This window comes from Uliginosibacterium sp. H1 (assembly GCF_036017065.1).
Classification (GTDB): domain Bacteria; phylum Pseudomonadota; class Gammaproteobacteria; order Burkholderiales; family Rhodocyclaceae; genus Uliginosibacterium.
On record NZ_JAYXHR010000001.1, the window covers coordinates 1367888 to 1423968 of the forward strand.

The window sequence follows — 56081 nt, forward strand, 5'->3', positions numbered from 1 at the left end:
ACAAGATCGGCAGCGACACCCGCGGCCTGCCGCACAACGCGCGCGGCGAGGTGGACCTCAAGGCCTGGGACCAGTTGAAGGCCGCGCTGCGCACCGGCGAGGTGGCGGACTTCGAGAAGATCACCCTGGGCGGCACGCGCAAGTTGGTGAACCCGGTCGGCACGCTGTCGCTCAACCTCACGGGTCTGGGCCCGCACCAGATCGCCATTCCGCCCGCGCCGACGCTGGCCAGCCAGGAAAAGGCTGCCGAAGGCGTCGAGATCTACTGGCAGAGCCTGCTGCGCGACATCCCCTTCACCGAGTACCACGACGACACCCGCAACGAACTGCTGCTGGCCGCCGCCGCCGAACTGTCGCGCCTGCCCGGCTACACCGGCCCGCGCAATGCCGACGGAAAGGTCACACCGTCCCTGCTGTTCCGCGGCACCGCGCGTTACGTCGATCCGTCCGACCCGAGCGGCCGCCGTGCGAAGACCATCGCACCGGTGGGCGTGCTGGTCGGCCCGTACATCTCGCAGTTCCTGCTGCGCGACGTGCCCTACGGCCTGCAGAGCATCAGCGGCACGATCCGCGCGCAACTGCCCGACAACGACTTCCTGAACACGCACGAGGAACTGCTCGCCAACCTCAACGGCAAACCACAGACGCGCGGCATCAAGTTCGACCCGAGGTTGCGCTACCTCACGACCGGCCGCGATCTGGCCGAGTATTCGCGCGGCGGCGCGCCCGGCTTCTGGGCGGCCTCACAGATCCTTTCGACACCGCGCAGCAACAACCCGCTGGTGGTCGGTGGCATCGGCGCGCCGCTGACGCCAAGCAACCCTTACCTGAAGTACAAGGTGACCACCGGTGCCAACGCCAGTTTCGGCGCACCCTTCGTGCAGTCTCTGCTGCCGCTGGCCACGACGCGCGAGATCCGCGCCAACTACTGGCAGAAATGGTTCGTGCATCGCACGCCGCGCCCTGAGGCCATCTCCAACCTCGCCTACCAGCGCTTGGTCGGGGGCATCAACGACATTCCGCTGCATGACGATTTCCTGAAGTCCGAGGCGCTGAGCCGCAGCCATCGCAAGTACGGCGTTCACCTGCTGTCGCATGCCTACCCGGACGGCGCGCCATACCACTCCTCCTACCCCGGCGGCGCCTCCTCGGCCGCAGCCATCCACGCCACGCTGCTGAAGGCCTTCTTCGACGAGAACTTCGTGATCCCGAACCCCGTTCAGCCGGACCCGAACGACCCGACCAAGCTGGTGCCCTACACCGGCCCGGCGCTGACTGTCGGTGGCGAGTTGAACAAGCTGGCCGCCAACCTTGGCTGGGGCCGCAACTGGGGCGGCATCCACTGGCGTTCCGACGCCGGCTCATCGCTGCCGCAGGCGGAGGAACTCGCGATCAGCATCCTGCGCGACGAACGCGACACCTATCGCGAACTGTTCGACGGCTTCAGCTTCACCCGCTTCGACGGGACGAAGGTGACGGTCTGAGCGTGGCTTGAAACTGCGGCCGGTGCCCGTCCATCGGAACCGGCCGTACGCGGCGCAGGTCGGGCTGAGCAACGCGAAGCCCAACAGCGCCTTGATCACAAGGATGACGGTGGCAGATCTGTCGGGCTTCGCTGCGCTCAACCCGACCTACCCCTCGATGAACGGGAGCTCCCACCTGCTGGGGGCCGGATACGGTGCTGCGCACCTCGCAGCACATCCCGTGCAGCGCTGTCGCGTTCAACGCAGCCACCCGCCATCGGACTCCCACGAAACCCCGTCACGCCGGACATCACGCGCGCTGGCACGCCGGTTGCAATGAACTGCGCTGCACATCGATCACCGCATCGAAAGGACAAAGACATGGGCAGCATCGACTCCAACTTCGCCAGCGTCGCCGACCACCTGGGCACGCGTGAGCACGTCGCCGACGTGCTCGTCATCGGCGGCGGTCCCGCCGGCACCTGGGCCGCGGTACGCGCCGCCAGCCTGGGCGCGCGCGTGGTGCTGGCCGACAAGGGCTTCTGCGGCACCTCGGGTGCGGCGGCGCCGTCCGGCAACGGCGTGTGGTACATCCCGCCCGACCCGAAGCTGCGTGAAGAAGCGATGGCCGGCCGCGAGCAGCTCGGCGGCTGGCTGGCGGACCGCGACTGGATGGCGCGCGTGCTCGACCAGACTTGGGACAACATCCACCAGCTCGACGACTGGGGCTACCCCTTCCCGAAGGATGACGACGGCACGCCACGGCGTGGCTCGCTGCAGGGGCCGGAGTACATGCGCCTGATGCGCAGCCGGGTGAAGCGCGCAGGCGTGCGCATCCTGGACCACAGTCCGGCGCTGGAACTGCTGGTGGATGACAGCGGTGCAGTGGCCGGTGCCACCGGCATCAGTCGCCAGGCAGGGGAACGCTGGCTGGTGCGCGCGGGTGCGGTGGTGATCGCCACCGGTGGCTGCGCCTTCCTGTCACGCGCGCTGGGCTGCAACGTGCTGACCGGCGACGGCCTGCTGATGGGCGCCGAGGTCGGTGCGGAACTCAGCAGCATGGAGTTCTCCAATGCCTACGGCATCGCGCCCGCGTTTTCGTCGGTGACCAAGACCGCCTTCTACCGCTACGCGCGCTTCCTGCGCGAGGACGGCAGCGTCATCGAAGGCGCCAGCGGCCACAGTCGCTCGAAGATCGCCAAGGCGCTGCTGCAGGGCCCGGTGTATGCCGTGCTGGACCAGGCCGCGCCGGACCTGCACGACGCGTTGCGCCTGGCCCAACCCAACTTCTTCCTGCCCTTCGACCGCGCAGGCATCGACCCCTTCACCCAACGCTTCGCCGTCACGCTGCGCCTGGAAGGCACGGTGCGCGGCACCGGTGGATTGCGCATCACCGACAAGACCTGCGCCACCAGCGTGCCGGGTTTGTACGCGGCGGGCGATGCTGCCACGCGCGAACTCATCTGCGGTGGCTTCACCGGCGGCGGCAGCCACAACGCGGCGTGGGCGATGTCGTCCGGCGCGTGGGCCGGTGCCGGCGCGGCGGACTACGCGCGCCAGCTCGGCAGCAACCACGTCGCCCGCCATGTGCATCGCGCCGGCAGCACCGCGGTGCGCGACAACGGTGGCCAGCAACTGGACCCGTCGGAAGTCGCCAGCGCCGTGCAGGCCGAAGTCTTCCCCTACGAGCGCAACTACTTCCGCCATGCCGAGCGCCTGCAGGATTCGCTGGGCCGGCTGGACGCACTGTGGCAGGCGCAACGCCACAGCCGCGGCGCCGACAACACGCGGGTGATCCGCGCCCGCGAAGCCGCCGCGATGACCGCCACCGCGCGCTGGATGTACCGCAGCGCCCTGGCCCGCACCGAGACGCGCGGCATGCACAAGCGCGAAGAGCACCCCGGCCTGGACGCGAAGCAGCATCACCTCATCACCGTCGGCGGCCTGGATGAAATCTGGACGAGCACCCGCCCCGCCACCACGCCACAACCCGACGTACTGACGAAGGAGGCCGCATGATCGAACTGGTCAGCGAATCGCGTTGCATCGCCTGCAACCTCTGCGTCAGCGCCTGTCCGGTCAACGTCTTTGACGCCGTGCCCGACAGCCCGCCGGTGATCGCGCGGCAGGACGACTGCCAGACCTGTTTCATGTGCGAGTTGTACTGCCCGGTGGACGCGCTGTACGTGTCACCGGAAGCGGACCGCATCGGCACCGCCGACGAAAGCCTGCTCGCCAATGCCGGCACCTTGGGCGGCTACCGCCGCGCGGTGGGCTGGACCAAGGGCAGCGAGCGGCAGCGCAGTACGGACCAGAGCTTCCGCGTGTTGAACAAGTACTGAGCGGTGCGGCTGCACATAACGGGGGATCGGATACGTGCACGGCACGCGAACGACACTGGATTCCCGCTTTCGCGGGAATGACGGTGCAACGGTTGCAAGTGGATCCGGCGCATCACTCCAGGCGCCGGATGCCCTTGCTGGTCCAGCCCGACAACGAGCACAGCCCCCACTCCCCTCTGCAGCCGCCGAGCAGCACAGCCGTGACGAGGGATCGCGCAACGCGCGACGGCGAGCATGTGTGAGCACCGAAGGCCGAGCGAAGCGACAGACTGAGGGCGACTCAATTTTCAAAAGCGGGAGCCGCTAGTCATGGCGAGCAGCGCACTTGTGCTGAGCTTGTCGAAGTAGGGAATCGTGCGAAGCACGGCGGCGGAAGCGGGGCGCGTTCTCTGCATACTCTCTGCCGCGCAGCAGAGAGTATGTCGCCCGCCGGGGCGAACTCCCGGCCAAGCGCAACGCGCAAGCACTACCCTCACGGCGGGAGCCGGCAGAACACGCAATGCAAGACCACCGAAGCGTGAGCCCGCATCACACTCTCGCACGCGCGGCTCACGCTGCGCACCCACACCTTCATCCCGCAGTTGGTTCCACACCACACCAGGTTATCCACATTTTCTGTGGATGACTCCGGGGACAAGCATGGGGATGAATCGATAAGTCACTGAGCCGCAGGTGGTTTCGGGCTTCGATCAATTCGTGGGCAGCCCATGTTCCACGCAGAGCACGACATTGTTCAGGCTTGACGGAGACGCCAACGGAAAGTACGCGGCGCGCTTCAGACGCGCGCGTCACTCATCGCATCCTGAGCATCGACAGGCGCCGACGACAGGAAGCGCGCCACAGCATCACCGCGCTCGATGGCCAGCAGAAAATCCTCCGCCTCGCGTGGCGTGCGCAAGCGGATGAAACGGATGTGGGCGTACTGCGGGTCGCGCATCTGCGCCTCGCACTTCCTGCGGTTCGGGCCGTGATGCTGGATGGCCCACAGCACGATGGACTTGCGGGAGACCATGCGGCCGAGGCTCTCGCAGTTGCCGGTGCCCGCCCACAGTTCCGTACCGCGCCAGGCGCGTTGCAAGGCGCGCCGGAAGACACGCCACACGGTCAGCGCGAAGCCCATGTCCAGCCACACCACGGTGCGCACCTGCGGCCACTTGATGGGGATGGTGCGCGTGTAGCTGCCGTCCAGCACCCAGCGGCCGTCGCCTTCGCTCAGCGTATGGCGCAGGCGGGCGAAGAAGCGCTCGTCGGTGGGTTCGGTCCATGCCGGCTCCCAGAACACCGCGTCCATCTCGATGTAGCGCACGCCGAGTGCTGCGGCCAGACGCCGCGCGAAGGTGCTCTTGCCGCTGCCGCTACAGCCCAGCACGTTGACGTTGAGCAGCGCGTCCTGCAATGCCGGCGCCGGCATCAATGCGCGGACGACTTCGAGAACAGGTTGAGCACCAGCACGCCAGCAACGATCAGCCCGATGCCGATCAGCGCAGGCGTGTCCAGCCTCTGGCCGAAGACCAGCCAGGCGATGAGCGACACCAGCACGATGCCGACGCCGGACCACACCGCATAGGCGATGCCGACCGGGATGGCCTTCAGCGTCAGCGAAAGGAAGTAGAAGGCCACGCCGTAGCCCGCCACGACGATGACGGAGGGCAGCAGGCGCGAGAAACCATCACTCGCCTTCAGCGCCGAGGTGGCGATCACTTCGGCCAGGATCGCGGTGCCAAGGAACAGCCAGTTCTTCATGCTTCCACCTCGTCAGTCGATGCGCCGGAAAAACGCGGGGGCAATGATGCTACGCGAATAGCTCCCGCGCCGATACCCGCTCAGCGCACTGTCGAAGCATCCTGCCCGAAGAGCACCTTGCGCGACTCCTCGTCCACCGACGGTTTGTCGCCGGGGTTCACTTCCTGCACGCGGGCATATGCGCGCTGCGTGGCAGGCCGCGCGGCAATCGCGTCGAACCAGCGCGTCAGATGCGGGAAGTCCTCCAGCTTCTGCTGCTGGCGTTCGTGCGGCACGATCCAGGGGTAGCTGGCGATGTCGGCGATGGAATATTCGCCGGCGACGAACTCACGGTCGGCCAGGCGCTTGTTGAGCACCGCGTAGAGCCGCGCGGTTTCCTTCACGTAGCGCTCGATGGCGTAGGGCAGCTTTTCCGGCGCGTACTGCGTGAAGTGATGGTTCTGCCCGGCCATCGGGCCCAGTCCGCCCATCTGCCAGAACAGCCACTGCACCGCCTCGGTACGGCCACGCAGGTCCTGCGGGATCAGCGTGCCGAGCTTATCGGCGAGGTACAGCAGGATGGCGCCGGACTCGAAGATGGAAATCGGCGCACCGCCGCCCGCGGGATCGTGATCGACGATGGCCGGGATGCGGTTGTTCGGCGCGATGGCGAGGAACTCCGGCTTGAACTGCTCGCCCTTGCCGATGGCGACCGGCAGGATGCGGTAAGGCACACCGGCCTCCTCCAGGAACATGGTGATCTTGTGGCCGTTCGGCGTGGTCCAGTAGTACAGGTCGATCATGGCGGGTCCTTCTCGTGATGCGCCGCGGTGGCGCGGTGAAACATGAATATGATGTCCGGCGCCTCAGGCCCCGGCGTTGTGACGCATGCGCGCCAGCAGGGTGCCGAGCGAGGCACGCTCCCCTTCGTCAAAATCCGCCAGCATGCGTTCCAGCAACTGGCGACGCTTCTGGCGCTGGCGGCGTTGCAGCGCCTGGCCGGCCGGCGTCAGTTGCAGGAGCTGGCAGCGGCGGTCGTTCTCGTCCGCCCGTCGCTCGACCAGGCCGCGCTCGTCCAGCTGGCTGACGAGGCGTGCGATCTGCGCCTTGTCGCGCCCGCTGTGCTCCACCAGGTCCTGCTGCGTACTGCCGGGATGGCGGGCGATGTAACCGAGTGCGCGCGCCTCCATCGGCCCCAGCCCGCTGCCGTCCGCCGCCAGCGCATCGCGCGCCTGCGCCTTGAACAGGTGCATCAGCGCATGCAGGTGCTCCAGCATTTCCTCGTCCTGATCGACGGCGGCGGCCTCTGCGCGCGCTTCCGGTCCGGCTCCCCTTGGCATGTCCCTTCTCTCCACATGGTTGACGACATCAACCATTAAGTCATAGGATAGGTTGATTGTATCAACCATTTCTCCGGGAGAACCGATCCGTGAGCAACGATGACACCAACCGCACCCCCCCACGCCGCACCGAGCGCGTACGCCACACCATCAAGGCACGCAAGCTGACGGTGCAGTCGGTCACCCGCGTCGGCAGCACGATCATCCGCGTGCGCTTCACCGGGGATTCGCTGCATGACTTCGTCAGCGCCTCCTTCGACGACCACCTCAAGCTGATGCTGCCCGCGCCGGGGCAGGCGCTCGTCCTGCCGGTGGCGGGGCCGGAGCGGCTGGAGTTTCCCGAGGGCGCGGCGCGGCCACAGATGCGCGACTACACGCCGCGCAGCTTCGACACGGCGCGCGGCGAGCTGGACATCGAATTCGCCCTGCATGGCGACGGCCCCGCCGCGAGCTGGGCCGCACAGGCGGCGCCCGGCCAGGTGGTCGGCATCGGTGGCCCGCGCGGCTCGATGGTGATCCCGATGGACTACGCCTGGCATCTGCTGGTGGGCGACGACACGGCGCTGCCGGCCATCTCGCGCCGCATCGAGGAGCTGCCGGCCGGCAGCAAGGTACTGGCGGTGATCGAGATTGCCGAGGCTGGCGACCAGCGCGCGTTCTCCGGACCCGCCGCGGCCGACGCGGACGTGCACTGGGTGCTGCGCGACGGGCAGGCCGGTGCGGATGCACTGGCCGGCATCGTCGCAACGCTGTCGCTGCCACCGGGTGAGGGATTCGCATGGGCCGCGGGGGAAGCGCAGGCCATCACCGCGGTGCGCCGCGTGCTGATCGAACAGCACGGCCTGCACAAGAACCAGATCAAGGCCGCGGCCTACTGGAAGCACGGCAGCGTGGCGCATCACGCGAACCTGGAAGACTAGGCCGGTATCGAATGCGTCAGGCCGGCACGGCGGCCTGGCTCGGCAAGCCGACGTGCAGCGGACGGATGAAACGCTGCTGGCTCGTCGCCGCGTAGCCGAGGTGCTGGTAGAAGGCATGCGCCTGCGGCCGGTGATTGCCGCTGATGACTTCCATGCGCGTCGCGCCGTGCAGTCGCGCATGCTCTTCCAGCGCACGCATCAGGGCGCGCCCGATGCCCTGCCCTCGCGCCTGCGCCGACACGACCAGCGCGGTGACCTTGCCCAGGCCCTCGCTGGCATGAAACATCGGCACCAGATGCAGGCTGCCCGCACCGAGCAGGCAGCCATCCGACTCCGCGATCCACACGCTGTCCTGCGGCGCACGCAGTGCGGCGATGCGTCGGCGCAGCGCCTCCACCTGCTGCGGATAGCCCAGCTCCGCCAGCAAGGGGGCAAGTTGCGTAGCGTCGTCCGGCCGCGCCTCGCGCAGGGCGATGAGATGCAGGTTGCGGTTCATGCAGGCGCCACGCCGTGGCGCGCGAACCACGCCTGCAAGCGTTGCCAGCCGTCCGCCGCAGCGTCCGGCCGGTAGCTGGGCCGGTAGTCGGCGTAGAAGGCGTGCGGCGCCTCGGGGTAGAGATGGATCTCCGACGGAATGTGCGCCTCCTTCAGCGACTCGCGGAAGTGCGCCACCGCCTCCAGCGGAATGCCGGTGTCCTGCCCGCCATACAGGCCCAGCACCGGCGCCTTGAGTTGCCCCACCACATCGATGGGATGCAGCGGCGTCAGCCCGGAGGCCACACCGTTCAGCCGGCCGTACCAGGCGACGCCCGCCTTGATGCGCGGCTGGCGCGCGGCGTACAGCCAGGTGATGCGCCCGCCCCAGCAGAAGCCGGTGATGCCGATGCGCTGTGCATCGCCACCGTTGGCGTCCGCCCAGGCCAGCGTGGCGTCCAGGTCGTCCAGCACCTGACGGTCCGGCACCTTGCTGACGATGGTCTCGCGCAGGGTGTCGATGTCCGGCGCTTTCGCCGGATCGCCCTGGCGGAAATACAGCTCGGGCGCGATGGCGAGATAACCCAGCTTCGCCAGCCGCCGCGTCACGTCGCGGATGTGCTCGTGCACGCCGAAGATCTCCTGGATGACCAGGATCACCGGATGCGGCCCCGCTCCCGTCGGCGCGGACCGATAGGCCGGCAGGCTGCCGTCGGCCACTGGAATGCTGATCTCACCGGCCACCAGGCCTTCGCTGCCGGTGTGGATGACCGCAGCCGGATCGGCTGGTTGGGCCGCGGCGGCGAAGCCGGGGCTGGTTTGCTTGATGTCGCTCATTGCTGTTCCTGGGTGGAATGGTCTCAAGATCGAGTTCTTCCGGAGCCAGTCAGCAGAAGCTGTGCCAACTCGCCCTCAGGTAGTCAGCATAGGTTGCAGGATCGGCGGCAGCAGGAGCACGAGAGAATGCACCGGGGTACGTGCAGGGATCGTGCAGATGCGGATCTGACGAAGAACCAGCACCAGGTGGTCCCGCCTGCTCCGAATGCAGCAGCTTCACTGGACACCGCGTGGGTTTCAGCATCGCCCACCGATCAAACAATCCGCCCAGAGTCCGCTCAGAAATCCCGGTCGAGGATGCGCCTGGTCAGCGCCTGCGCCGCCGCGGCGTTCATCTTCGGACACTCCACCTTGCAGTTCAGCCGCGCCAGGCGCACGGCCATTTCCGGGTCGCCGAACAGCTTGCGCAGCACGGACAGCACGTAAGGCCCGGCGGCGGCATCGTCGTCGATGACCAGGAAGATGTCCTTGGCGCGCTTCTTGTGCCTGTCCGTAAAGTTGGAGAGTCCGATACGGAAGGCGGCGCAGTCCTCTTCGAAAGCCTTTGATTCGGCCATCTCCTTGCTGCGGGCGATGACGACGCCGAGGGCGTAGTCCTTGAATAACAGGAAGCCGGAGGGGCGGGAGAAGACGTGCAGGTTGATCATCGAGTTGCTCGATACGGACTGAAGACGAAGAAAAATACCATCCCGCCCCTGCGCGGGAGGCCGCGTGGCGTCAAAGCCGGAACGCACAAAGCAAAAGGCCCGATCTTTCGATCGGGCCTTTTGCTGAAGGATTTGGTTGCGGGGACAGGATTTGAACCTGTGACCTTCGGGTTATGAGCCCGACGAGCTGCCAGACTGCTCCACCCCGCGTCAGAGAGGGCGAATTATGGACAACCCTGGTGCGCGTGTCAAGAAAATTCGTCCGGCCGCACTAAAAAAGTGCGCATCAGAACGACTCCTCCGGCAATTGCAAGCTGCTGGCGGCACCGCTGGTGGCCGCGTGGCCCAAAGCTGGTGCCTGGCTCAGCAGCTGGTCGGCATAGGCGCGTGCGGTCACCAGCTTGGCGTTCAGGAAGCCGGCATCGCCCTCGCCCGCCTTCAGCAGACGCTGTGCGGCCAAGGCGGCGCGCGCCATCTGCCAGCCGCCGCAGACGATGCCGAACAGGCGCAGCAGCGGGAAGGCGGCGGCGTGTGCGACGCGGATGTCCTGCGCCCACTGCGCACAGATGAAGGCGGTACCGCGCTCCATGGCGTCGGCACCGCTGGCCAGCAGCGGTGCGATGGCGCGGCAATGGGCGTCGTCGCTGGCCAGCAGTTCGGCCACCACGTTGCCGATGTCGGCAATCACCGCACGCGCGGCAGCCCCGCCGTCGCGGGCGATCTTGCGGCCGATGAGGTCGTTGGCCTGGATCGCCGTCGTGCCTTCGTAGATGGTCGTGATGCGTGCGTCGCGCAGGTACTGCGCGGCGCCGGTCTCTTCGATGTACCCCATGCCGCCATGCACCTGCACGCCCAGCGATGCGACGTCGATGCCGGTCTCGGTGCACCAGCCCTTCACCACCGGGATCATCAGGTCGACGAAGGCCTGGGAGCGCTCGCGCTCCGCGGCGTCGGCATGGTGGTGGGCGCGGTCGTGCGCGGCGGCCACCACGCAGGCCAGTGCGCGCATGGCCTCGGTCTGGCAGCGCATCAGCATCAACATGCGGCGCACGTCGGGGTGGCGGATGATCGGCACGCGCGCGCCGTTCTTCTCGGCAACGTCGAAGCCCTGCACGCGATCGCGCGCGTAGGCGACGGCATGCTGCGTGGCGCGCTCGGCCAGCGCGAGGCCTTCGAGACCGACCGCGAAGCGGGCCTCGTTCATCATGATGAACATGATCTCCAGGCCACGATTGGCTTCGCCGATGAGGTAGCCGGTGGCGCCACCGTTGTCGCCATAGGCCATCACGCAGGTAGGGCTGGCGTGGATGCCGAGCTTGTGTTCCAGGCTGACGCAGCGCAGGTCGTTGCGCGCACCGGGCGTGCCATCGTCATTGACGAGGAACTTGGGCACGGCGAACAGCGAGATGCCCTTCACGCCCTCCGGTGCGTTCGGCAGACGCGCCAGTACCAGGTGGATGATGTTGTCGGTGAGGTCGTGCTCGCCGTAGGTGATGAAGATCTTCTGCCCGGTGATGCGGTAGCTGCCATCCGCCTGCGGCTCGGCGCGGGTGCGCACGGCGGCGAGGTCGGAGCCGGCCTGGGGCTCCGTGAGGTTCATGGTGCCGGTCCACTCGCCGGACACCATCTTCGGCAGGTAGCGATCCTTCAGCGCGTCGCTGCCGCGCGCCATCAGCGCGTTGATGGCGCCGTTGGTGAGCATCGGGCACAGCGCGAAAGCCATGTTGGCCGACTTCCAGATTTCGCTGACCACGGTGTAGAGCAACATCGGCAGTCCCTGGCCGCCGTAGTCGGGGGAACACGCCAGCCCGGTCCACCCGGCTTCGCGGAACTGCGTGTAGGCGGCGCGCCAGCCGGGCGCGGTGGTCACGGCGTCGCCGGCGAACTTTGCGCCTTCACGGTCCCCCACCGCGTTCAGCGGGGCCAGCACCTCGCCAGCGAACTTGCCCGCCTCGTCGAGGATCGCGTCGACCAGGTCGGCCGACACGTCCTCGCAGCCGGGCCATTGCGCGTAATCGTCCAGTCCCGCCAGTTCGCGCAGCACGAACTGCATGTCGGCCAGCGGCGCCTTGTAGTCACTCATGTCTCCACCCCTTTGTGTTGACGTAGGTCTGCACCGCGTCGAGGGTGTCGAGCGGTGGCGTGCCCTGCACGGCCGTTACCAGGTGCAGCACCTGGTCGAGTCGCGCAGACGAGCAGGATGCCCAGGGCCTGAGGAAATAACGGCCATCGGCTTCGAGAAACTGAGGGCGCAGCGGCTCGCCGTCGTCGGCGAAGAACAACCACTGCTGGGCGCGCACCTCGGCCGCGGCGCACTGCGCGGGGGCCGAAGCGGCATCGGGAAGGACATGCAGGGCGCCGTCATCCACCCGGAAGGCGAAGACGGCGCTCATGCGCAGTTCCGCTCAGAGGGAAGCGGTGAGTTGCGGCACCAGTTCGAACAGGTCGCCGACCAGGCCGTAGTTCGCCACCTGGAAGATCGGCGCATCCGGGTCCTTGTTGATGGCGACGATGACCTTGGATTCGGTCATGCCGGCCAGATGCTGGATCGCGCCGGAGATGCCGATGGCGATGTACAGCTCGGGCGCCACCACCTTGCCGGTCTGGCCGACCTGGGCATCATTGGGCACGTAGCCGGCATCCACTGCGGCACGCGAGGCGCCGAGCGCGGCACCCAGCTTGTCGGCCAGCGGTTCGACCAGGGTCTTGAAGGCGTCGGCGCTGCCCAGCGCACGGCCGCCGGAGACGACCACGCGCGCGTTGCCCAGCTCGGGGCGGGCGGATACGGCCAGTTCGCGATTGAGCAGCTTCGACACGCCGAGGTCCGGACCCTGCGGTGCGTTCTCCACCGCGGCGCTGCCGCCACCGGTGGGCGCCGCATCGAATGCGGAGCTGCGAATAGTGACGACCTTCACCGGGTCACTGCTCTGCACGGTGGCGAGGGCATTGCCGGCGTAGATGGGGCGGACGAAGGTGTCCGGCGACTTCACCGCGACGATGTCCGACACCTGGGCCACGTCCAGCAGCGCCGCAACGCGCGGGCCGAGGTTCTTGCCGAAGGCGGAAGCGGCCACCAGCACGTGGGTGTAGGTGCCCGCCATCTGCGCCAGGATGATGGCGGCATTCTCGACGAGCTGGTCCTTGTAGTGGGCGGCGTCGATGACGCGCACGCGGGCGATGCCGTCGATCTTCGCGGCATCCGCCGCCGCAGCGGCGCAACCGCTGCCCAGCACGACGATGTCGATGGAGGTTTGCGTCGCGGCACCGATCTGCTGCGCAGCCGTCACCGCATGCAGGGTGGCGGACTTGATGTGTTGGTTGTCGTGTTCGGCAATGACCAGAATGCTCATGTCCTGTCCCCTCAGATGACCTTGGCTTCGTCGCGCAGGCGCGACACCAGTTCGGCGACATTCGCCAGGATGACGCCGCCTGCGCGCCTGGGCGGCTCGGCAACGTCGAGGGTCTTCAGGCGCGGCGCGATGTCCACGCCAAGCTCTTCGGCCTTGAGGGTTTCCAGCGGCTTCTTCTTGGCCTTCATGATATTCGGCAGCGAGGCGAAGCGCGGCTCGTTCAGGCGCAGGTCAACCGTGACCACAGCCGGCAGGCTGAGCTCGACCGTTTCCAGGCCGCCGTCGATCTCGCGCGTCACCGTCACCTTGTTATCGCCGACGACGACCTTCGAGGCGAAGGTGGCCTGCGGCCAGCCCAGCAGCGCCGCCAGCATCTGGCCGGTCTGGTTGGCATCGTCGTCGATGGCCTGCTTGCCCAGCACCACCAGTTGCACGCCTTCGCGCTCGGCCACCGTGCGCAGCAGCTTGGCCACGGCCAGCGGTTGCAGCTCGGCCTCGGTCTCCACCAGCACGGCGCGGTCGGCGCCGACGGCCATGGCGGTACGCAGGGTGTCCTGCGCAGCCGTCACGCCGCAACTGACGGCGATGACTTCGCTGGCGACGCCGCCTTCGCGCAGGCGCACGGCTTCCTCGACGGCAATTTCGTCGAAGGGGTTCATGGCCATCTTGACGTTGGCGAGATCGACGCCGGAGCCGTCAGCCTTGACGCGCACCTTGACGTTGAAATCGACCACCCGCTTCACGGGGACGAGGATCTTCACGCTGTGTTTCTCCAGGGAAAGGCGGACCGGCAGGAAGCCGCCGCGAGACCTGCTCCGTACGCTAGCGTACGGTCAGAAATGCTTCAAGCCGGGATAGCCCGGCTTGAGGGATGGGGTGACGCCAAGGATACCGCCGCAAACACTTGAACAACCTGCGCTGCGCAGAAATCGTCGCGAGCGGCCCGAGGTCGAAACCGATTCTGGAAACTGAGGCGGAGTCGTACTGAAGTACGGCGAGCATCGGAGTTTCGGGATCGGGCTGCGCAGTAGATTTATTCGTCAGCGTTCGACGAAGGCGCGTTCGAGGACGTAATCGCCGGGTTCGCCCACGCTCGGGGAAATCTTGAATCCGCGCGAATCCAGCAGCTTGGAGATGTCCATGTTCAGGCTGTGGCTGCCGCAGATCATGATGCGGTCGGTTTCCGGGTTCAGCGACGGCAGGCCGAGGTCGTCGGTCAGCTTGTTGGAGACGATCAGGTCGGTGATGCGGCCCTGGTTGCGGAAGGGCTCGCGCGTGACGCTGGGGTAGTACAGCAGCTTGTCACGCACCATCTCGCCGAGGAACTCGTCGTTGGGCAGGTCTTCCTCGAAGAACTGCTGGTAAGCCAGTTCGTTCACGTAGCGCACGCCGTGGAACAGGATGACCTTCTCGAAGCGCTCGTAGGCTTCCGGGTCGCGCGCCAGGCTCAGGAACGGCGCCAGCCCGGTGCCGGTGCCCACCAGGTAGAGGTTCTTGCCGGGACGCAGGTCGTCCAGCAGCAGCGTGCCGGTGGGCTTGTGGCCGATGAGGATCTCGTCGCCGACCTGCAGGTGCTGCAGGCGGGAGGTCAGCGGGCCGTTGGGCACCTTGATGCTGAAGAACTCCAGGTGCTCTTCGTAGTTGGCGCTGGCGATGCTGTAGGCACGCAGCAGCGGCTTGTTCTCGGTCGCCAGCCCGATCATCACGAAATGACCGTTGCGGAAACGGAAGCCAGGGTTGCGCGTCGTCTTGAAACTGAACAGGGTATCGTTCCAGTGATGTACGCTCAGCACGCGTTCGGGGGCCACACTCGCCATGATTCGGGGGGTCTCGCAGTAGATTGATTACACAATGCATTTATATGTCGGCACGGCCTCCGCCACAACGCACTTGCTTTTACTTGAATATAACCATCGGTTATCAACAACCGGAATAACGGCATTTCAAGAATGGAAAATGCAATGCCTTCGCGCAGCCTGGACCGCGATGCCTGGGTGCGTCTTGCTGTGGACATCCTTGCCGAGGAGGGCCTCGCGGGCCTGCGCGTGGAGGCCCTGGCCAAGCGCCTGGGGGTGACCAAGGGCAGCTTCTACTGGCATTTCAAGGACCGCCAGGCGTTGCTGGACGCCGTGCTGGAAGAGTGGCGCACGGGCCGTATCCAGGATTGCGAGCGGCAGGCGCAAGTATCGCCGGACCGCGCCGCCGAGCAGTTGCGCCACGTCATGGACACCTACGCGATCAATCCCAACCGCAAGGGCGTGATGATCGAACTGGCGGTACGCGACTGGGCGCGCCGCGATGCGGCCGCGGCCTCGGCCGTGGAACAGGTGGACGAGGCGCGGCGCAACAACGCCGCCCAGCTGTTCCGCACGGCGGGCTTCGCCGACGAGGAGGCCGAAATGCGCGCGCTGCTGCTCTACACGCACGCCTTCGGCCTGTCGATGATGGTGTTCGAGCGCCATGGCGACGAGGTCGCCCGGCTGCACACGGCGATCGCCGCCCTGATCGCAGGCTCGCCGCGGAACTGAAAGCGCCGCCGCGATTTGCGCGGCAGCACTCCAGCGGCCGTGCTTCATTTACTTCGCGCCCGTCTCCTCGGCGGTATCGCGCGCCACGTCGGGCAAGGTCGGCGCATCCGCCTTGGCCGGCTTGTCGTGGCCATAGACCCAGGTGTCCAGCAGCGTCCAGGCCACGGCCAGCAGCACGGGGCCGATGAACAGGCCGAGCATGCCGAAGGAAATCAGGCCGCCCAGCACGCCGATGAACACCAGCAGGAACGGCAGGTCGGCACCGCGCTGGATCAGCCAGGGGCGGATCACGTTGTCCACGCTGCCCACGAAAACCGACCACACCAGCAGGGCCGTCCCCCAGCCACTCTGACCGGACCAGTACAGCCAGATGGTGGCCGGAATGAGCACCACCAGCGGGCCGATCTGCGCCAGCGTGGTCATGAACATGATGGCAGCGAGCAGCCCGGCCAGCGGGATGCCGGCCACCCACACGCCGATGCCGCCAAGCATGGACTGGATGACGGCCGTGACCACCAGGCCGATCGCCACGCTGCGGATCGCCTGACCCGCCAGGACGACCACCGCTTCCCCGTTGTCACCGGCCAGGCGCCGGAAGAAGGCGATGACGCCGGCGGCAGCGATCTCGCCGCGCATGTACATGACGGCCGCGATGACCAGCATCAGCAGGAACTGCAGCAAGGCCATACCGGCCCCGCCCGCATGCGCCACCAGCCAGCTCGCCACGGCCTTGCCCGCGGCAGCGAGCTGCGGCCGCCATTGCAGGATGTCGCCGTCGATGACGGTCAGCCACAGTTCGACGAGTTGCGGACCCGCCACCGGGATACTCGCCAGCCAGGACGGCGGCTGTGGCAGGGGGCCGTCGACGATGCGCCCGCCCCAGCCCGCGATCTCGTCGGCCTGGGTCGCCAGCGTGGCCACCGCCAGGCACAGGGGCAGGATGAGCACGAGGAGCAGGCCGAGCAGCAGCACCGCCACCGCCAGGCCGCGCCGTCCACCCAGCCGCGCCTGCAGGCGGATCATCAGGGGCCAGGTGGCGATCACCACCATCGCGGCCCAGATGCCCGCCCCCAGGAAGGGGAACAGCACCCACAGCGACGCCAGCAACAGGGCCAGGATGGACAGCACCGCCAGCACGATGCGTGGCAGGTCGTAACGGTCAGGAGGGTTCATGTCGGCAGGTGTGGTTGGGGGGTAGCGCGCATGATGCCGCAAGGCCGGGGCGTCGCGTGAAGCGCGTGGGGTGACTCAGGCCCGGTCATCGAGCAGGTCGTCCCACCAGCCGCGCTGATGGGGATCGAGGAAAGTCGTGTGCAGGTCGACCGACGAGCGCTCGCCCAGCGCGTCGAAGTTCTCCGCCAGCCAGGCCTCCGCACACGCCCTGCCCTGTTCGCGCAGGCGCAGCAGGAAGCGGCGGTCCGGCGACAGCTTGCTGCCGATGGAGTACTCCGACAACGCGTCGTCGGCGCGGATGGCATGGATGTACATGCGCTTGACGTGCGCCTCCTCCTTGATCCAGCCCAGGTCCAGCATGCGCTGGATGTGCGCGATGTGGCGCAGTTCGGCCAGCAGCGAGGAGTTGAAGGACACTTCGTTGATGCGGTCGAAGATCTCGTGCGGCGTCCTCGGCAGGCGCTCGCGGGTCAGGGGATTCAGATGCACGATGATCAGGTCCGGCGTCACCGTGTGGCGGTTGAGCGGAAACAGCGCCGGATTGCCCAGATAGCCGCCGTCCCAGTAATGCTGGCCGTCGATCTCCACGGCGTGGAAGAGGAACGGCAGGCAGGCCGAGGCCGCCACCACGTCCAGCGTCAGTTCCTCGTTGCGGAACACGCGCACCCGACCGGTGTTCACGTTGGTGGCCGACAGGAACACCTTGGGCCCCTTGTCGTCGCGCAGCAGGTCGAAGTTCACCGTCTCTTCCAGCAGGTCGCGCAGCGGATGGAAGTTGCGCGGATTCAGCTGGTAGGGCGAGAACATCCGCGTCATCGCCTCGAAGATGCGGTATGAGAAAGTGCCATCCACTTCCCACTCGCGGCCGAAGGGCAGCTCCCACATGAAGGGCCGGATCGGGCTGTACATCGACCCGATGTCGGCAATGCGCCCCCAGAAGCCGTCCAGCAACTCGCGCGCCCGCGGCGGGCCGCCTTCACGCAGCCCCTGCGCCACGATCACCGCATTCATGGAGCCGGCGCTGGTCGCCGTGATGGCCTCGAAGTCGAGCCTGTCGTCTTCCAGCAGGCCATCGAGAATGCCCCAGGCAAACGCGCCGTGCGCGCCGCCGCCCTGCAAGGCGAGGTTGACGATGCGACGGCCCCGCTTGTCGACGACCCCACCCTCGGCGGCCGTACGAAGCGATGCGGCTTTTCTCGGCATGGCGGTTCCTCCCAAAGGCAGCGTGATCCAGGCAGACACGAAGCAGACGGACGAAGCAGACAGAGCTATCGCAGCGCACGAGCGCAGGCTGACGCGACTCTAGCCCAGCCATGCGACGCCCGCCATCCCGTCAGCATTAAATCTGGATGGGCGTTATGGCTTGCCTGTCACCCCCGGGACGGCCGTAACGGCCTTCTGCGCGGCGCCAGAGCCCGGAACCGCCCGCAGGGCCGGTGTTACCATTCCGCCCTCGCCGCCCGCATGGCGGCGCACCCCGCACCACGCCCCCGCCTTGAAAACCTTCATTACACGTGGATTTGCCCTGCTGCTGACGGCGGGCCTGTTCGTCTGGCTCCTGCAAGGCCAGCACTGGCAGGGCGTGGGTGAGCGCATCGCACAGGTGCCGCCCTGGCAGATCGCCGTGGCGGTGGCTGCCTTCGCCCTCACCTACATGCTGCGCGCCGGCCGGGTGTACGACGAATTCCGGCACCTGGGCCACGTGGGCTACTTCGGCGTCCTGCGCCTGACCCTCGCCCACAACGCCGCGATCAACATCCTGCCTTTCCGCAGCGGCGAAGCGGCCTTCCCGCTGCTGCTCAACCGCTGGTTCGGCGTGCCCACGGCACGCGCCGTGGCAGCCCTGCTGTGGCTGCGCCTGCAGGACGCCTTCGTGGTGCTGGCCCTGGCCGCACTGGTGTGGCCCGCCCTGCCCGCATGGCTGCGCGGGCTGTGGATCGCCGCCGTGGCGCTGGCCGCCTGGCTCATCCCGGCCTGGGCGCGCCGCCACCCCGAGGCCCTGCCCGAAGGCGGGCGGCTGGCGAAGCTGATGGGCAAACTGCGTGCCGCGCTGGCAGAATCCACCCGCGGCAGCGGCCGCAGCTGGTTGTGGACCATCGCCAACTGGTCGGTGAAGCTGGCCGCGCAGGCCTGGTTGCTGGCGGCCCTGCTGAACGCATCGCTTGCCACCGGCATCGCCGGCGCCATGGGCGTGGAGCTGGCGGCGATCCTGCCGATCCAGGGCGTGGCCGGCTTCGGCACCTACGAGGCTGGCGGCGCCGCGCTGATGCGGCCGCACGGCGTCGCACTGGCCGACGGCCTGCAGGCCGCGCTGGCCCTGCACCTTTTCGTCATCGCCTGCGCACTGGCCGCAGGCGGTCTTGCCCTGGCCCTGCTGCCCGGCCCCAAGAATCCTGAAGCTCCTGAAAGCACCACCTGATCATGACCGAACAGACCCTGCCCGCCATCATCCCCAGCCTGACGCCTGCGGAGCTGGCCGCGATTCCGCCGCACCGGCTGTCCATCGTGATCCCGATGTACAACGAAGTGGACAACGTGGAGCCGATGGTGGCCCGCGTGCATGAAGGCCTGGCCGGCTACCCGCAGCCCTGGGAGCTGATCCTGGTGGACGACGGCAGCACCGACGACACGCCTGATGCCCTGCGCGCCACCGGCGCCAAGTACGGCCCGCATGTGCGCGTGCTGGAGCTGGCGCGCAACTTCAAGCAGACCGCCGCCATGCAGGCCGGCCTGGATGCCGCCCGGGGCGACGTCATCGCCACCCTGGACGGCGACCTGCAGAACGACCCGGTGGACATTCCGCGCATGGTGCGCCGCCTGCTGGTCGAAAAGCTGGACCTGGTGGCCGGCTGGCGCAAGAACCGCAAGGACGGCATGTTCCTGCGCAAGATTCCGTCGCGCATCGCCAACCGCCTGATCGCACGCATCACCGGCGTGAAGCTCAACGACTACGGCTGCAGCCTCAAGGTGTACCGCGCCAGCGTCATCAAGAACGTGCGCCTGTACGGCGAGATGCACCGCTTCATCCCGGCCTGGATGGCCACCGTCACCTCGCCGCGCCGCATCTCCGAGGAAGTGGTGAACCACCACGCGCGCATCCACGGCCAGAGCAAGTACGGCATCTCGCGCACCTTCCGCGTGATCCTCGACCTGGTGTCGGTGTTCTTCTTCATGCGCTACCGCACCCGCCCCGGCCACTTCTTCGGCGGCATCGGCCTGGCCTTCGGCACGGTGGGCTCGCTGATCCTCGCCTACATGCTGGTGCTGAAGCTGCTGGGCGAGAGCATCGGCACGCGGCCGCTGCTGATGGTGGGCTTCTTCGCGCTGATCATGGGCGTGCAGTTCGTGCTCACCGGCGTGATGGGCGAAACCCTGTCGCGCATCTACTTCGAGGCAGGCACGGCCAACCTGTACCAGACCCGTGACCCGGATTCACCGTCGGACAGCGAGGCCTGGCATCGCATCGGCAACGAAGGGAACGCGCAATGAGCATCGACCTGATCCTCACCGTCATCGGCGACGACCGCCCCGGCCTCGTCGAGGAACTCGCCAGCGGCATCGCCGCGCACGGCGGCAACTGGCTGGAGTCGTCCCTGTCGCACCTGTCCGGCAAGTTCGCCGGCATCGTGCGCGTGGAGTGCCCGCCGGAGAACGCCGAGGCCCTGCGCGCCGCCCTGGCATCCCTGCCGTCCCTGACGGTGTCGGCCCAGCTGACGCAGGCGGTGGATGTGGCCCCTGCCGGCCGCCACCTGACGCTGAGCCTGACCGGCCACGACCGCGTGGGCATCGTGCGCGAGGTGTCGCAGGTCATCGCCCGTCACGGTATCAATGTCGAAGGCCTCACCACCTGGACCTCCAGTGCGCCGATGTCCGGCGAGACGCTGTTCCATGCCGAGGCCGCCCTGCACGCCGACGCCAACCTGGACGCCGATGCGCTGCAGGCCGCGCTGGAAGCCATCTCCAACGAGCTGGTGGTGGACATCCTGCTGGACGAGATCGGACCGGACTGAGGCCGCAAAGCGGGGATCGCCCGGCTTGCATGCCGGTCTGCCGCTGCTATCATGGGTTTTCCGCTGTGCACAGCAGCAAATGTTTTTGAATCAATAGCATGGCCATTTATTCGCTGGACGATCGAAGCCCCGCACTGGGCGAAGGAAGCTGGGTCGCCGACGACGCCAGCGTGATCGGCTCCGTCGCGCTGGGCGCAGATGTCAGCGTCTGGTTCGGCGCCATCCTGCGCGGCGACAACGACCCGATCACCATCGGCGATCGCAGCAACATCCAGGACGGCGCCATCCTGCATACCGACGACGGCGTGCCGCTGATCCTCGGCGCCGACGTCACGGTGGGCCACATGGCCATGCTGCACGGCTGCACCGTCGGCGACGCCACGCTGATCGGCATCAATGCCATCGTGCTGAACCGTGCGGTCATCGGCAAGCATTGCCTCATCGGCGCCAACGCGCTGATTCCGGAAGGCAAGGTCATCCCCGACCGCTCGCTGGTGGTGGGCACACCGGGCCGCGTGATCCGCGAGCTGACCGACGAAGAAATCGAGCGCCTGTACGCCAGCGCACGCGGCTACGTGCAGAACGCCCGTCACTACCGGGCGGGGCTCAAGCGCATCGGTTGATCACGGACATGCCAAAGAAAACGCCCCGCATGCGGGGCGTTTTTCCTGGCGCGTCCGGCGACTACACCGGCGCCGGGAATTTCTCGCGCCAGTGGCGCGCGATGTCCACCCGGCGCGTCACCCACACGCGGTCGTGGCGTTCGATGTGATCCAGGAAGTCGGTCAGCGCCTTCATCCGCCCCGGCCGGCCGAGCAGCCGGCAGTGCATGCCGATGCTCATCATCTTCGGGCTGTCCTCGCCCTCCGCGTACAGCACGTCGAAACTGTCGCGCAGGTAGGTGAAGAAGTCCTGCCCCTGCGAGTAGCCCTGGGGCAATGCGAAGCGCATGTCGTTGACGTCCAGCGTGTAGGGCACGATGAGCTGCTGGGCGGTGCTGCCATCGGTCTTCTGCACCGGCATCCAGAACGGCAGGTCGTCCCCGTAGTAATCGCTGTCGTACAGGAAGCCGCCATAGTCGGCGACGAGGCGGCGGGTGTTCGGCGAATCGCGGCCGGTGTACCAGCCAAGCGCACGCTCGCCGGTCAGGCGCTCGATGATCTCCATGCCGATGCGCATGTGCTCGCGCTCCACTGCTTCGTCGATGTGCTGGTAGTGGATCCAGCGCCAGCCGTGGCAGGCGATCTCATGGCCCAGCTCGCGGAACGCCGCGGTCAGCTCCGGATGCCGCTCCAGCGCCATCGACACACCGAACACCGTCAATGGCAGGCCGCGGCGCTCGAACTCCCGCAGGATGCGCCACACCCCTACCCGCGAGCCGTACTCGTAGATGCCCTCCATGGACATGTGACGTTCCGGGAAGGCCGGCGGATTGAACATCTCGGACAGGAACTGCTCGCTGCCGGCGTCACCGTGCAGCACCGAATTCTCACCGCCCTCCTCGTAGTTCAGCACGAACTGCACGGCGATCTTCGCGCGGCCGGGCCACTGGGCATGCGGTGGGTTGCGGCCGTAGCCGACGAGGTCGCGGGGGTAGTCGTTGGACATCTTGGAATTCCGGGTGAATGGACTCAATGAACGGGTTTGCGGGCCTGATGCATGGCCAGGCTGCCGCGCAACAGACGCAGGCTGATGTCGTCGAAACCCGCTTGTGAAAGCGTGCGCTCCTTCTCGTCGAGGCTCATGTACAACTGGTCATTCGTCATGCCGCTAGCGCCGCAGAAGTGATCGCACACCACGTAGCTTCCTTGCGGCCGCAGGACGCCCAGCACCTGGGCATGCAAGGCGAGCGCATGGCGCTTGTGGCGCAGTTCGTGAACGGCCTGATGGGTAAGCACCCAGTCGAACTGTCCCAGGCCGGTCATCCAGTCAGCCTCCTTGAAGCTGCGCTCGACGAATCGCACGCGCGAGGCAAGCGCGCCCAGCCGCTCGCGAGCCAGCGTGTGCATCGCCGCGGAAAAATCCAGGGCGACGTACTCGAAGGCGGTGCTCGTCGCCTGCAGGACGCGCTCGGCGAGAAAGCCTGGGCCGGAGCCCAGCTCCAGGACGCGCGTGACCGAAGCGCCCGCGCCGGCGATCATGCTGGCGAACAGGTCGAGGCATTCCTGCCGGCCGGGACGGGCCGGCGCGGTCTGCGCCCACTGCCGCGCATCGTGCATGTCACGGAGATCGATCGGGCTGGGCACGTCCAGCGGCGCTTCATTCACGGTGGCGACGTCCTCGCACTGTGCATCACTTGGCGCCGGCAGCGAACCAGGTTCCGATCATCTCGCGCTCGGCATCGGTCATGTTGGTCGCATTGGCCAGCGGCATGTTCTTCAGCTGCACGGTGCGCTCGTACACGCGGCGGGCGTACTGTTGCACGCGCTCCGGCGTATCGAGCATGACCCCGCCCTGGGCGGAGGGCATCAGGGTGGTCTTCTCGGCATGGCAGGCGGCGCAGCGCTCCTGCATGATGGTGTGCACCTGGGCCAGCGTCGGCACCGGCTTGCCGGCCTGGACCTGCGGCTTCGCCGGGGCGATCCATGCCAGCACGGCTGCGATGATGATGGCGCCGGCAATCGGGAAGCGCCATTGCACGATGCCGAAGTGACGCAGGTTGAAGAAGTGCCGGATCAGCACCGCGCCGATCATGATGAGGATGAGCACCAGCCACGCATGCTCGTGGTTGTAGGTCACCGCGTAGTGGTTGCTGATCATCGCGAACAGCACCGGCAGCGTCAGGTAGTTGTTGTGGTAGCTGCGCTGCTTGGCGCGCTTGCCCAGCATCGGGTCCGGCACCTCGCCGCGCTTCATCGCCGCCACCTGCTTGCGCTGCGCCGGGATGATCCAGAAGAACACGTTGGCACTCATCGCGGTGGCGATCATCGCGCCGACGTGGATGTAGGCGGCGCGACCGGACAGGGTGTGGGTCAGCGCATAGGCCATGATCGCCACGAAAGTGCCGTAGCACAGCGCGAACAGCAACTGGCTGCGCTCGATGAGCACACGCGCCAGCATGTCGTACACCACCCAGCCCAGGCCCAGCGTGCTGAGGCCGATGAACACCGCGGACATGGAGTCGATGTTGGCGATGGCCGGGTCCACCATGTAGGTGGAAGCCTGGAAGTAGTACATCACCGAGATCAGCAGGAAGCCGGTGATCCAGGTGCTGTAGCTGGGCCAGAAGAAGAAGTGCAGGTCGTCCGGCAGGTGCTTGGGCGCACCTGCGTACTTCTGCGGGTTGTAGAAGCCGCCACCGTGCATGGCCCACAGCTCGCCCCCCACGCCGGCCTCCTTGAGGCGCGCGTCCTTCGGCGGCTTGAGGCTGTTGTCCAGCCACACGAAGTAGAAGGAGGCGCCGATCCAGGCGATGCCCACGATCAGGTGAAGCCAGCGCAACAGCATGCTGGCGATGTCGATCAGATATGCGGTATCCAACTTGGATTCCCTTCAGACAATCGGGCCCACTTTGACGTGGGGCCCGCACGACCCGCCCTAGTGTCGATTTCGTCGTGCACGTTCCGGAGTGGGGGGATAAGGCTACTGCGCGGTCCGATCTTGCAACTGCGATGCTCGCCGTACTCACGTACGTCTGCGCTTCTCGTTGCAACCTCGAACCGCTCGCTACGCCTTCTCCCCCACTCCGACGATTAACCTTTTCTTGTGTAGCTGCATCACAACTTCGCAGCGGCGCCCTTCGCAGGGTGGGTTAGCGCAGCGTCCCACCGGTTGTAACCCGCCGGGCGACGGCCCGTATCTTCAACAGCAACTAACTCCCCCGGTACGTGCTGTACGCCCACGGCGAAACCAGCAGCGGCACATGGTAGTGCGCGTTGGCGTCGCCGATGCCGAAGCGCAGCACCACGTCGTCCAGGAAAGGAATGTCGGCGAGTAGCGTGCCGCGTGCGCGGAAGTAGGCGCCGGCGTCGAACTCCAGTTCGTACACGCCGGGCAGCAGCGCATCGCCTTGCAGCAGCGGTGCATCGGTGCGGCCGTCGGCGTTGGTGAGGCCGCTGGCGATGACGGCGGCCTCGCCCTTGCGGCGCAGGGTGTAGCGCACGCCGGCTGCGGGGCAGCCGTTGGCGGTGTCGAGTACGTGGGTGCTGAGTCGTCCCATGGTGTTTCCTGTGTCCTGCTGCTGAACTGCTCCGGATTATAGAGAGGCGGCGTGCAGCGCCGCGCCATAGAGTCCATTCATGCGGGCGGATGTGGTGCGAGCAGGTGCTGCAGCGCTGGCGACAGGCCGTCGTAGGTCGCACCGTCCGGTGGCAGGGGATGGGCTTGCTGGCGGCAGGCGGCGACCAGGGCGCGTACGCCGGCGCTCACGCTGTCGATCACCGGCAGCCCGGTCAGCGCCGCGATCTCCTCGCCCATGCCGGCAAGTGCGGCACCGCCCAGCACGATGGCATCCAGCCGGTTCGCTGCCGCGGTACGGCGGCACAGTGCGGCGAGTTCGACGATCGCACCGCTACGGTCGGCGGCCAGTTCCGCGCCGCTGCGCTCCACCACGCTGATGTCGGCCAGCCTGTCCTGCACACCGGCGTAGACCGCCAGGCGATGCAGGATGGGCACCCAGCGCGGACCGCCGGTGACGATGGCAAAGCGCCCGTGCTTCGCGGCCTCCAGCATGGCTGCCTCCGCCAGCCCCACCACCGGCACCGGGCAGATCTCGCGCAGCGCGGGCAGGCCGGGGTCGCCGAAGCAGCCGATCAGCACCGCCTGCGCAGCGCCAGCGTCGCGCGCCCAGCAATCCAGCGCGGCGTGGCCGGCGATCGCGTAGCTCGTCTCGGAGGCAATGTAGGACGCACCGAAGCTCGCGGTACTGCCGGTCAGCGTGAGCGCATCGCCGGCCAGCGCGCGCGCGTGGTCCAGCATCAAGGCGGTGACCGATGCCGAGGTGTTGGGGTTGATGATCAGTGCCTGTGGCATGTCAGCGCTTGTCCGCCTTCTCCGTACTGTTTCTTCGCCAACCCGTTCGCGAACTCATTCGCCGACTCATTCGCCAACCCTCTCTCCGAACAGCTCTCCGATGTCCGGGCGTAGCTTGTGGGACATGCCGAAATCCAGGTGGGCTTCCAGGTGCGTCAGGTGGCGCTTCATCAGGCGCGTGGCGGCCTTCACGTCGCGTGCTTCCATCGCGGTCAGCATCGCACGGTGTTCATCAGACCCGCAGCCGCCCTTGGGCGACAGTGCGACGTGGTCCGGCTTGCCGTAGGTCATGATGATCAGCGAGGTGCGCGACACCAGTTCGCGCAGCATCTTCTGCAGGGTGCGGTTGCCGGAGCGCTCGGCGACGATGAGGTGGAAACCGCCGGAGGCGCGGATCACCGCGTGCCGCTCGCCGATACGACGCGCGTATTCCTCTTCCTCGATGTTGCGCTTCAGCGCGCGCAGATCGCCGGCCTTGGCCTGGGCGATGAAGCTCTCCACCAGGGTCGGCTCGATGAGCGCGCGCGCAGCGAACACCTCGCGCGCCTCCTCCACCGTCGGGCAGGCAACGGAAGCTCCGCGGTTCGGCGTCAGCACCACGATCTGCTCGCTGGCCAGGCGTACCAGCACATGGCGGATGCGGGTGCGCGACACGCCGAAGGCGCGGCCGAGCTTTTCCTCGACGAGCTTGGTGCCGGGCACCAGGCGATGGTCCAGCACCGCCTCGACGATGCGTTCGTAGATGGCGCCGTCGGTCAGCGTGCCTTCAGCGGGCACGCTGGCGCTTTCCACGACATCGGCATCGGCGTCGACGGTGCTCATGGCCATCTCTGCATCAGGCTGCCTTGCTCTTGCGCGACAGCAGGCGCATGGCGCCCAGCGCGAGGAAGACGACGATGAAGGACACGATGGTGGTCAGCGTACCCAGCGCGTAGATCACCGGCGTGGTGACCGTGGTGGTCAGGCCCTGCAGCTCCAGCGGCAGGGTGTTGAGGTCGCCGATGGCCTGCGAGCTGCGGGCGATCTCGTCCCACGACAGGGTGAAGCCGAACATGCCCACGCCCACCACGGAGGGCCCGATCAGTGGCAGCACCACGTGGCGGAAGGTCTGCCAGGGCGATGCGCCGAGGTCCAGCGCAGCTTCTTCGTAGGCGGGGTTGAAGCGGTTGAAGACGGCGAACATGACGAGCAGGCCGAACGGCAGTGTCCAGGTGAGCTGTGCTCCGAGGGCCGAAGTGTACATGCCCATGGTGGTGGTGAAGTGCTCGCGCGCCCAGTCCCAGCCAGCGCTCTCGAACAGGTGACCCAGGCCGGTGTCGAGCAGGCGGAAGCTCAGGCCGATGCCCAGCGACACGATGATGGACGGCATGATGAGGCTGGCCACCGTCACGGTGAACAGCGCATTGGCGCCGGCCATGCGTTTGCGGAAGGCCAGCGCGGCACTCACCGCCAGCACCACGGTGAGCAGGGTCACCACCAGCCCGAGCTTGATGGACCGGACGAAAGCGGAGCCGATGTCCACCACGCCGATGCCCTTGAACAGCTCCTGGAACCAGTGCAGCGACACGCCGCGCATCGGGAACACCAGGCCGCCTTCCGGCCCCTGGAAGCTCAGCACGAAGATGGTGATCGTCGGCCCGTAGAGGAACAGCAGGAACAGGCCGAAGAAGGTCGCCAGCGCGTAATAGCCCCAACCGCGTTTCTCACCCATCACAGTTCCTTCCGGATATCGACGAGTTTCGTCAGCGCCCAGATGATCATCAGCACCACCGCCAGCAGGATGACCGCATTGGCCGCCGCCAGCGGGAACTGCAGGTAGCTGGTCTGCACCTGGATGATCTTGCCCACCGAGGCGATCTGCTGGCCCCCCATGACCCCGATGGTGACGAAGTCGCCCATCACGATGGTGATGACGAAGATTGAGCCGATGATGATGCCGGTGCGCGACAGCGGCACGATGACGTTCCACAGGATCTGCCAGCTGCTGGCGCCGGCATCCAGCGCGGCTTCGATCAGCGAGCGGTCGATGCGCATCATGGAGTTGAAGATCGGCACCACCATGAAGATGGTGAAGAGGTGCACGAAGGCCAGCACCACCGAGAAGGACGAGAACAGCAGCCACTCCTGCGGCTGCGAGGCCAGCCCGCTGCCGACCAGTGCGTCATTGACGAGCCCGTTGCGCCCCAGCAGCGGCACCCAGGAAATCATGCGGATGACGTTCGAGGTCCAGAACGGGATCGTGCACAGCACGAACAGTGCCGTCTGCATCGCCGTGCTGCGCACATGGAAGGCGAGGAAGTAAGCGACGGTGAAGCCGATCAGCAGCGTCGACAGCCAGGCCAGGAAGCAGAACTTCAGCGTCGACAGGTAGGTGGTGAAGGTGACGCAAGGCTCGGCGAGGTTGCCACAGCCCTCGAAGGTGTTGATGTAGTTCTTCGGCGTGAAGGCCGGGATCAGCTCGTACTCGGTGGCATCCCAGAAGCTCACCGCGACGATGAGCCCCAGCGGGATGATGAAGAACAGCAGGAAGACCAGCGTGTAGGGCGTGGCCTGCACCCATGCGGGCAGGCCGTGTGACATCCAGCGCGCCAGCATCGGCCGGGTGGCGACTTTCATGTAACCGTCCTCCATCGAGGCGAGTTCCTGCTTCAGCGAATGTTGCGGTGAGTGCGCGGCCCGGCTGCGGGCCGCGCACCAGTCAGGTCATGTCAGTGCACGAGCGTTGCGTGACCGCAGCGTCAGGCCGCGACGAACTCGTTCCACTTGCGGACCATGTACTCGTTCTCGTCCATCACCGCGTTCCAGCAGGCGATGCCGCCCATGCGCTGCTCGTAGGAGCCACCGTCGCGCACCGAGCCGGCCTTGGCCAGCAACTCGCCGTTCGGGGCCTTGATGTCCTGCGAGGCGGGCTTGCCTTCCATCCAGTAGGCCCACTCGTAGGCTTCCATCTTGGCCTTGGCGGTCTCCAGCACCGCGCTGTAGTAGCCCTGGCGGTTCAGGTAGGCGCCGGCCCAGCCGTCGAGGAACCAGTTGATGAACTCATACACGCCGTCGGCCTTCTTGCCGCTGACGGTGCGCGGCACGCCGAAGCCGGCGGCCCAGGCGCGATAGCCTTCCTTCAGCGGCTGGAAGGTGCAGGCGATGCCCTTGGTACGCACGGCGGTGACGGCCGGCGACCACATCGACTGGATGACCACCTCGCCGGAGGCCATCAGGTTCACGCTCTCGTTGAAGTCCTTCCACAGCGCGCGGAACTGGCCGGCCTTCTTGGCCTCGATCAGGGTCTTGATCGTCAGGTCGATCTCGGCCTTGGTCATGTTGCCCTTGTCCTTGTACTTGTGGATGCCCATGGCCTCCACCACCATCGCGGCATCCATGATGCCGATCGAGGGGATGTTCAGGATCGCGGCCTTGCCCTTGAACTCGGGGTTCAGCAGCTCCTTCCAGGAATCGATCGGGCGCTTGATCAGGTCGGGGCGGATGCCCAGCGTGTCGGCGTTGTAGACGGTGGGGATCAACGTCATCCACTGCGTCGGCGCGGCCGAGAATTTTTTCGACCCCTGGCCTTCGAGGAACATCACCTTCTTCGGCGCCGTGCCCTGGTCGCCCACCTTCTTGCCGGCCACTTCGCCCTTGGTGAACAGCGTGGTGATCTTGTCGGCGTTCTTGATGCGCTTGGCATCGATGGCCAGCAGGTTCCCGGTCGGGATGATCTTCTTCAGCGAGAAGTACTCGGTGTCGATCAGGTCGAAGCTATTCGGCGCGGTGACGGCGCGCTTGGTCACTTCGTCGGTGGTCACCGGGATGTACTGGATCTCGATGCCGGTGTCGGCCTTGAATTTTTCCGCAATGGCCTTGTCCTGGTTCACCGCGGTGCCCAGGTAGCGCAGCACGATCTTCTCCTGCGCGTGGACCGCCGGGAACACACCTGCGGCCAGGATGCCGGCGGTGCCCTTCAGCACCGTGCGGCGGTTCTGGTTCGCGCTCGTGTCGACGTTGTCCTGCTTAGCCTTGTCGGAATCGAATTCAGCCATTTTCATCTCCATGCCTGGTGGTAAGTGAAAGTGGTGCAACGGTTGTTGCATCCTGTTGTTACTGGGGTGCCGGCCCCGTCGCCCCGGCTTGACGGGAAAAATCTTGCGGTCGTGCGTGCGCTCGCATGTGCTGTGGTGTCGTGGTCGCTGCGCTCAACTCGCCAGACGGTGCACGTCGGTGGCGCTCCACTGCGCGAACATCCGCTCGCCCGGCGAACAGGGTGCGCGGAAGAAATCGGCCTCGGGCAACATCACCGAGAACTCGTCCTGCTGCGGCAGGTTCATGGTCACCAGCACGTAGGTGCCCTGGTACTCCACGCCCAGCACGTCGCCGGCCATGGTGTTGTCACCCGCTGCATCGCGCGACAGGCGCACCTTGTCGGCGCGCAGCGCGATCTTCTCGTCGCCGACGCGGATCACGTTGTGGCCGCCCAGGAACTTCGCGACGAACTCCGAGGCCGGCGCGTTGAACAACTGGTGCGGCGAGGCCACCTGCTCGATGAGGCCCTGGTTCATCACCACCACCTGGTCGGACAGGGCCATCGCCTCTTCCTGCGAGTGGGTGACGTGGATGAAGGTAAAGCCGAGGTCGTGCTGCCAGCGCTTCAGCTCGGCGCGCATGCGGATGCGCAGGAAGGGGTCCAGCGCGGACAGCGGCTCGTCCAGCAGCAACACACTGGGCTCGGTGATCAGCGCGCGCGCCAGTGCCACGCGCTGCTGCTGGCCGCCGGAGAGTTCGGAAGGCTTGCGCTCGGCGTAGGGCGTCATCGCCACGCGCTCCAGCAGGTCCTGCGCACGCTTGTGCCGTTCGGCCTTGCCGATGCCGCGCATCTTCAGGCTGAAGGCCACGTTGTCCAGCACGGACAGGTGCGGGAACAGCGCGTAGCTCTGGAACATCATCGCGGTGCCGCGCTCCGCCGCCGGCAGCAGCGTGATGTTGCGACCGCCCAGCAACACGTCGCCATCGCTGGCCAGCTCGTGGCCCGCGATCATCCGCAGCGTGGACGTCTTGCCGCAGCCCGAGGGGCCGAGCAGACAGCAGTAGCTGCCGGCCGCCACGCGCAGGTCGATGGCATGCACCGCCGTGACATTGCCGTAGCGCTTGGTCAGCTTGACGAGTTCCAGATCCGCGGATTTCTGCTGCATGTGAGGCCTCCTCGAAGGTTCGAGGGCTTAAAGCATTGCGCATGCCAGGCGCGGACGACACATGCAAACCACTGATTCATTTGAAAACACGAAGGTCGCGCAGCGGATTTTTGTATGCAATCCGTGGAGGACTTTGCACGCAACTGGCGCACGCCACAGGCGCCTGCCTCAATGCGGGGCGCTGGCAGTCAGCGGATGAATGACAGGGTGCCGAGGGAGCCATTACTTCGCTTGGCCGGAGGGTGATGCCCGCATATAGACTTCAAGGTGGTTCCTGCGCCTGCGCCGGGCACGAATCCGTTTGCGAAGCCGAATATCCACACCTACCCCCGAGAAAAGTGGAGGCGTCATGCAACAAGTCCGGTCGTGGGCGGGCCATCTGCTGGCCTGTCTTGCACTGCTCCTGCCCGTCGCTCCCGCCGCCCAGGCCGCGGCGCTGTACCAATACACCTACACCAGCGGCGTGCTGGCCGATCCCGGATGGGGCGACCAGTACCAGGGGGAGCGCTTCACCATCGGCTTCTCGCTGGCACAACCGGTTGCCACGGACACCAACGGTTCGCAGGCACTCTCCGCGTGGGGCCGGATCGGTAGCGCCCAACTGCTTCACCCGCGCCCTCCCCCGGATCTGGAATACGGCCCGAGCCCCTTCCCGGGCGACTACGACTGGATCCTGCAGCCCGTCTATCCGTACAGGGACTCCACGTTCTCGCTCTACGTCGGCAGCCTGGGCACCGACGGCCTTCCGGCCACCTGGGAGTTCAACCTGGCGGAGTACGAGAACGTCGACATCTACACCACCTTCATCCTCAGCCTGTACAGCCGCTACGAAGGGCCGGACGTCTGGTTCAACGAAGACGTCTATGAAGGAAACGTACGCACCGCCGGCACAGCGGCTCGCAACACCGTGGCACCGGGCACCTGGGCCGTCGAAGTCATCGAAGTACCCGCCCCTCCCACGCTCCTGCTGTCCGGCTGTGCCGTCCTGATGCTGGCACTCGCACGCCGCCGCACCACCGATAACAACAACCACCCACCCCAAGGATCGAAACCGTGAAGAAACCGAAGTCCAGTGTGAAGATCGGTGCCCTGACGCTTGTGACCAGCCTGCTGCTGCCCGCAGCGGTCCAGGCCGCACCGCTGTACCAGTACACCTATACGAGTGGCGCATTCACCGACCCGACGATGGCGGAGCCGCAATTCGTCGGCCAGCGTTTCACCATCGACATCTGGTCACCCACGGCCCTCGGCCTGGGCAGCCTGCCGACCACCGGCGTCACGGCAAGAGGCACCGCCCCCGGCATCCAGATCGATTTCCCCTTGCCACCGCCGAGCACCTCGTGCCAGCCGGACCCGTGGTTTCCGGATGGCGGCTGTACCGAGCAGCCTGACTACCCCTACGCCACCTCCGCGCTGAGCCTGCTGGTGTCGGGCCTGGATGCCAATGGGCTGCCCTCGGGATGGGAACTGTCGCTGGACAGCTCGTGGGTCACGGGCTGGCGCTTCAACGAAACCAGCTACCTCACCCTCAATTCGTTCTACTACAGCGAGACGTCCTTCGTCGACGACATCTACGGCGGCACGCCCCCCAACCTCGGGCTGCTCGCCCGCAACGTCGAGAACAACCGCGGCAGCTGGCGCGTGACGGTGACGGAAGTCCCCGCCCCGGCCACCTTGCTGCTGGCCGGCTGTGCGTTTGCCATGCTGGGCTTGGCGCGCCGACGCGTCGACGCGCCAGTCCGGCTTGAAGGGAGGTCATCATGAGACAACACGCCATCCGCCTGCTCGCATCAGCCGGCATCATGGTCGGCGCGGGCCTGCCCGCGACATCCGTGGCCGTGCCCCTGTACCAGTACTCGTACACCAGCGGCGCGCTCGACGAACCGCTCGGTCCCGGTGCGCCGGTTTCGGAGTACACCGGGCAACGCTTCACGATCAGCTTTTCAACCTGGGCGCCGCTGGCCGCGGGCGTCCTCGACGTTGCCGACGTGCGCGCCAATGCCAGCATCGGGAGCCTGAGTTTCGGCTTCCCCCTGCCGCCACCCGCGACCACCTGCGTCCCCGACCCCTGGGGTCCGCCGGATGCGCCCTGCATAGAGCAGCCGGTGTATCCCTACGATGAATCGAGCTTCAACCTCACCGTCCTTGCGCTGGATGCGGGAGGGCTTCCGACGGAATGGTCGCTGGGCTTCGTTCACATCCATCGCTACGACCCGCGCTCCTTCGACTACACCTACGACAACTTCCTGTCGGACAACGTGGCCGGCCAACTCCAGGAGCACTTCATATACGGCGGGGCACTCTCGCCCGGTCCGCTGGCATGGAACATCAGCGAGCCAGGGATCTGGCGTCTCGACGTCAGCGAGGTGCCTGAGCCGGCAACGCTGTTGCTGGCGACGCTGGCGTTGGCGATCGGTGGCTGGTCGCGTCGGCGAACCCACGAACAGGCGGACTGCTGACGGAGGGGCGCCATGCGCAATACGTTCATCACGCTGCTGCGGCTTGTGGGGCTACTGCTCCTGCCCGCAATGGCGCACGCCGCGCCGGTGTTCCATTACACCTATGTCAGCGGCGTGCTGGGCGCCCACCAACTGGATCACCCCGACCCGGCGTTCGTGTCGCAACGATTCACCATCGACCTGTGGACGCCCGCAGCGCTTTCGCTCGGTCTCATGGAGTTCGAAGGCGTTCGGGCGCGTCTGGATGTACCGGGTGCCCTGCGGGTGTCCGTCCCGCTGCCAGAGTGCACACCTGCCAGCGCGCCGTTCGAGGCCTGTCGCCGCGATGACGGATGGCCCGTCGAAACGCGCAGCTACGTCAGTCTCCTGGTCGACGCTTTCGACGTACACGGCCTGCCTCTGGCCTTCACGCTCAGCGCGGGTGTCGGGAGCACCTTCGAGGGCGAGCATTCCGAGAGCATCGGCTCCTACACCGAGGCCACCGCCGGGGATGCGATCGACGCCATTACGAGCATGCGCGGGCGATTCGATTTCCGCATGCATGCCTTCAACATCGAGGAGCGCGGGCAGTGGAGCCTCGCGATAACGGAAGTCCCCCTCCCGGGCACCCTGGCCCTCGCACTCGCCGGCCTCGCGGGCCTGGGCCTTCGGCGCGGGCGATGACGCCGCCGGCCGCGCCATCATTCCGGTCCCGACAAGGAAACTATAAGACGGCTCGCAGGTGGGCGTTTGAACGTGCTGGTACCCTGCGCGCATCGATCACCACCAAGGACGGGCATGTCCCAGCCAAGCCCCACTCCACTCACCGTAGCGGCGCTGTCCGCCATGGATCGCGACGCCTTCGTCGCGGCCCTGGACGGGATCGTCGAGCACACCTCCTGGGCGACGGAGCGAGCATGGCCGGCACGGCCGTTCGCCGACCGTGCCGCACTCCAGGCGGCGATCGTCGAGGCGATCACGCAGGCCTCGCCCGCGGAACAACTGGCGCTGCTCCGCCAGCACCCGGAACTGGCCGGGCGTGCCGCCATTGCCAATACGCTGACCGCTGAATCGACCCAGGAGCAGGACCGCGCCGGCCTGCGCAACTGCAGCCCCGAAGAGTTCGCACAGCTCACGGCGCTGAACGATGCCTACGGCAGACGCTTCGGCCACCCGTTCATCGTCGCGGTGACGGGCATGAATCGCCAGCAGGTGATGGCGCTTTTCGAGCAACGGCTGAAGAACGATCCGGATACCGAGCGCGTGGAAGCGCTGAAACAGGTGGGCCGCATCGTGGGCATCCGCCTCAACGACCGTATCGTCGACCTGGCCTGACGTCGCCTGACGTGGCGATGTCGTCGCATGCCGATGAACTGACACATATCGCAGCGATGCCTCGGCGAAGAACTGACGATACGTTGACGATGGTTCGAACCCGCAGGAGGTGACTGCGGCAGGACGGATCACGCACGAATCCGTACCTGTTTTCGCCTGTTTCCGCCTGTTTTCCCGGCCGCTGCACCGTGGCCGGTCGCACGGCCGCCGCCGGTAGCCGTCGCAGCATCCGCAGGCACCGTGGAAAGCCGCGCCGGCGCTGCATGTTCTGCTTCCGCATATAGTCCTTCGTCCACCAGCGCACGCATCGCACGGGTGTTGCTCGTCCTGTGTATCCCTTTCCCGCAAGGGGGCCACATGAAGCACATTCCCGAAGTGGACGGACTGCGCGCCGTTGCGGTGCTGAGCGTCCTGCTCTTCCACGTACACCCCGCGTGGCTGCCGGGCGGCTTCGTCGGCGTGGACATCTTCTTCGTCATCTCCGGCTACCTCATCACCGGCATCATCCTGGCGGACCTGCGCGACGGGAATTTCTCGCTGGCGAATTTCTACAAGCGCCGCATCCTGCGCATCGCCCCGGCCCTCTTCGTCACCCTGCTGCTGACCGCGCTGGTGTTCTCGGTGCTCACGCCTCCCAGCGCACTGGCAGACCTGCGTGCCTCGCTGATCGCCGCCACGCTGTCGTACGCCAACTTCTGGTTCTACCTGACGGTGGACTATTTCGGCGACAACGCCCTGACGCCGGTGCTGCACACCTGGTCGCTGGCCGTCGAGGAGCAGTTCTACTTCGTGTTCCCCTTGCTGATGCTGGCGCTATCGGCGACATCGCGACAACGCTGGCGTGTCGCCGTGACGCTGGCGCTGGCGCTGGCGCTGGCGCTGGCGGTCGCGTCCTTCGTCGCGGCCTGCATCCTGGCCCCGCGCCATGCCTCACTCGCCTTCTATATGCCGTGGTTGCGCGCCTGGGAGTTGATGGCCGGCTCATTACTGGCGATGGCACCGCTGGCTGCCCTGACGACGGGCATGCGGCGCGTGCTGTCCATTGCCGGCCTCCTCGCCATCGGCTATGCCATCGCACGCTACCGGGAATCCATGGTCTTCCCCGGCCTGTCCGCGCTGCTGCCGGTAGCCGGTGCCGTGGCGGTGATCGCGGGTGCCGGCGGCGGGGGCGTCGGCAACCTGCTGCTGCGCTTTCCCCTCATGCAATGGGTGGGGAAGATCTCCTACTCGCTCTACCTCGTGCACTGGCCGCTGGTCTGCCTCGCCTCGCTGCTGTTCTCGCTCTATCCGATGAAGATACGTCTCGCGATACTGGTGGGCAGCGTCGTGCTTGGCTGGCTGAGCTGGCGCTACGTCGAACAGCCGTTCCGGCGCATGAACACCACGGCGCCGACGCGCCGGGTGATGATCGGCTTTCCGGCAGCGTGTGCCGCCTTGCTGCTGGCCATTCCGGCACTGCAGCTCGGCACCACGATGCTGTGGCAGCAGCATCCGGAAGCGGTGCGCTTCTCTTCCGCCCTGAAGACAGATGCCTCCTATTTCCGCACCGGCATCTGCTTCCTGACGCCCAAGTACGACAACATGAGCCACTTCCAGCAGGAGAAGTGCCTGGGCGCGCGCGCGCACGACGACGGCGTCCTCGTCATCGGCGACAGCCATGCGGCGAACCTCGTCACCGGCCTCGCGGCACGCTATCCGCACCTGAACGTGTTGCAGGCCACCGCGGCGGGTTGCCGCCCCACCTATACGACCAGCGGTCCGGCCCATTGCGTGGGGATGGTGCGCTACATCTATGACGAATGGCTTCCGCGCGACGGCGCGCACGTACGCCACGTGGTCATCGCCGGGCGCTGGGAAGCCAGCGACCTGCCGGAGCTGCGGCGCGCGGTGGCGCATCTGCGCAGCCATGGCAAGGACGTGGTGGTGGTCGGTCCGTCGCTGGAGTACTACGTTCCCGTCCCCCTGATCCTGGCGTACGAGCAGATCTCGGGCTTGCCGCTGCAGGGGCGCCTGATCAAACGCGAGCGGCTGCAACTCGACCAGCATTTCCGGCGGGAGCTGGCGCAGGAGGTCACCTACTTCTCGCCCAACACCACGCTCTGTTCGAGCGAGGGCTGCCGCCTCGTCCACGAAGGCGCGCCTACTCTCTTCGATCGCGACCACTTCACGCCGGCCGGTGTCGAACTGCTGGTCCGCGACTTCCCGCTGCCGGCTTCACGCGCCGGGCGCGCGGGCTGAGGGTCGCGCAAGCCGAAGGCACCCACGAAAAGGGCCGGCACGGTGGCGTTCTTCCACCGTGCCGGCCCTTTACCGGACGCGCTTCAATAGACCTGCCAGTTCAGCAGCGCATTGACGAAGGTCGCGCTGTAGGCGCTCTGCGACTGGTCGGCGCGACGCGATTCGTTGCCGACGCCGCCGGTCAGGCGCAGCGAAGGACGGATCTGGTAGTTGACCGACAGTCGCGCGGTCAGCGTGTCCTCGTTGCCGCGCGACAAGGTGCCGACGCCGAGGTAATCGCGCCAGCGCCAGTCGAGCGAGGGAGACAGGGTCAGCTTCGGGCCGCTGGACCAGTCGTAGACGGCGCGGATACCGGTGGTCTTGGCGTAGCTGGCGCTGGCGTCCGTCACTTCGCCGATCTGCCGGTAGATGTCCACCCGCACGGCACTGGCACCGCCGGAGCGCCACAGGTAGCTGGCGTTGCCGTACCAGCCCTTGAAGTCGCGGATGTCATAGGTATCGTGCTCGCGCCACTGGTAGCCGAACTTCCCGCTCAGGCGGGAGTGCCCGGCAAATGCCCAGTTCCATCCGAATTCGACCGCCTGCTGCTCGTAGCCGCTGTCGGACAGGATGCTGGCGGCCCGGTTGGGAAAGCGGTAGTCGCCGTACCGGCCGCGCAGGTCCACCCAGTTGCCGGCGCGCGACTGCTGGCGCACACCGAGATTGGCCTCCCAACCGTCGCGGTCGCCCGCCTTCTGCAGCTCGCTTTCGTTGCGGTAGCGGGCGGCGTTCGCGCCCCCCACGAGTTGCCAGCGGGCCCCCGTGCCGAAGACGGTGTCGAGGCCGAGCGTATCGGCGGTCACCATGTTCTTCTCGCGGGTGCGCTGGTCGGCGAGGTCTGCCAGGTAGTCGAGGTGCTGGTAGCGCAGCCCGATCTCCGCGCGTTGCAGCGGCCGCACGCTCCAGCTCAGGTCGTAGCGCTGGCGCGTGTGGTCAAGCTGGTCGAAGCGCGCGTAGCGCACCAGCGACGGCGCCACCACGAAGCCCAGTCGATGGCCGTCGAAGTCCCTGTCGTAGTCGATGCGCAGGCCGGTGATGGAGATCCAGTCGCTACGCTCGCTGGCGTCGGTCCTGCCCGGGGGCGCCACGCCGTCGCCGAGACGATAGGGGTTGGTGTCGTAGGTAACGTCCTGGCTGATCGATATGTCCAGCGGCCCGTCTTCCTCCTTGCGTGCCTGTGGCACGGCCGTTTGGCCGGATGCGATGCCGGCTGCGGTACAACCGATGACCGCCACGCACACTGAAAACCTTGCTCTCCTCGTTGCTCTTCTCATTTTTGTTTTCACCGGGTCGTTCGTAATCGATATCAGTAGCCCATCTTCGTTACAACAGGAACAGCGCGCTCATGCCGCCCTTGCACGGCGGCGGCCCAGCGTGCCGCCACGCTCCGCCTCCAGCAGCGCCAGCAGCCGCTGCATCTCCACCGCCACGGCCTTGAAACTCACGTGGCTCTCCACGTATTGCCGGGCGTGGGCGCCGATGGACTGGCGCAGCGCCGTGTCCTGCCAGAGCCGCTCGATCGCCGCGGTCAACGCGCCCACGTCGTGCGGCGGCACCAGCAGTCCGGTGACGCCCTCGGTCACGTAGTCGCGGGTGCCGACGCAATCGGTCGCCACCACCGCCTTGGCATACATCATCGCTTCGAGCAGGGTGACCTGGCCAGAGGCCGTCGTCTCGTTGTCCACCGGAATGACGTTGACGCGCGCCCGGCGGCACAGGGCGTGACATTCCGCGAGGCTCAGGCCGGAACGCACTTCGACGTTGGGCGGCAGCTCGATGCCCTGCAGCGCGTGGGCACTCGCGATGATGATCGTCGGGTAGCCCAGTGCCCGCACGGCCGACACCAGGCTGCGGTAGTCACGATTGGCGCTGCCCATGGCGACCAGGAAGGGCTGTGCGCTGTCCTCGTGGTCCTGCCCGTCCAGCTCCACCACGTCGATGGACAGGGGCACGAACACGAAGCGCTCCCGCGGCAGGCCCAGCCAAGTGCTGTAGGTCTCGATCTCCTGGCGGGAATGCACCACGAAGGTGTCCACCGTGCTCAGGCCGAAACGCGCGAGCTGGCCCTTGCGTCCGTCATAGGTCCGCCCCATGTTGAAGCACCATGCGAGGATGGGCGCACGCGAACGGCACAGGCGCTTGAGCAGGCCCAGCATCATCGGCAGTTGCGGAAAGGCCGTCACGTAGCCCACCTGGCGGCTCAGCAGCATGCCGGTCCAGGAGCGTGCAGCGTGCAGGAAATAGTCCAGCCATTCGCGCCCGCCCGACACCTTGCGCGAGCGGTCGTGCTGGTAGTGCGCAGGCACGACCTCGAAGACCTGGGCGGGATCGATCTGCGCGACCTGCGCAGGAATCCAGCTTGCGGCACCGCGCTTGCGCGTGAATGGCGTCAGGACTTTCCAGCGCATGAGTCACCCTCCCTGGTGGTAAGCGAAGTGTCCCGCGATGCCGGGAGCAGTACCGAGAAGCAGGAAATCTGCCTGCATGCGCCCCAGCTGCCGCGCGATGGCCGGCGATACGCTGCTGATGCGGAAGCCATGGCCCAGCTTCGACTGGTGGCCATGAAGCAGCATCACCAGCCCGACGAAGGCACTGTCCACACGCTCCAGCTTGGCGAAGTCCAGCACGACGGCGCCGGGCTGTGCGGTCACGGCAGCAAACACTTCGCGCAATGGCTTGAGCGTATCAGCCTTCCACGCTCCGCCGACGCTGATCGTCGTCGTCGGGTTGCCGGCGCTGCGGCGCACGTGCAGCTGCGCGCGCGCCAGCGCATCGGCCGAGGGCTGCGACAGGACGCGCTCCAGCATGCCGGGCACGACCCCGAGCAGCAACAGGCGCAGCAGGCCGATGCCGTCCTTCAGGTAGCGGCGCCACAGGGTCGGCTCTTCCTTCATGCGCCACAGCCATTCCACGCCGAACCGCTGCCAGATCCTCGGCGCGCGCTGCACCGTGCCGGCCACGAAGTTCACCACGGCGCCCAGGTGGCTGATGACCGGTGCCTGCAGGCGCACGCGGTTGCGTTCTATCCAGGTCTGGCCCTTCTTGGCACCCAGCGCGACGACCACGAAGTCCGCACCGCTATCGTTGATCCGGGCGATCTGCGCGGCACTGCTCATCTCGTCGATGCTGACGAAGCCGGGCGACTCGTAGCCCACGCAGCGCATGGCACCACCCTGCGCGTTGAGCTGCTCGCAGGCACGTTCGGCGACACCGTCCGGCCCGCCGAAGAAGAACACCTTGATCGGCACCGTGCCGTCCTGCAGGCCGGCGAACACATCCGAACCGGCGACCCGTTCGTGCAAGGGAATGCCGAGGAGCTTCGCCATCCACACCAGGGGCGTGCCGTCGACGACCGACAGGTCGCTGCGGATCACCGACTCGCGGAACTTCACGTCGTCCTGCGCGGCGATCAGGAAGTTGAGGTTGGGCGTGGACAGGAAACATCGCTTGCCGGTGCTCGCTGCAGCGGCCACCGCGTCGGTCGCCTGTGACAGCGTGACCGCGTCGAAAGGCAGGCCCATCAGGCAGTAAACGGAACGACCGAAGTCGGTGAACGGCACATCGGCCACGGCGGAATCAACGGGTTTCATGAGCGCACTCCTTCCATCAACGACTGTTCCTGCATGCCGGCACGGCGGCGCGCGGCGCGTGCGGCGACGATACGTTTGCCGAGCCGGATGCACGGCTGCTCCACCCACTTGCCGAGCAGGTGGGAGACCGCCAGCGCGATCGCCAGGCTGCCGACGATGAGGCTCACGGCGTAGAGCGGGCGCGAACTCACGCCCAGCACATCCACGATGAACCAGGCGGTCACGAAAATCGCCACCATGTGGATGCAGTAGAAGGCGTAGGACACATGGCCCAGCCAGGTCGAGAAGCGGTTGCACAGCACCGCCTTGACCACCCGCGCACCCCACGACGGCAGCATGCCGGCCGCGGAACCCAGCGCGAGGAAGAACAGCAGGTACGAGACGGCGGGCTGGCGCCGCCACAGGGCGACCACGAAGGCGGCGGCGCACACCGCCAGCAACATGGCGCGCTGCCGCGGCTCGGTGGCCGACACCACCAGCTGGAACAGGATGCCGACGTAGAAAAGCCACAGGTAGGACGGCAGGAACGAGCCCTGGCGCAGGTATTGCGATAGCACGACGAGCCCGGCGAAGACGCCGAGGTGCACCAGTGCGCCACGCGCACGCACCGCGGCGTACAGCAAGGGCGCCACCAGGTAGAACTGCCACTCCAGCGTCAGGCTCCAGCCCTGCCCCATGAAGGCATACGACGTTGAAGGCAACAGGCTCTCCGGCACCAGTCCGTGCAGCAGCGGGATGTGCAGGGCCAGGTGCAGCCAGAAGTTGTCCGCACTGTCCTGCAGGTAGGCCAAGCGGTCCAGCCGGCGCGGCGCGTCCCAGGGCATGTTCTGCAGGAAGTCGATGGACAGGTCGAGCACCAGCACCGACAGGAACAGCCCGACGAGGTACACCGGGAAAATGCGCAAGGCGCGCCGGATGAAGAAGTCGTCCGGCGTCGGCCGCCTGTGCAGCGACAACGCGATGACGAAGCCGCTGATCATGATGAAGGTGCCGACCGCGATGCTGCCGTCCGCCAGCAGGCGGCCCCAGCCGGAGCCCTTCTCCAGCGGCAGGGTCGCCATGGTGGTCACGTGGGTCACGAAGACCCAGAAGGCCATCCAGCCCCGCAAGCCTTCCAGCTCGAGGTAGTTGGCCGTCTTCTCGCTGGCATCCGCGCTCATGTCATGACTCCTTCCTCCACGGCACGCGCAGGGTGGAGAACCGGCGCCGCGCTTGCCGTCGCATTGAAATGCGAGCGCAACGCACCGACGAGCGCGTCCCGGTCATATTGCGGCGGCGGCAATGCAGCCATGTCCAGCGCCTCCTCCACCGAATACGCTGCACGTGGTGCACGCCCCGTACCGGCGTAGTAGTCGTTGTATTTGAGGAAGCCTTCACCCTCGGTCTCGCGTAGCCATATGGCGGGGATGCCATAGGCCTCCGCCAGGATCACGCCATGAAGCGAGGTCGACACCACGCGCTCGCAACTGCAGATTTCATCCACGACCTCTTGCCAGGAACGCTGCACATCGATCACATGGTGCGCGGACGCTGCATGTTTCGCGTGGTCGCGGAAGTGAGGGATCAGGCCAACGCGATGTGAACGGCCGACCCGGGGTTGATAGAACAAGGGCGTAAGCAGGCCGGGGTCACCGTAGATCTCGGGGCAGTCCTGTCCCGACGCGATGATCAGGTCGCGGGTGATCGGGCCACGGGTGGCCAGTACCTTCAAGCGTGGCAGGACCATCCGGCCGTTGTCACGGAAGCGTGACCACCGATCAGGTTTGATGAAGTAGCGGTGGTAGAAGCCTGGATGCACGCCCGTGCCCCACACCACGTCACCTTCCTTCGCCATCTGCAGGATGGAGCCGACTGCCAGCAGCTTGCCTTGAGTGGTCTCGGACACGTGCTGGACCGGCAGGCCGGTCACCCACTCCACCACGGCAGCGGACAGCTCGTCACCGAAATTCCTGACACGGTTCCAGAAGTACAGGGGCACGGTACGACTCATTTTTTTCTCTCGTTCTATTTGTTAGGGGTGCCGTTTGAGGCGGGGAGTGTTCGTGACGATCTGGCCAGAGCGCGCAGGCGGCCCAGCGACATGACGGATCTGCGGAACGGCGGGAGGATCAGGCACAGCAAGCCGAAAGCCACCAGCATGGCTGCCGCCCCCGCACCTGCCCCGGCCCAACCCGACAGGTGCAACAGGCGGGGGGCCAGGAAGGAGACAGCCGCGCAAACGCCGTAGGCCGCCAGCAGCAGGGATGCGTTACCCAGCATCTTTCTCACCGGCGCCTCGCTGCGCCGCAACCACCACAACGCACCCAGCCAGTTGAGGGCCAGCCCGAGCGTGTGTCCTATCGCTACGCCGAGCACACCCCACCATGCACCGGCCAGGATGCAAACGATGAACACCGGCCGGCTGACCAGTGCAAAACGCAGGTTCGACTGGGTGAGGCCCAGCGACAGGAAGGCCCAGTAGCTCGCATAGCTGGCTGCCTGGAACATCCCGCCGATGGCAAGGATCTGGAAGAAGGGCACCATCGGTGCCCACTTGGCACCCAGTACCCCCGTCACCAGTAAATCGGCTTGGGCACACACGAAGGCCAACCCGGCAAACAGCGCGTGAAGCAACGCAGACTGGCCGTACAGGAGGAACTCACGGTAACGACCCGCGTCCTCGCGCAGGCGCGACAGCACCGGCAGGGCTACCGTGCCGGCAGGGCCGTTGATCTGCGTCAGCGGCGACATGACGAACTGGAATGCGCGGTTGTAGTGGCCCAACGCCTCCGCGCCGAAACGCTGGCCGATCACCACGGCATCCACATTGCGGCTGAAGTAGCCGATGAGCTGGGCGAGCATCAGGTTGCCACCGTATCCGATGAAAGCACCCATGCCTTCGCACCGGCGGGGCAGGCCCGGCAGCCAGCGCCCGATTGCGACGAGCAATGCGAGCATGACGGCAGCCTGCCCAAGCTGCTGTGCAACCAGTGCCCAGTAGCCTTGCCCGTCCAGTGCAAGCGCAATGCCCAGCGCCAGGCCCACGGCCTGGCCGCTGACTTCGATGGCGGCCATCGCGCCGAAACGCATCTCGCGATTGAGCTGCGCGCGATACTGCGTCGCCAGCCCGTTGATCAGGAAGGTGGCTGACACGGCCTGGGCCACGCCCAGGAGCGCCGGCGTGTCGTACCAGCGGGCAATCCACGGTGCCCCCATCAGTACGAGCACCGTCAGCAACAGCCCTATTCCCGCGTTCATCCAGAAGAGGTTGCTGCGCTGCTGCTGCGTGACGGTTTTCGCCTGCACCGATGCCGACGACAGGCCGAACTCCCGCAGCACCTCCCCCACGCCGACGATGGCCATCACCATCGCCATCAGGCCATAGTCGGTTGGCGACAACAGCCTGGCCACGATGATCAATCCACCGAACTGCAGGACGATCTTGAGAACCTGACCGCCCATGGTTACAGCTGCGCCACGCAGGGCGATGCCACCCATGCCCCGCCGGGGCTGGTCGGACCCGCCGTCAGGTTCGTTCATGACGCCCTTTTCCAGCACGCCTTCCACGCGTCACCCCTCATCGATTCCAGACGATCATTTCGTTTCGGCCGCGTCCCGCTTGGAACGCACCCATTCCACCTGCCGGCTCGACAGGAAACGGAAGTACAGCGGGATTTTTCCCAGCGTGTAGCCGACAGCGCGCAACAGGCCGCTGGCGGAAATCGCCTCGCGGCCAAAGCGGTGCCAGGACAGCACGATGGCGAGACCGAACAGTCCCGTCGCCAGCACGGCAACCCACAACGGCCACAGCGCGACACCTGCGGCGGCGGCCACCACGCTCAGCAGCGACAGGCCGGCAACCAGCATCGCCATCAACGCGAGCGGCGGCACGCTGAGGTCCAGCGCGAGCGACAGCAGTCCGCGGCCCGGCTTCACCATGCCTTCGGCCAGCAGCTTCGGCACCTGGCCGACGATGACGCCGAGGTGGCCGTGCTCCCAGCGGGTACGCTGGCTGCGGGTGCCTTCCTCGTTGGCCGGGAAAGTGCTGGTCACCAGCGCATCGGGGCAGAACAGCGGCGGCGTGCCGGCGCGTGCAAGGTCGATGCCCATCTGCATGTCCTCGACGATGTGACCGCTGGCCAGACTGGTGCGCTGGATGGCCTGCCACGGGAAGGCCATGCCGGTGCCCATCAACTGGCACGGCAGGCCGAGCCGGTGGAAGCCGAGGGGACGCACCAGGTTTTTCACCACCCAGGCGAACTCGGCGATGGAGCCACGCCCCTCGCGGCCCGGAGGCGTGCGCATCAGGTACAGCGCCTGCACCGGCCGGCCGGTCGCGGACGCGTCGCCGACGATGCGGTCGAGCGCATGCGGCGTCAGCTCGCAATCCGCATCGACGATGACCAACACCCCGGGCGCATCCTGCGCCAGGTGCTTCACGCCGAAGTCCAGCGCGTAGCCCTTGCCCCGCAGTGTCGCGTCCTGCCGCACGATGACTTCCGCACCGGCAGCGCGTGCCACCTCGGCGGTGTCGTCGCTGCAGTTGTCCGCCACCACCAGCAGGCGGTCGCCATCCCGCAACTGTGCCAGCACGGTGGAGACGGGTTGCAGCAGGCCTGTCGATTCGTTGTGGGCCGGCATCAGCACGGCGACGCGCGGACGCGCGCCGTCGGCGCGGGCGCGGCCACGCCGCGCACCCAGTGCGGCGAACACCTGCACCGCAAGCACCAGCAGCGGCACCGCGAGCACCACCCATGCCAATGCGAGCAACAGTTCGATGGCGGTGGCGATCATGCGGCCTCCACCAGCGGCACGTTGCGCAGGGGCGCTGCCGCATGGCCATCCGCTACCGGCGCGACGGCCAGGGTCTGCTGCGGATCGCGGAAGTAGGCAGCCAGACGCCCGGCCTCCTGCTCGATGTCGTGGCGCGCCAGCACGCGGGCACGCGCGGCGATGCCCATCCGCTCCAGTTCGCCCGAGGACGACCCCAGGCAGTCCGCCATCGCCGACACCAGCTCGTCGATGCCGCCCGCCGGCACCAGCCAGCCCGTCTCTTCATGCAGCACCAGTTCCGGAATGCCGGCGATGTAGGTGGTGATGACGGGCCGGCGCAGCGCCATGGCTTCCATGATCACCACCGGCAGGCCCTCGGCGAAGCTGGGCAGGACCATCGCCCGCGCCGCGAGGATCTCGTCGCGCACCTGCGCGCTGCTGATCCAGCCGGTGATGCGGATGGAATCCTTCAGGTCGAGTTCGGCGATGCGTTGCTCGATGACCTGACGCATCTCGCCGTCGCCGGCCAGCACCAGGTCGACCCGCACGCCCATGCGACGCAGGCGGCCCACCGCCTCCACCAGCAGCAACTGCCCCTTCTGTTCGCAAAGGCGGCCGATGCACACCAGCCTCGGCGCGACCGGGACCGGCACGGGCGTCACGTCGTGGAAGGCTTCTTCCAGGCCGCAATGCACCTCCTTGATCTTGCCCCAGTGCGCAGCCTCCACCCAGCGGAAAAGCTGGCTGCGGCAGAACGAGGTGATGGCCACCACGAAGGCCGCGCGGCGGATCTTCTCGCCGATGCCGATGAAGGCCGGCTTGTCGAATTCCTCGGGGCCATGCACGGTGAAGCTGTACGGCACGTCGGCCAGCAGCGATGCCAGCATCGCCACCTCGGCCGAGTTGGTGCCGAAGTGCGCGTGCAGGTGCTGCGCGCCGGACTGCCGCAGCCACTGCGCCAGGCAGCAGGCCTCGGCGAGATAGATCATGTGCAGGGGGAGCGGCCGGTCCGCGCGCCGGCTCATCTGCAAGGCGAGGCGAAACGCCGACAGGAATCGCGAAGGTGAGCGCATGAAGCTGCCGGCCAGGGCCGACAGCAAGCCCACTGCGCCACCCTGCAGCACGTAGCGGGTGCGGCTGCGCTCGGCGACGTCCTCGGGATCGACCAAGTCGCCGTCCCAGCCACGGACCGCGAAGCGCTCGATCTGCAGGCCTTGCCGTTCCAGCGCGAGGATCTCGCGCCGGATGAAGCTGTGGCTCACCTTCGGATACTGGTTGACCAGGTAGGCGACTTTCATTTCCGAGGCTTTCATTTGCTTGGCTTTCATTTCCGCGGCCTTCATCTCCGGATTGCTCACCCTTGCGTCAGCCATCACGTCCCCACTCCCTCGTCGATCATCCGGTCGTCGTCACCGATGACCGTGCTGGCCACCACGCGCGGCCGGGCCGGGATGATCCGTGCCGGTACACCGACGGCGGTGGCGCCGGGCGGTACGTCGGTCAGCACCACCGACATGGCGCCGATGCGTGCGTCGTTGCCGATGCGGATGCCGCCCAGCACCTGGGCATAGGCACCGAAGTCGACGTTGTTGCCGATCACCGGCACCTCGCCGCCTTCCTCCCGGTTGCCGATGGTCACGCCCTGGCGCAGCGTGCAGTTGGCACCGATGATGGCGTCGGGATGGACGAAGACGTTGCCGAAGTGCCAGATCCGCAGGCCCGGCCCGATGACCGCGTCCTTCGGCAGGCTGATGCCGGTCAGCGTCTCGGTAAGGCGGAACAGCAGCCAATACACGCGGGTCAGGAGTGTGCGCATCGCACCGGCCGGTCGGCGGTCGACCTGGCGGCCGAAGCGATAGACGCGGATTGCCCACATCGACTGCTCCTTGAGCAGGGGACGCGACACGCCGCAGCGTGCCACGTCGGCCTGCCAGTCAAGGTCGTTCTCGTCATGTGCGTACATCGTGCTCTCTCTTCCTTCTCTCTCGTTTTCTTCTTGTTGTTCCTGCTCTGACGGGGCGCGCTGCCGGATGCCGGTCAGTCGACTGCCACCAGCGTGCCACCCACCGTTCCCTCTGCCCCGGCAGGGTTGGTTGCCGTCGTGACGACGGAGTAGTTGGACTCCAGCGGCCATTCGAATGTGGTCGTCGCGCCGTTGGCCATGTCACCGCTGTCGTAGCTGAACTTGCTGGTGGCCTTGTCCACGATCTGCACGCGCAGTTGCGCGCCGCCGGTGGTGCTGGCGGTCAGCCGGTACTGGCGCCCTTTCACAGGCATCGCCCAGGCAACGGGATTGGCCGCCCGGCCGCTCCAGTTGGTCTGCACCACCTTGGTCGTGCCGGGGGTGAAGACGACAGCCTGCTTCCAGGTGTCGAACACGCCGACCGGCTGTCCCTCGCGCCGTGTCCACGTGCCACGCATCGACAACAGGTTGAGGTTGCGAGTGGGGGTGAAACTGCGCCCCTGGGCGTCCACCCAGCCTGCGGCCGACACGACCTGTCGCAAGGCCTTGCGGATGTCCTCCAGGTCGGCCCCTGCCGCGGCATTCCAGCCGCCCTTGTGGAGCCCGTAGCCGGAACCGTTCTCCACGTAGATGACGAAGGGCGTGCCGTGGTTGCGGTCCACCACGTAGCCGCCATAGGTCTTCAGCGTCTCGGCCACCTTGCGCAAGGCCGGCTCGCGCAGGGCCGCCGTGTTGAAGGATGCCGGCAGCATGAGCAGGGCGCCCTCCGGCACCTGCCCGGTATTGGTGGTGGCCGCGTTGGAGTCCGCGGAGGTCGCCGGAAAGAGGTAGGTCGGCTTGGCCGACAGGCCGTTGAAGGTGAGCGACATTGCCAGCGCATGGCGGTACATGGTGTCGCCGTCATTCACCTCGTGCTTGCGGATGATGCCGGCAATCGACGGCACCGCCGCTGCCCGCGCGCCCTGGTAGTAATGCGCCGGGTCTCCCCAGCCACGCCCGTTGAGACGCGTCCAGGCGTACTGGCTGGCCCGCCACTTCCCGTCGATGAGCTTCAGCTGGTAGAGGGAATGGATCACGCCAGCGATCGGATCGACGATGTCGGCATGCCCGTCGCTGCCGGTCGCCGGCACGGTGTCCGCCGGCCAGCGCGGAATGGTGATATCGCGACGCGCCTCGGCGTCCGGGTCCCATACGCCGGTCTTGCCCGGATGGCCGATGATGGTCATGGGCTTGTCGCTCTCCCGTGCCAGGAAGGCGCCGGTCGAGTACGCACCCTCCGACACGGCCGGAGAGTACTGGGACGGCGGGATCTGGAATTCGCCCAGCACGGGATTCACCGGGCGGCTGTTCCAGAGCGAATCGACAGCAAACGGCTTTTCATACGTACCCCACTGCGCGATGCAGGTGCCCGCCACCAGCAAGGCACCTGCACCCAGCAGGCCCCTCAATGCGGTGGCCGGTCGTTTCAGCCTGGTGTTCATGGCGTTACCTCCTTTTCGGTTGATGTCCGCGCGACGCGTGGCGATGCGGTCCGGACGCAAGGTCCGTAGCCCCATCGTCATGCGCCGGAAAGCCTGCGGACGATGCGCTTGCCCAGCGACGTGCATGGACGCTCGAAATGGAAAGTCGACAGATGTGCCAAACCAAAAAGAACAAGAAAGAGCAAAGGACGCTTCATGTATTTTTCATACACGTCACCGCTGCCGAGCCAGGTGTGCTCGAGCAGCGGATGGATCACGTAGAGCGCGTAGGAAACGCTGGCGAGGTACACCAGCCAGCGATGGCGCAACAGGTCGTTGAGCACGCCTTGCGGCCGCACGATGGTGGCGCCGACCAGCAGAGCCGCGAGGTACGGGCGCAGGTAGTTCAGCGGGCCGGTCTGCTGCATGCAGGCAATCACCAGCAGGACCAGCAGCAGCGCGGGGTTGAACCAGCCCAGCACGCGCTTCAGGCGGTCACCGAGTTCGCCATGCAGGGCCAGCGCCAGCGTGCAGCCGGCGAAGATCTCGTCCACGCGGTAGTAGGTGATGCTCGACGCGTAGACGCCGTCCATCACCCGCCAGCCCGTGTGGGCCAGGCACAGCGCCGGCAGGAGCATCAGGCCACGGCGGTCGAACAGCGCCACCAGGGCAGCCACGCCGATGTAGAACTGCATTTCGACGCACAGGCTCCACAGGTGCCCGGTGATGGGCGTCAGCGTCTGCGGCGGCAGGTTGGCGTAGAACAGGAAGTGCGACAGCACCACATCGAACGAGGCCGGTTCCATGGCGAAGGCTACGGCCATACATAGCCATGCCAGCGGCACGATGCGGAAGCTGCGGCGGATCAGGAAGTCGCCGAGGCCGGGACGCTCCAGCAGGAAATGCGTGATGAGGAAGCCCGACAGGATGAAGAACAGCGCCATGCCGAACACGCCGGCGGCATAGTTCAGCTTCAGCCATGACGGCCCCAGCGGCAGCAGGTGGGCCGCCAGCACCGCCAGGATGCTGAGGCCGCGCCAGCCGTCCAGGGCGGGGAAATGCACGTCCTTCCGTGCCGTCCGCGATGCGGCCGCCACCGGCGCGTCGGCGACGGCCGTGGCATCCCCCGTGACGACCTGCGCAGCAAACGCGCCAGCCCCCGCGGTGTCGGAAGAATCGGGCCCGAGGTGACGCATCATCGCCACGCCCTCTCCCTGCTTGTCGTCGCGAACGGGTCCTCTCCCGGTACGCTCTGCACCGCCTGCCGCTCGCGCTGCTGGCGCATCCCGCGCCAGGTGGCGCAGGCCGCACCGCAGATGAACCAGAAGTACCAGTTGAAGACGAGGTAGCCCAGCATGTTGTCGGAGAAGCCGGCGACCAGGTACGCGATCACCAGCAGGATCACGATGGCCGAGCCCAGCTTGTCGACGTGGCGCGCCGCATAGAGCTCGCGCAGCATGCTCAGGAAGATCAGGAGGAAGGCGCCCAGGCCGACCACGCCGAGGTCGAAGAAGATCTGCACGTAGATGTTGTGCGCCCCGTAGGCCTTGCCGCCGGCGAGCGGGAAGAACTTGACCGAGTAGAAGACGAAGGACTCCAGCCCGTAGCCCAGCGCGTACTGGGACGGCTGCATCCAGTTGAGGCCGGATTCCCATATGAGCTGGCGCCAGGCGAAGGAATTGAGCTTGGCGTAGGTGTAGTACTCGTTGCCGCTCCCCAGGTCGAGCACGCGCTCGCGTACCTCGGGCAGCATCAGCGCGACCACGGGCGCCATGGCGAGATAGATCAGGTAACGCCGCTCGAAGAGCACGGCGTAGACGCCGAACACCGCCGCGCAGGAAATCCACGCGCTGCGCGTCTTGGTCATCACCAGCAGGCCCAGCAGCAACAGCATGAACATGCCCAGCCAGCCCCGGCTGCGGGTGTCCGGCTGCTTCATGACGTACAGCGCGAGCGCGATGACCAGCACAAGGTAGAACGCGAAGATGTTCGGGTGCGCGAACAGGCCCGCCAGGCGGAACTCCGACGGATCGCCGGAGCGTCCGGTGGCAAGGCTCCACAAGCCGCCCAGCACGGGGATCACGGCCGACCACATCACCACGCGCACGCAGAACCGGAAATCACGGCCGTGCGCCACCATGTAGTGCGCGATCATGAACACCGCCGCATAGGACATCAGCGACAACGAGATGCGGATGGCGTCGCCCATCATGGGGGCGCGCACGACGCCGACCACCAGCATCCCGAAGAACACCGCCCAGGGCCACAGGACGTTGCGTGGCAGCGCCCGTGGCTCGCGGACGAGGAACATCGCGCCGATGAGCAGCACCATCAGGTTGATCAGCCCGCCGATGCCGATGGCGTAGCCGCCGAGATCGAACTTGGAGACCGACAGCACCACGTCGCCACCGGCGCGCAGCAGCAGGATGGCGATGAACAGCTTCTCCTTGTCGAGGACGAGTGCCATCGCCAGCAACAGGCCCAGCGGCAGGGCCGCGAGCTTCATCGGGTTGACGCCGGCCACCGCCACGTATTTCACGGCGAGGATACCCGCGAGCACGCACACCAGCAGCCCGCCTGCCAACAGCAGTGGCTGGGTGATGAAGGTGCTTCGACGGGCAGTGGCGAACATGGGTGACGCGTCCTGCCTCAATAGCCCAGATTGCCGCTGAGCTTGCGCTTGGTGACGCGCAGCAGGCTGGCGGTGAACCACAGGAAGTTACGCGCGGAGAACTGCTTGCCCAGGACTTCCAGGCCGGACTTGATGACGTCCGAACCCGACCCGGCGATCACGAAGATGCCGGTGAACTGCTTGAGCGTGAGCGCCTGCTGCTCGGCCGGCATGCCGGGAAGACGCTCGCGCAGCTTGCCCAGCATGCGGCGATGGCCAAGGATGATCGAGGTGGGGTTGGCCGAGATGCGATGCTTGTCGCCGCCGTCCTGCAGGTAGTAGACGAGGTATTCCGGCACGCAGCAGACCGCGGTCGCCGCGTTGAGCCGCACGAACAGGTCCCAGTCCTGGCAGCTGCGCATCTTGTCGTCGAGGCCGCCGACCTGCAGCAGCGCCGACCGGCGGGCCAGCACGCTGGAGAAGGTACCGACGCAGTTGTGGCGCAGCAGCTCCGGCACGGCGAGGCCGTCGACCGTGTCGTTGCGTCGCCACACTTCCCTGCCCTCGGGATTGCGGCCGATGAACCAGGTGTAGTTGAAGCCGTAGGCCGGCCCTTTCGCGTCCAGCATCGCGACCTGCTTCGCCAGCTTGTCCGGCGTCCAGTTGTCGTCGCTGTCCAGGAAGGCGATGTACTCGGCGGTCGACGCCTGGATGCCCGTGTTGCGCGCCGCCGCGCCGCCCTTGTTGGTCTCGTGGCGGATGTAGCGCACGCGCGGATCGGTGATCGCCGCGACCTGCTGGGCCGTGTCGTCCTTCGAGGCGTCGTCCACGACGATGATCTCGAAGTCCTGGAAGCTCTGCTGGAGCACGCTGTCGATGCTCTCGCGGACGCAATGGCCACGGTTGTAGGACGGAATGACTACGCTCACGCTCGGCATGACGGACCTCGCAGTTGTGGGGCTGATTCGTGGGTCTGACTCGTGGGTCTGACTCGTGGGGCTGGTTCGGTCGGCCCTGCGCACCATGCTCATGCCCGGTCTCCCAGGGCGGCGCGCAAGGCGTTGCTCACGGCACGATCACCGAACTCCGCGTCGACGCGCCGGGCGGCTTCCGCCGGCACCGGCTTGCGCTCGTGCAGCGCCAGCTTCGCGCACAGGTCCTGCACGTCGCGCGCAACGGTCAGCAACTCGGGCCCCACGCGGGGCGCCACCCAGTCCAGGAACGGCGTGGCCACGGCCAGCACGGGGACCAGCAGGGACATCGAGTAGAAGAAGGTGCCACTGACCACCACGTCGGCGTCGGCATGCGAGATCAGCACGCCGGCACTGCGCGAGACGATGGCCTGCGCGTCCTGCTCCGACAGGTAGCCGGGACGGAAGCTGAAGTTGGCACGCTGGCGCGCGGCCAGGCGTGCGCCATAGGCTTCGTCGCCGATGGGGCCGATGACGACGAGGTGACGGTTGGCCGGGAAGGCATCCACCAGTTCCTCGATGCGCTTGTAGGGCAGGATGCGGCCGAACACCACGAAGTACTCGGCGGGCAGGTCGGCCACCGGCGACGGCCCCTCACTCACCTCGCCCACTTCACCCACCGTGCCAGGCGCACCGGCTTCGCCGATGCGCTCGTACAGCGGATGCGGGCAGTACTGGCGCAGGCCCTCTTCCACCTCGGCACCGGAGTGGCTCAGCACCACGTCGAACATCCGCTCGTAGCGGGCGATCCAGCGCTGCGCGCGCTGCTCCTCGCCATGTGCCGTGCTGTGCGGATACTTGTTGTGGCGGACATAGATCATGCGGCGCGTCACCAGGCGCATCACCGCCGTCTTGGCGAACAGCCTGGCCACGTTGCGCAGCGATACCCGCCGGCTGGCCTTGTCGATGATCTCGTTCTCGGCCCAGTTCACCACCATGGAGTCGTAGCGCCACCACTGGAAGCGGGCCAGCCGCAGGATGGCCGATTTGGCGCCCTCGAAGCGGGCCACCTGGCCGTGCTGCGACAGCAGCTTGCGCATGCGCATGGTGTAGGCGTTGCCGACGTCCTCGAAGGGAACGTAGGCGACTCTGCGGGTCGTCATCAGATCGTTTTCCAGGGACCGGGTGTTCATCGACGCGCCCCCTGCCCTGCATCGCCACGCGCGATCGCGGCGGCCGATGCGGGTGCGGCCACTTCACCCGCAAGCACCGCGAGGGTGTCGGCCGGCACCGCCTTCAACAGGTCGGTCATGAAGCGGCGATGGGTGGCATAGGCCGCGTCCAGCTTCGCGGGCTCATCCACGATGGACGACACACGCACCAGCACGCCGTCCGGGATGCGACCGGCCAGACCTTCGCGCAGGATGTGCTCACGCATGCGCCAGCCGTTGGGGGGATAGGACTCGCCGATCCGGATCCAGTAGCTGACCGCCTCGTAGCGGTCGCGATCGCGCCCGGCGAACTCCATGCCGGGAATCGTGCGCCCGCCGTCGAGCACCGGGAGGCCGACCACGGCGGGCGGCTGCACGTCGTAGCCCTGTGCGGCGTAGCAGACTTCGGGACGGTGGATCTTCACGTCCTGGCGCTGCTGGCGCGCATAGGCAATCGCCAGCATCACCTGCTGGCCGTCCGCACCGACGTAGGTACGGGTGAGGATTTCGTCGTAGAGGGCCGCCAGCGCATTGCGCACCGCAGGCCCCTCGGCCACCACCAGGTTGGCCGGCTGCAACGGGGACGCCACCATGCGCCAGTCGGGCAGGCGTGCCGGAACCGCCGCCTCCAGGCCCGGCAGGTGCGCGGTGCTGGTCAGCTCGGGAGACAGCAGGTTGGCCGCCGCCGCCCCGACGAACATCGACCCCGCCACTGCCACCGCCGGCCTGATGCACAGGCGACCGGCCCCGAGCAGGCGTGCCGCCGTGGACACCTCCGCCGTGGGCTGGCGCTCGCGCCTGGACACTTGCGGCGCGGTGCTGCGTCGCGCCCGGCGTACCGCCAGTTCGATGAGGCCATCCACCATGAAGATCAGAAGCAAGGCGGTGGCGAACAAGGTGATGCCGGCGAAACCGTGCAGGAAACCCTGGCCGGCTTCGTCGCCGAGGTAATAGGTGATCAGCGCCAGCGTGGTGACGCGGATGACGTTGGACGTGAAGGAGATAGGGACGATCAACGCGGCCAGCAGCAGGTTGCGCCACATCGCATCGTGACGCACCAGGTTGAGGTACAGCAGGCCCAGGGCCTCCAGCGTGAAGAGCGTGTAGAGCCCGGCACAGGCGTCCGCCACCAGCAACTGGTACTGGCCGACGTGGAGCATCACGCCGCTGCGCGCCACCGGGTAGCCCAGCGCGTACAACAGCTGCTCGCTGACGGCCGACACGGCCATCTTCATGGGTGCGGTGAGCGTATCCACCACGATGGCCGGCATCGGCGTCATGAAGCAGGCGAAGAACAGGGGGAACCACACCGCCTGCAACGCAGCCCCGCCACGCAGCAACAGGATGCTGCCTGCTAACACCCAGATGAGCGAGCCGACCTCGAAGGTCGGGATGCCCTGCGAGCGCCCCACCACGTAGAGCAGCAGGCCGATGACCAGCAATGCAATGCCGCCCGCGCGTGCGGGGGCCGACACGTCACGCGGAAGCAGCAAGGCGTCTCGCTTTCGCCAGAGCAGCCACAGGAAGACCGCGAAGACGATCGGGCCATGCGCCTGCTCTTCCGTCGCCCAGATGCCGCGCGACAGGTCGACGAAGCTGGGGACGTACAGCACGCCAAGGCCGAACAGGACGATCAGCCACGGTGCGAGCAGGTCCAGCTGGTCGAGGAGCGGGCGCGCGGCAGGCGACAAGGCATCAGTACTCGTTGAACACGGCACCCAGGACACGCGCGCCGGACTGCCCCACGGCCTCGGTCAGGGCACGCGCCGTTCCCACGGAGGTGTGGTCCTTGCGGGCGACCAGCAATGCGGCGCGTGCGCGCGCCGCGACCAGCTCGGAGTCGGCGCCGCTGTCGGCTGCCGAGGTGTCGATGATCACCACGTCGAAGGCGCTGGCCGCGCGGGTCAGCAGCTGGACGAACTGCGGACGCGACAGCAGCTCCTGCGGATTGGGCGGAACCGTGCCGGCCGGCAGCACCGACAGGCCTCGCAGGCCGGGCACGCGCTGCACCACCTCGTTGCCGGAGCGGCCAGCGAGGATGCCGGACAGGCCTGCCGCCTCGCCCAGCTTGAACAGGCGATGCTGGCAGGGCTGTCGCAGGTCGGCGTCGATCAGCAAGGTGCGCTCGCCCAGTTGCGAGAACACGATGGCGAGGTTGGCCGCCACGAAGCTGCGCCCCTCCCTGCGTCCGGCACTGGTGACGGCGATGCATTTCTGCGTGGCCTCGCCATTGAGCCAGCGCAGCAGGAGCTGGCTGCGCAGCGCCCGCATGCGCTCCACGAACGGCGTGAAAGGCATGTAGGCGGCCGACAGCGTGCTGTTCAGGCTGTCGTCATCGAGCTGGAGATAGGGGTAGTCGAACTGGTTCGAGATCGCGTAGTCGATGTCGGACTTGTCGAGCAGTTTCAGCTTGAGGCCGGCCTCGCCGAAGCGCAGGCCCTTCTCTTCCTGGTAGCGCAGGATGCGCTCGGCGTCGGTGGGCGCAAGGCGGCCGGCATCGACGAGGATGGCCCCGATCGAACGGTCGTTCTTGGAGTGGGCCGGGGCGGCCGCCAGTCCGGGTTGGTTCATGTGCA

General features: G+C 66.9%; 55 protein-coding genes and 1 tRNA gene (1 of these 56 cut by a window edge). 15 read left to right on the forward strand and 41 right to left on the reverse strand.

The features are described from left to right. From VVD47_RS06270 to VVD47_RS06280, 3 genes are all read left to right on the forward strand, one after another. A protein-coding gene (locus tag VVD47_RS06270) for a hypothetical protein (protein ID WP_327602542.1) crosses the window boundary here: on the forward strand, positions 1-1484 show its 3' portion. Its footprint begins 307 nt before the window's first position; the window shows 1484 of its 1791 coding nt (coding positions 308-1791); its start codon lies beyond the left edge, outside the window; its stop codon occupies positions 1482-1484. Between the two features lie 360 nt (positions 1485-1844). Beyond that, positions 1845-3482, forward strand: a complete 1638-nt coding sequence (locus tag VVD47_RS06275) for an FAD-binding protein (protein WP_327602543.1) — start codon at positions 1845-1847, stop codon at positions 3480-3482. Next, positions 3479-3805 carry a 4Fe-4S binding protein gene (locus tag VVD47_RS06280; RefSeq protein ID WP_327602544.1) on the forward strand — a complete coding sequence of 109 codons (327 nt, stop codon included), beginning with the start codon at positions 3479-3481 and terminating at the stop codon, positions 3803-3805. Before VVD47_RS06275 ends, VVD47_RS06280 begins: the two co-directional genes overlap by 4 nt. Positions 3806-4580: 775 nt before the next feature. On the opposite strand, the gene VVD47_RS06285 is transcribed toward VVD47_RS06280, so the two are convergent. The 4 genes from VVD47_RS06285 to VVD47_RS06300 all read right to left on the reverse strand — a co-directional run bounded on the left by VVD47_RS06285 (position 4581) and on the right by VVD47_RS06300 (position 6867). After that, the gene (locus VVD47_RS06285) at positions 4581-5216 is read right to left on the reverse strand and encodes a hypothetical protein (RefSeq protein ID WP_327602545.1); all 636 of its coding nucleotides are present in this window, start codon (positions 5214-5216) and stop codon (positions 4581-4583) included. Next, entirely contained in the window at positions 5216-5548 is a 333-nt protein-coding gene (locus tag VVD47_RS06290) for an SMR family transporter (protein ID WP_327602546.1), read from the reverse strand. Before VVD47_RS06290 ends, VVD47_RS06285 begins: the two co-directional genes overlap by 1 nt. An 80-nt stretch (positions 5549-5628) precedes the next feature. Continuing rightward, positions 5629-6330, reverse strand: a complete 702-nt coding sequence (locus VVD47_RS06295; RefSeq protein WP_327602547.1) for a glutathione binding-like protein — start codon at positions 6328-6330, stop codon at positions 5629-5631. A gap of 63 nt (positions 6331-6393) precedes the next feature. Then, the gene (locus VVD47_RS06300) at positions 6394-6867 is read right to left on the reverse strand and encodes a MarR family winged helix-turn-helix transcriptional regulator (protein WP_327602548.1); all 474 of its coding nucleotides are present in this window, start codon (positions 6865-6867) and stop codon (positions 6394-6396) included. Between the two features lie 89 nt (positions 6868-6956). Between VVD47_RS06300 and VVD47_RS06305 the strand changes: the two genes are divergently transcribed. Continuing rightward, on the forward strand, positions 6957-7787 hold the full coding sequence (locus tag VVD47_RS06305) for a siderophore-interacting protein (RefSeq protein WP_327602549.1): 831 nt from the start codon (positions 6957-6959) through the stop codon (positions 7785-7787). A 16-nt stretch (positions 7788-7803) separates the two neighbouring features. On the opposite strand, the gene VVD47_RS06310 is transcribed toward VVD47_RS06305, so the two are convergent. The 9 genes from VVD47_RS06310 to VVD47_RS06350 form a co-directional block, all read right to left on the reverse strand. Then, entirely contained in the window at positions 7804-8283 is a 480-nt protein-coding gene (locus VVD47_RS06310; RefSeq protein ID WP_327602550.1) for a GNAT family N-acetyltransferase, read from the reverse strand. Next, a complete protein-coding gene (locus VVD47_RS06315; RefSeq protein ID WP_327602551.1) occupies positions 8280-9098 on the reverse strand; it encodes a dienelactone hydrolase family protein in 819 nt (272 codons plus the stop codon). Before VVD47_RS06315 ends, VVD47_RS06310 begins: the two co-directional genes overlap by 4 nt. A gap of 278 nt (positions 9099-9376) precedes the next feature. Next, complete coding sequence (locus VVD47_RS06320) at positions 9377-9745, reverse strand: hypothetical protein (protein WP_327602552.1); 369 nt, start codon at positions 9743-9745, stop codon at positions 9377-9379. A 133-nt stretch (positions 9746-9878) separates the two neighbouring features. Continuing rightward, positions 9879-9955, reverse strand: a tRNA-Met gene (locus VVD47_RS06325). 76 nt (positions 9956-10031) lie between these two features. Next, entirely contained in the window at positions 10032-11828 is a 1797-nt protein-coding gene (locus VVD47_RS06330) for an acyl-CoA dehydrogenase (protein ID WP_327602553.1), read from the reverse strand. Beyond that, complete coding sequence (locus tag VVD47_RS06335) at positions 11821-12138, reverse strand: hypothetical protein (protein WP_327602554.1); 318 nt, start codon at positions 12136-12138, stop codon at positions 11821-11823. The genes VVD47_RS06330 and VVD47_RS06335 overlap by 8 nt, the downstream gene beginning before the upstream one ends. A gap of 12 nt (positions 12139-12150) precedes the next feature. Next, entirely contained in the window at positions 12151-13095 is a 945-nt protein-coding gene (locus VVD47_RS06340; RefSeq protein ID WP_327602555.1) for an electron transfer flavoprotein subunit alpha/FixB family protein, read from the reverse strand. Positions 13096-13106: 11 nt separating this feature from the next. Continuing rightward, complete coding sequence (locus VVD47_RS06345; RefSeq protein WP_327602556.1) at positions 13107-13856, reverse strand: electron transfer flavoprotein subunit beta/FixA family protein; 750 nt, start codon at positions 13854-13856, stop codon at positions 13107-13109. A 279-nt stretch (positions 13857-14135) separates the two neighbouring features. Beyond that, a complete protein-coding gene (locus VVD47_RS06350) occupies positions 14136-14912 on the reverse strand; it encodes a ferredoxin--NADP reductase (RefSeq protein ID WP_327602557.1) in 777 nt (258 codons plus the stop codon). Positions 14913-15056: 144 nt separating this feature from the next. On the opposite strand from VVD47_RS06350, the gene VVD47_RS06355 reads away from it, so the two are divergent. Further along, the gene (locus tag VVD47_RS06355; RefSeq protein WP_327602558.1) at positions 15057-15623 is read left to right on the forward strand and encodes a TetR/AcrR family transcriptional regulator; all 567 of its coding nucleotides are present in this window, start codon (positions 15057-15059) and stop codon (positions 15621-15623) included. 48 nt (positions 15624-15671) lie between these two features. Here VVD47_RS06355 and ydiK read toward each other — a convergent pair whose 3' ends face one another. Together ydiK and VVD47_RS06365 are read right to left on the reverse strand one after the other, a co-directional pair. Next, the gene (gene ydiK / locus VVD47_RS06360; RefSeq protein WP_327602559.1) at positions 15672-16796 is read right to left on the reverse strand and encodes an AI-2E family transporter YdiK; all 1125 of its coding nucleotides are present in this window, start codon (positions 16794-16796) and stop codon (positions 15672-15674) included. A gap of 75 nt (positions 16797-16871) precedes the next feature. Further along, on the reverse strand, positions 16872-17999 hold the full coding sequence (locus VVD47_RS06365) for a patatin-like phospholipase family protein (protein ID WP_327602560.1): 1128 nt from the start codon (positions 17997-17999) through the stop codon (positions 16872-16874). A 292-nt stretch (positions 18000-18291) separates the two neighbouring features. On the opposite strand from VVD47_RS06365, the gene VVD47_RS06370 reads away from it, so the two are divergent. The 4 genes from VVD47_RS06370 to VVD47_RS06385 all read left to right on the forward strand — a co-directional run bounded on the left by VVD47_RS06370 (position 18292) and on the right by VVD47_RS06385 (position 21429). Beyond that, complete coding sequence (locus tag VVD47_RS06370) at positions 18292-19215, forward strand: lysylphosphatidylglycerol synthase transmembrane domain-containing protein (RefSeq protein WP_327602561.1); 924 nt, start codon at positions 18292-18294, stop codon at positions 19213-19215. A gap of 2 nt (positions 19216-19217) precedes the next feature. Further along, entirely contained in the window at positions 19218-20285 is a 1068-nt protein-coding gene (locus tag VVD47_RS06375) for a glycosyltransferase family 2 protein (protein ID WP_327602562.1), read from the forward strand. Beyond that, a complete protein-coding gene (locus tag VVD47_RS06380) occupies positions 20282-20806 on the forward strand; it encodes a glycine cleavage system protein R (protein ID WP_327602563.1) in 525 nt (174 codons plus the stop codon). Before VVD47_RS06375 ends, VVD47_RS06380 begins: the two co-directional genes overlap by 4 nt. A gap of 98 nt (positions 20807-20904) precedes the next feature. Further along, the gene (locus VVD47_RS06385) at positions 20905-21429 is read left to right on the forward strand and encodes a gamma carbonic anhydrase family protein (RefSeq protein ID WP_327602564.1); all 525 of its coding nucleotides are present in this window, start codon (positions 20905-20907) and stop codon (positions 21427-21429) included. Positions 21430-21490: 61 nt separating this feature from the next. Here the strand turns inward: VVD47_RS06385 and puuE are convergent, their stop codons facing one another. The 10 genes from puuE to VVD47_RS06435 all read right to left on the reverse strand — a co-directional run bounded on the left by puuE (position 21491) and on the right by VVD47_RS06435 (position 30957). Beyond that, a complete protein-coding gene (gene puuE, locus VVD47_RS06390) occupies positions 21491-22414 on the reverse strand; it encodes an allantoinase PuuE (protein WP_327602565.1) in 924 nt (307 codons plus the stop codon). 23 nt (positions 22415-22437) lie between these two features. Continuing rightward, positions 22438-23073 carry a class I SAM-dependent methyltransferase gene (locus VVD47_RS06395; protein WP_327602566.1) on the reverse strand — a complete coding sequence of 212 codons (636 nt, stop codon included), beginning with the start codon at positions 23071-23073 and terminating at the stop codon, positions 22438-22440. Between the two features lie 25 nt (positions 23074-23098). After that, positions 23099-24286 carry a urate hydroxylase PuuD gene (locus tag VVD47_RS06400; protein ID WP_327602567.1) on the reverse strand — a complete coding sequence of 396 codons (1188 nt, stop codon included), beginning with the start codon at positions 24284-24286 and terminating at the stop codon, positions 23099-23101. Positions 24287-24617: 331 nt separating this feature from the next. Then, entirely contained in the window at positions 24618-24965 is a 348-nt protein-coding gene (uraH, locus tag VVD47_RS06405; protein WP_327602568.1) for a hydroxyisourate hydrolase, read from the reverse strand. A 77-nt stretch (positions 24966-25042) separates the two neighbouring features. Then, a complete protein-coding gene (locus VVD47_RS06410) occupies positions 25043-25777 on the reverse strand; it encodes an aspartate/glutamate racemase family protein (RefSeq protein WP_327602569.1) in 735 nt (244 codons plus the stop codon). 66 nt (positions 25778-25843) lie between these two features. Beyond that, the gene (locus VVD47_RS06415; RefSeq protein ID WP_327602570.1) at positions 25844-26599 is read right to left on the reverse strand and encodes a GntR family transcriptional regulator; all 756 of its coding nucleotides are present in this window, start codon (positions 26597-26599) and stop codon (positions 25844-25846) included. Positions 26600-26612: 13 nt separating this feature from the next. Next, positions 26613-27488 carry an ABC transporter permease gene (locus VVD47_RS06420; protein ID WP_327602571.1) on the reverse strand — a complete coding sequence of 292 codons (876 nt, stop codon included), beginning with the start codon at positions 27486-27488 and terminating at the stop codon, positions 26613-26615. Further along, positions 27488-28393, reverse strand: coding sequence for an ABC transporter permease (locus tag VVD47_RS06425; RefSeq protein ID WP_327602572.1), 906 nt, complete (start codon positions 28391-28393; stop codon positions 27488-27490). Before VVD47_RS06425 ends, VVD47_RS06420 begins: the two co-directional genes overlap by 1 nt. Positions 28394-28515: 122 nt before the next feature. Then, a complete protein-coding gene (locus tag VVD47_RS06430) occupies positions 28516-29811 on the reverse strand; it encodes an ABC transporter substrate-binding protein (protein WP_327602573.1) in 1296 nt (431 codons plus the stop codon). 153 nt (positions 29812-29964) lie between these two features. After that, positions 29965-30957 (reverse strand): ABC transporter ATP-binding protein, encoded by a 993-nt coding sequence (locus VVD47_RS06435; protein ID WP_327602574.1) that lies wholly within the window; start codon positions 30955-30957, stop codon positions 29965-29967. 349 nt (positions 30958-31306) lie between these two features. Between VVD47_RS06435 and VVD47_RS06440 the strand changes: the two genes are divergently transcribed. The 6 genes from VVD47_RS06440 (at position 31307) to VVD47_RS06465 (ending at position 36968) form a co-directional block, all read left to right on the forward strand. After that, positions 31307-32014: a hypothetical protein gene (locus tag VVD47_RS06440; protein ID WP_327602575.1), complete on the forward strand. Its 708-nt coding sequence runs from the start codon at positions 31307-31309 to the stop codon at positions 32012-32014. Then, the gene (locus VVD47_RS06445) at positions 32011-32721 is read left to right on the forward strand and encodes a hypothetical protein (RefSeq protein ID WP_327602576.1); all 711 of its coding nucleotides are present in this window, start codon (positions 32011-32013) and stop codon (positions 32719-32721) included. Before VVD47_RS06440 ends, VVD47_RS06445 begins: the two co-directional genes overlap by 4 nt. Beyond that, complete coding sequence (locus VVD47_RS06450) at positions 32718-33416, forward strand: PEP-CTERM sorting domain-containing protein (protein ID WP_327602577.1); 699 nt, start codon at positions 32718-32720, stop codon at positions 33414-33416. Before VVD47_RS06445 ends, VVD47_RS06450 begins: the two co-directional genes overlap by 4 nt. 12 nt (positions 33417-33428) lie before the next feature. Next, positions 33429-34079, forward strand: a complete 651-nt coding sequence (locus tag VVD47_RS06455; protein ID WP_327602578.1) for a hypothetical protein — start codon at positions 33429-33431, stop codon at positions 34077-34079. A 114-nt stretch (positions 34080-34193) separates the two neighbouring features. Then, positions 34194-34730 carry a 2-oxo-4-hydroxy-4-carboxy-5-ureidoimidazoline decarboxylase gene (gene uraD / locus VVD47_RS06460; protein WP_327602579.1) on the forward strand — a complete coding sequence of 179 codons (537 nt, stop codon included), beginning with the start codon at positions 34194-34196 and terminating at the stop codon, positions 34728-34730. A 357-nt stretch (positions 34731-35087) separates the two neighbouring features. Beyond that, entirely contained in the window at positions 35088-36968 is a 1881-nt protein-coding gene (locus tag VVD47_RS06465) for an acyltransferase family protein (RefSeq protein WP_327602580.1), read from the forward strand. An 83-nt stretch (positions 36969-37051) separates the two neighbouring features. Here VVD47_RS06465 and VVD47_RS06470 read toward each other — a convergent pair whose 3' ends face one another. The 16 genes from VVD47_RS06470 to epsG form a co-directional block, all read right to left on the reverse strand. Then, positions 37052-38191 carry an outer membrane beta-barrel protein gene (locus VVD47_RS06470; protein ID WP_327602581.1) on the reverse strand — a complete coding sequence of 380 codons (1140 nt, stop codon included), beginning with the start codon at positions 38189-38191 and terminating at the stop codon, positions 37052-37054. Between the two features lie 159 nt (positions 38192-38350). Continuing rightward, complete coding sequence (locus VVD47_RS06475; RefSeq protein ID WP_327602582.1) at positions 38351-39415, reverse strand: glycosyltransferase family 4 protein; 1065 nt, start codon at positions 39413-39415, stop codon at positions 38351-38353. 3 nt (positions 39416-39418) lie between these two features. Continuing rightward, positions 39419-40597, reverse strand: coding sequence for a WecB/TagA/CpsF family glycosyltransferase (locus VVD47_RS06480; protein WP_327602583.1), 1179 nt, complete (start codon positions 40595-40597; stop codon positions 39419-39421). After that, a complete protein-coding gene (locus tag VVD47_RS06485) occupies positions 40594-41757 on the reverse strand; it encodes an acyltransferase family protein (RefSeq protein ID WP_327602584.1) in 1164 nt (387 codons plus the stop codon). Before VVD47_RS06485 ends, VVD47_RS06480 begins: the two co-directional genes overlap by 4 nt. Next, complete coding sequence (locus VVD47_RS06490; protein ID WP_327602585.1) at positions 41754-42587, reverse strand: polysaccharide pyruvyl transferase family protein; 834 nt, start codon at positions 42585-42587, stop codon at positions 41754-41756. Before VVD47_RS06490 ends, VVD47_RS06485 begins: the two co-directional genes overlap by 4 nt. 14 nt (positions 42588-42601) lie before the next feature. Further along, positions 42602-44116: a lipopolysaccharide biosynthesis protein gene (locus VVD47_RS06495; RefSeq protein ID WP_327602586.1), complete on the reverse strand. Its 1515-nt coding sequence runs from the start codon at positions 44114-44116 to the stop codon at positions 42602-42604. Between the two features lie 54 nt (positions 44117-44170). Further along, complete coding sequence (locus VVD47_RS06500; RefSeq protein WP_327602587.1) at positions 44171-45370, reverse strand: glycosyltransferase family 2 protein; 1200 nt, start codon at positions 45368-45370, stop codon at positions 44171-44173. Next, positions 45367-46647 carry a glycosyltransferase family 4 protein gene (locus VVD47_RS06505; protein ID WP_327602588.1) on the reverse strand — a complete coding sequence of 427 codons (1281 nt, stop codon included), beginning with the start codon at positions 46645-46647 and terminating at the stop codon, positions 45367-45369. The genes VVD47_RS06500 and VVD47_RS06505 overlap by 4 nt, the downstream gene beginning before the upstream one ends. A 74-nt stretch (positions 46648-46721) precedes the next feature. Beyond that, positions 46722-47312 carry a serine O-acetyltransferase gene (locus tag VVD47_RS06510; protein WP_327602589.1) on the reverse strand — a complete coding sequence of 197 codons (591 nt, stop codon included), beginning with the start codon at positions 47310-47312 and terminating at the stop codon, positions 46722-46724. Between the two features lie 74 nt (positions 47313-47386). After that, a complete protein-coding gene (locus VVD47_RS06515) occupies positions 47387-48793 on the reverse strand; it encodes an Atrophin-1 multi-domain protein (protein ID WP_327602590.1) in 1407 nt (468 codons plus the stop codon). 77 nt (positions 48794-48870) lie between these two features. Further along, on the reverse strand, positions 48871-49971 hold the full coding sequence (locus tag VVD47_RS06520; protein ID WP_327603195.1) for an acyltransferase family protein: 1101 nt from the start codon (positions 49969-49971) through the stop codon (positions 48871-48873). Then, positions 49968-51404, reverse strand: a complete 1437-nt coding sequence (locus tag VVD47_RS06525; RefSeq protein WP_327602591.1) for an O-antigen ligase family protein — start codon at positions 51402-51404, stop codon at positions 49968-49970. The genes VVD47_RS06520 and VVD47_RS06525 overlap by 4 nt, the downstream gene beginning before the upstream one ends. 17 nt (positions 51405-51421) lie before the next feature. Next, a complete protein-coding gene (locus tag VVD47_RS06530; protein ID WP_327602592.1) occupies positions 51422-52321 on the reverse strand; it encodes a glycosyltransferase family 2 protein in 900 nt (299 codons plus the stop codon). An 89-nt stretch (positions 52322-52410) separates the two neighbouring features. Beyond that, positions 52411-53457, reverse strand: coding sequence for a hypothetical protein (locus VVD47_RS06535; protein ID WP_327602593.1), 1047 nt, complete (start codon positions 53455-53457; stop codon positions 52411-52413). A 26-nt stretch (positions 53458-53483) separates the two neighbouring features. Continuing rightward, positions 53484-55196 carry an exosortase B gene (gene xrtB, locus VVD47_RS06540; RefSeq protein WP_327602594.1) on the reverse strand — a complete coding sequence of 571 codons (1713 nt, stop codon included), beginning with the start codon at positions 55194-55196 and terminating at the stop codon, positions 53484-53486. Positions 55197-55200: 4 nt separating this feature from the next. After that, positions 55201-56076, reverse strand: a complete 876-nt coding sequence (gene epsG, locus VVD47_RS06545) for a chain length determinant protein tyrosine kinase EpsG (protein WP_327602595.1) — start codon at positions 56074-56076, stop codon at positions 55201-55203. Between the last annotated feature and the right edge of the window lie 5 nt (positions 56077-56081).

Coding starts and splice junctions, on each gene's coding strand:
- VVD47_RS06275 (WP_327602543.1), top strand. CDS start 1,845: ATGGGCAGCATCGACTCCAACTTCGCCAGCGTCGCCGACCACCTGGGC.
- VVD47_RS06280 (WP_327602544.1), top strand. CDS start 3,479: ATGATCGAACTGGTCAGCGAATCGCGTTGCATCGCCTGCAACCTCTGC.
- VVD47_RS06285 (WP_327602545.1), bottom strand. CDS start 5,216: ATGCCGGCGCCGGCATTGCAGGACGCGCTGCTCAACGTCAACGTGCTG.
- VVD47_RS06290 (WP_327602546.1), bottom strand. CDS start 5,548: ATGAAGAACTGGCTGTTCCTTGGCACCGCGATCCTGGCCGAAGTGATC.
- VVD47_RS06295 (WP_327602547.1), bottom strand. CDS start 6,330: ATGATCGACCTGTACTACTGGACCACGCCGAACGGCCACAAGATCACC.
- VVD47_RS06300 (WP_327602548.1), bottom strand. CDS start 6,867: ATGCCAAGGGGAGCCGGACCGGAAGCGCGCGCAGAGGCCGCCGCCGTC.
- VVD47_RS06310 (WP_327602550.1), bottom strand. CDS start 8,283: ATGAACCGCAACCTGCATCTCATCGCCCTGCGCGAGGCGCGGCCGGAC.
- VVD47_RS06315 (WP_327602551.1), bottom strand. CDS start 9,098: ATGAGCGACATCAAGCAAACCAGCCCCGGCTTCGCCGCCGCGGCCCAA.
- VVD47_RS06320 (WP_327602552.1), bottom strand. CDS start 9,745: ATGATCAACCTGCACGTCTTCTCCCGCCCCTCCGGCTTCCTGTTATTC.
- VVD47_RS06330 (WP_327602553.1), bottom strand. CDS start 11,828: ATGAGTGACTACAAGGCGCCGCTGGCCGACATGCAGTTCGTGCTGCGC.
- VVD47_RS06335 (WP_327602554.1), bottom strand. CDS start 12,138: ATGAGCGCCGTCTTCGCCTTCCGGGTGGATGACGGCGCCCTGCATGTC.
- VVD47_RS06340 (WP_327602555.1), bottom strand. CDS start 13,095: ATGAGCATTCTGGTCATTGCCGAACACGACAACCAACACATCAAGTCC.
- VVD47_RS06350 (WP_327602557.1), bottom strand. CDS start 14,912: ATGGCGAGTGTGGCCCCCGAACGCGTGCTGAGCGTACATCACTGGAAC.
- VVD47_RS06355 (WP_327602558.1), top strand. CDS start 15,057: ATGCCTTCGCGCAGCCTGGACCGCGATGCCTGGGTGCGTCTTGCTGTG.
- ydiK (WP_327602559.1), bottom strand. CDS start 16,796: ATGAACCCTCCTGACCGTTACGACCTGCCACGCATCGTGCTGGCGGTG.
- VVD47_RS06365 (WP_327602560.1), bottom strand. CDS start 17,999: ATGCCGAGAAAAGCCGCATCGCTTCGTACGGCCGCCGAGGGTGGGGTC.
- VVD47_RS06375 (WP_327602562.1), top strand. CDS start 19,218: ATGACCGAACAGACCCTGCCCGCCATCATCCCCAGCCTGACGCCTGCG.
- VVD47_RS06380 (WP_327602563.1), top strand. CDS start 20,282: ATGAGCATCGACCTGATCCTCACCGTCATCGGCGACGACCGCCCCGGC.
- VVD47_RS06385 (WP_327602564.1), top strand. CDS start 20,905: ATGGCCATTTATTCGCTGGACGATCGAAGCCCCGCACTGGGCGAAGGA.
- puuE (WP_327602565.1), bottom strand. CDS start 22,414: ATGTCCAACGACTACCCCCGCGACCTCGTCGGCTACGGCCGCAACCCA.
- uraH (WP_327602568.1), bottom strand. CDS start 24,965: ATGGGACGACTCAGCACCCACGTACTCGACACCGCCAACGGCTGCCCC.
- VVD47_RS06410 (WP_327602569.1), bottom strand. CDS start 25,777: ATGCCACAGGCACTGATCATCAACCCCAACACCTCGGCATCGGTCACC.
- VVD47_RS06415 (WP_327602570.1), bottom strand. CDS start 26,599: ATGAGCACCGTCGACGCCGATGCCGATGTCGTGGAAAGCGCCAGCGTG.
- VVD47_RS06420 (WP_327602571.1), bottom strand. CDS start 27,488: ATGGGTGAGAAACGCGGTTGGGGCTATTACGCGCTGGCGACCTTCTTC.
- VVD47_RS06425 (WP_327602572.1), bottom strand. CDS start 28,393: ATGAAAGTCGCCACCCGGCCGATGCTGGCGCGCTGGATGTCACACGGC.
- VVD47_RS06430 (WP_327602573.1), bottom strand. CDS start 29,811: ATGGCTGAATTCGATTCCGACAAGGCTAAGCAGGACAACGTCGACACG.
- VVD47_RS06435 (WP_327602574.1), bottom strand. CDS start 30,957: ATGCAGCAGAAATCCGCGGATCTGGAACTCGTCAAGCTGACCAAGCGC.
- VVD47_RS06440 (WP_327602575.1), top strand. CDS start 31,307: ATGCAACAAGTCCGGTCGTGGGCGGGCCATCTGCTGGCCTGTCTTGCA.
- VVD47_RS06450 (WP_327602577.1), top strand. CDS start 32,718: ATGAGACAACACGCCATCCGCCTGCTCGCATCAGCCGGCATCATGGTC.
- VVD47_RS06455 (WP_327602578.1), top strand. CDS start 33,429: ATGCGCAATACGTTCATCACGCTGCTGCGGCTTGTGGGGCTACTGCTC.
- uraD (WP_327602579.1), top strand. CDS start 34,194: ATGTCCCAGCCAAGCCCCACTCCACTCACCGTAGCGGCGCTGTCCGCC.
- VVD47_RS06465 (WP_327602580.1), top strand. CDS start 35,088: ATGAAGCACATTCCCGAAGTGGACGGACTGCGCGCCGTTGCGGTGCTG.
- VVD47_RS06475 (WP_327602582.1), bottom strand. CDS start 39,415: ATGCGCTGGAAAGTCCTGACGCCATTCACGCGCAAGCGCGGTGCCGCA.
- VVD47_RS06480 (WP_327602583.1), bottom strand. CDS start 40,597: ATGAAACCCGTTGATTCCGCCGTGGCCGATGTGCCGTTCACCGACTTC.
- VVD47_RS06485 (WP_327602584.1), bottom strand. CDS start 41,757: ATGAGCGCGGATGCCAGCGAGAAGACGGCCAACTACCTCGAGCTGGAA.
- VVD47_RS06490 (WP_327602585.1), bottom strand. CDS start 42,587: ATGAGTCGTACCGTGCCCCTGTACTTCTGGAACCGTGTCAGGAATTTC.
- VVD47_RS06495 (WP_327602586.1), bottom strand. CDS start 44,116: ATGAACGAACCTGACGGCGGGTCCGACCAGCCCCGGCGGGGCATGGGT.
- VVD47_RS06500 (WP_327602587.1), bottom strand. CDS start 45,370: ATGATCGCCACCGCCATCGAACTGTTGCTCGCATTGGCATGGGTGGTG.
- VVD47_RS06505 (WP_327602588.1), bottom strand. CDS start 46,647: ATGAAAGTCGCCTACCTGGTCAACCAGTATCCGAAGGTGAGCCACAGC.
- VVD47_RS06510 (WP_327602589.1), bottom strand. CDS start 47,312: ATGTACGCACATGACGAGAACGACCTTGACTGGCAGGCCGACGTGGCA.
- VVD47_RS06515 (WP_327602590.1), bottom strand. CDS start 48,793: ATGAACACCAGGCTGAAACGACCGGCCACCGCATTGAGGGGCCTGCTG.
- VVD47_RS06520 (WP_327603195.1), bottom strand. CDS start 49,971: ATGATGCGTCACCTCGGGCCCGATTCTTCCGACACCGCGGGGGCTGGC.
- VVD47_RS06525 (WP_327602591.1), bottom strand. CDS start 51,404: ATGTTCGCCACTGCCCGTCGAAGCACCTTCATCACCCAGCCACTGCTG.
- VVD47_RS06530 (WP_327602592.1), bottom strand. CDS start 52,321: ATGCCGAGCGTGAGCGTAGTCATTCCGTCCTACAACCGTGGCCATTGC.
- VVD47_RS06535 (WP_327602593.1), bottom strand. CDS start 53,457: ATGACGACCCGCAGAGTCGCCTACGTTCCCTTCGAGGACGTCGGCAAC.
- epsG (WP_327602595.1), bottom strand. CDS start 56,076: ATGAACCAACCCGGACTGGCGGCCGCCCCGGCCCACTCCAAGAACGAC.